Source organism: Streptomyces sp. SYSU D01066-1 (assembly GCF_054956795.1).
On the sequence record NZ_JBUDHV010000004.1, the window covers coordinates 1 to 56,733 of the forward strand.

47 protein-coding genes and 1 rRNA gene (1 of these 48 only partly in view) are annotated in these 56,733 nt (G+C 72.7%); 20 read left to right on the plus strand and 28 right to left on the minus strand.

Annotated elements, in window-relative coordinates; all coding sequences use genetic code 11:
* Positions 1-71: ribosomal RNA gene (locus ACY1JF_RS05435) — 16S ribosomal RNA — on the minus strand; the annotation flags it as partial.
* Between the two features lie 551 nt (positions 72-622).
* Positions 623-1,630 carry a stage II sporulation protein M gene (locus ACY1JF_RS05440; protein ID WP_462703819.1) on the minus strand — a complete coding sequence of 336 codons (1,008 nt, stop codon included), beginning with the start codon at positions 1,628-1,630 and terminating at the stop codon, positions 623-625.
* Positions 1,631-1,756: 126 nt separating this feature from the next.
* Here ACY1JF_RS05440 and ACY1JF_RS05445 point away from each other — a divergent pair, with 126 nt between their 5' ends.
* Entirely contained in the window at positions 1,757-2,746 is a 990-nt protein-coding gene (locus ACY1JF_RS05445) for an RDD family protein (protein ID WP_462703820.1), read from the plus strand.
* 63 nt (positions 2,747-2,809) lie between these two features.
* Here ACY1JF_RS05445 and ACY1JF_RS05450 read toward each other — a convergent pair whose 3' ends face one another.
* The 6 genes from ACY1JF_RS05450 to ACY1JF_RS05475 form a co-directional block, all read right to left on the minus strand.
* Positions 2,810-3,424 carry a hypothetical protein gene (locus ACY1JF_RS05450; protein ID WP_462703821.1) on the minus strand — a complete coding sequence of 205 codons (615 nt, stop codon included), beginning with the start codon at positions 3,422-3,424 and terminating at the stop codon, positions 2,810-2,812.
* A gap of 161 nt (positions 3,425-3,585) precedes the next feature.
* Entirely contained in the window at positions 3,586-5,043 is a 1,458-nt protein-coding gene (gene ahcY, locus ACY1JF_RS05455; protein ID WP_462703822.1) for an adenosylhomocysteinase, read from the minus strand.
* A gap of 303 nt (positions 5,044-5,346) precedes the next feature.
* Positions 5,347-6,327, minus strand: coding sequence for a cation diffusion facilitator family transporter (locus ACY1JF_RS05460; RefSeq protein WP_462703823.1), 981 nt, complete (start codon positions 6,325-6,327; stop codon positions 5,347-5,349).
* A 160-nt stretch (positions 6,328-6,487) separates the two neighbouring features.
* Positions 6,488-7,639 carry a mannose-6-phosphate isomerase, class I gene (gene manA / locus ACY1JF_RS05465; protein WP_462703824.1) on the minus strand — a complete coding sequence of 384 codons (1,152 nt, stop codon included), beginning with the start codon at positions 7,637-7,639 and terminating at the stop codon, positions 6,488-6,490.
* An 80-nt stretch (positions 7,640-7,719) separates the two neighbouring features.
* Entirely contained in the window at positions 7,720-8,847 is a 1,128-nt protein-coding gene (locus tag ACY1JF_RS05470) for an SIS domain-containing protein (protein ID WP_462703825.1), read from the minus strand.
* An 80-nt stretch (positions 8,848-8,927) separates the two neighbouring features.
* Positions 8,928-9,101, minus strand: coding sequence for a Trm112 family protein (locus tag ACY1JF_RS05475; RefSeq protein WP_462703826.1), 174 nt, complete (start codon positions 9,099-9,101; stop codon positions 8,928-8,930).
* Positions 9,102-9,513: 412 nt separating this feature from the next.
* On the opposite strand from ACY1JF_RS05475, the gene ACY1JF_RS05480 reads away from it, so the two are divergent.
* A complete protein-coding gene (locus ACY1JF_RS05480; protein WP_462703827.1) occupies positions 9,514-10,299 on the plus strand; it encodes an HAD-IIB family hydrolase in 786 nt (261 codons plus the stop codon).
* A gap of 235 nt (positions 10,300-10,534) precedes the next feature.
* On the opposite strand, the gene ACY1JF_RS05485 is transcribed toward ACY1JF_RS05480, so the two are convergent.
* On the minus strand, positions 10,535-12,151 hold the full coding sequence (locus ACY1JF_RS05485) for an L-lactate permease (protein WP_462703828.1): 1,617 nt from the start codon (positions 12,149-12,151) through the stop codon (positions 10,535-10,537).
* 125 nt (positions 12,152-12,276) lie between these two features.
* On the minus strand, positions 12,277-12,696 hold the full coding sequence (locus ACY1JF_RS05490; RefSeq protein WP_462703829.1) for a DUF3499 domain-containing protein: 420 nt from the start codon (positions 12,694-12,696) through the stop codon (positions 12,277-12,279).
* 293 nt (positions 12,697-12,989) lie between these two features.
* Here ACY1JF_RS05490 and ACY1JF_RS05495 point away from each other — a divergent pair, with 293 nt between their 5' ends.
* Entirely contained in the window at positions 12,990-13,439 is a 450-nt protein-coding gene (locus tag ACY1JF_RS05495) for a metallopeptidase family protein (protein ID WP_462704050.1), read from the plus strand.
* A 16-nt stretch (positions 13,440-13,455) separates the two neighbouring features.
* Here ACY1JF_RS05495 and ACY1JF_RS05500 read toward each other — a convergent pair whose 3' ends face one another.
* The 3 genes from ACY1JF_RS05500 to ACY1JF_RS05510 all read right to left on the minus strand — a co-directional run bounded on the left by ACY1JF_RS05500 (position 13,456) and on the right by ACY1JF_RS05510 (position 19,139).
* Positions 13,456-14,925 (minus strand): DUF5719 family protein, encoded by a 1,470-nt coding sequence (locus tag ACY1JF_RS05500; RefSeq protein WP_462703830.1) that lies wholly within the window; start codon positions 14,923-14,925, stop codon positions 13,456-13,458.
* On the minus strand, positions 14,922-18,683 hold the full coding sequence (locus ACY1JF_RS05505) for a glycosyltransferase family 2 protein (RefSeq protein ID WP_462703831.1): 3,762 nt from the start codon (positions 18,681-18,683) through the stop codon (positions 14,922-14,924). Before ACY1JF_RS05505 ends, ACY1JF_RS05500 begins: the two co-directional genes overlap by 4 nt.
* Positions 18,684-18,875: 192 nt before the next feature.
* Complete coding sequence (locus ACY1JF_RS05510) at positions 18,876-19,139, minus strand: WhiB family transcriptional regulator (RefSeq protein WP_003975777.1); 264 nt, start codon at positions 19,137-19,139, stop codon at positions 18,876-18,878.
* A 661-nt stretch (positions 19,140-19,800) separates the two neighbouring features.
* On the opposite strand from ACY1JF_RS05510, the gene ACY1JF_RS05515 reads away from it, so the two are divergent.
* From ACY1JF_RS05515 to ACY1JF_RS05530, 4 genes are read left to right on the plus strand one after another with little or no spacing between them, the layout of a single operon-like run.
* Complete coding sequence (locus ACY1JF_RS05515) at positions 19,801-20,301, plus strand: cysteine dioxygenase (RefSeq protein WP_462703832.1); 501 nt, start codon at positions 19,801-19,803, stop codon at positions 20,299-20,301.
* 33 nt (positions 20,302-20,334) lie between these two features.
* Positions 20,335-21,294: a 2-phospho-L-lactate transferase gene (gene cofD, locus ACY1JF_RS05520; RefSeq protein WP_462703833.1), complete on the plus strand. Its 960-nt coding sequence runs from the start codon at positions 20,335-20,337 to the stop codon at positions 21,292-21,294.
* Positions 21,291-22,595 carry a coenzyme F420-0:L-glutamate ligase gene (locus ACY1JF_RS05525; protein ID WP_462703834.1) on the plus strand — a complete coding sequence of 435 codons (1,305 nt, stop codon included), beginning with the start codon at positions 21,291-21,293 and terminating at the stop codon, positions 22,593-22,595. Before cofD ends, ACY1JF_RS05525 begins: the two co-directional genes overlap by 4 nt.
* Positions 22,596-22,650: 55 nt before the next feature.
* Positions 22,651-23,655 carry a DNA-3-methyladenine glycosylase family protein gene (locus ACY1JF_RS05530; RefSeq protein ID WP_462703835.1) on the plus strand — a complete coding sequence of 335 codons (1,005 nt, stop codon included), beginning with the start codon at positions 22,651-22,653 and terminating at the stop codon, positions 23,653-23,655.
* A 409-nt stretch (positions 23,656-24,064) separates the two neighbouring features.
* Here ACY1JF_RS05530 and manB read toward each other — a convergent pair whose 3' ends face one another.
* Together manB and ACY1JF_RS05540 are read right to left on the minus strand one after the other, a co-directional pair.
* The gene (gene manB, locus ACY1JF_RS05535; protein ID WP_462703836.1) at positions 24,065-25,147 is read right to left on the minus strand and encodes a mannose-1-phosphate guanylyltransferase; all 1,083 of its coding nucleotides are present in this window, start codon (positions 25,145-25,147) and stop codon (positions 24,065-24,067) included.
* 90 nt (positions 25,148-25,237) lie between these two features.
* On the minus strand, positions 25,238-26,566 hold the full coding sequence (locus ACY1JF_RS05540; protein ID WP_462703837.1) for a peptidoglycan recognition protein family protein: 1,329 nt from the start codon (positions 26,564-26,566) through the stop codon (positions 25,238-25,240).
* A gap of 137 nt (positions 26,567-26,703) precedes the next feature.
* Here ACY1JF_RS05540 and ACY1JF_RS05545 point away from each other — a divergent pair, with 137 nt between their 5' ends.
* The 5 genes from ACY1JF_RS05545 (at position 26,704) to ACY1JF_RS05565 (ending at position 34,641) form a co-directional block, all read left to right on the plus strand.
* Positions 26,704-27,465: a TIGR03089 family protein gene (locus ACY1JF_RS05545; protein WP_462703838.1), complete on the plus strand. Its 762-nt coding sequence runs from the start codon at positions 26,704-26,706 to the stop codon at positions 27,463-27,465.
* A gap of 205 nt (positions 27,466-27,670) precedes the next feature.
* Positions 27,671-28,927, plus strand: coding sequence for an LCP family protein (locus ACY1JF_RS05550; protein WP_462703839.1), 1,257 nt, complete (start codon positions 27,671-27,673; stop codon positions 28,925-28,927).
* A gap of 240 nt (positions 28,928-29,167) precedes the next feature.
* Positions 29,168-30,925, plus strand: a complete 1,758-nt coding sequence (locus ACY1JF_RS05555) for an LCP family protein (protein WP_462703840.1) — start codon at positions 29,168-29,170, stop codon at positions 30,923-30,925.
* A gap of 334 nt (positions 30,926-31,259) precedes the next feature.
* A complete protein-coding gene (locus ACY1JF_RS05560; RefSeq protein ID WP_462703841.1) occupies positions 31,260-33,002 on the plus strand; it encodes an LCP family glycopolymer transferase in 1,743 nt (580 codons plus the stop codon).
* Positions 33,003-33,036: 34 nt separating this feature from the next.
* Positions 33,037-34,641, plus strand: a complete 1,605-nt coding sequence (locus ACY1JF_RS05565; RefSeq protein ID WP_462703842.1) for an LCP family protein — start codon at positions 33,037-33,039, stop codon at positions 34,639-34,641.
* Between the two features lie 201 nt (positions 34,642-34,842).
* Here the strand turns inward: ACY1JF_RS05565 and ACY1JF_RS05570 are convergent, their stop codons facing one another.
* On the minus strand, positions 34,843-35,895 hold the full coding sequence (locus ACY1JF_RS05570) for a glycosyltransferase family 2 protein (protein ID WP_462703843.1): 1,053 nt from the start codon (positions 35,893-35,895) through the stop codon (positions 34,843-34,845).
* Between the two features lie 151 nt (positions 35,896-36,046).
* Between ACY1JF_RS05570 and ACY1JF_RS05575 the strand changes: the two genes are divergently transcribed.
* A complete protein-coding gene (locus ACY1JF_RS05575; RefSeq protein WP_462703844.1) occupies positions 36,047-37,534 on the plus strand; it encodes an LCP family protein in 1,488 nt (495 codons plus the stop codon).
* A 43-nt stretch (positions 37,535-37,577) separates the two neighbouring features.
* Here ACY1JF_RS05575 and ACY1JF_RS05580 read toward each other — a convergent pair whose 3' ends face one another.
* Positions 37,578-38,852 (minus strand): LCP family protein, encoded by a 1,275-nt coding sequence (locus ACY1JF_RS05580; RefSeq protein WP_462703845.1) that lies wholly within the window; start codon positions 38,850-38,852, stop codon positions 37,578-37,580.
* Positions 38,853-38,971: 119 nt separating this feature from the next.
* Here ACY1JF_RS05580 and ACY1JF_RS05585 point away from each other — a divergent pair, with 119 nt between their 5' ends.
* Positions 38,972-39,538, plus strand: coding sequence for an acyl-CoA thioesterase (locus ACY1JF_RS05585; RefSeq protein WP_462703846.1), 567 nt, complete (start codon positions 38,972-38,974; stop codon positions 39,536-39,538).
* Between the two features lie 251 nt (positions 39,539-39,789).
* On the opposite strand, the gene ACY1JF_RS05590 is transcribed toward ACY1JF_RS05585, so the two are convergent.
* On the minus strand, positions 39,790-40,947 hold the full coding sequence (locus ACY1JF_RS05590) for an acyl-CoA dehydrogenase (RefSeq protein ID WP_462703847.1): 1,158 nt from the start codon (positions 40,945-40,947) through the stop codon (positions 39,790-39,792).
* Between the two features lie 188 nt (positions 40,948-41,135).
* On the opposite strand from ACY1JF_RS05590, the gene ACY1JF_RS05595 reads away from it, so the two are divergent.
* Positions 41,136-42,479: a UDP-glucose dehydrogenase family protein gene (locus ACY1JF_RS05595; protein WP_462703848.1), complete on the plus strand. Its 1,344-nt coding sequence runs from the start codon at positions 41,136-41,138 to the stop codon at positions 42,477-42,479.
* Positions 42,480-42,596: 117 nt separating this feature from the next.
* Here the strand turns inward: ACY1JF_RS05595 and ACY1JF_RS05600 are convergent, their stop codons facing one another.
* On the minus strand, positions 42,597-43,103 hold the full coding sequence (locus tag ACY1JF_RS05600) for a CGNR zinc finger domain-containing protein (protein ID WP_462703849.1): 507 nt from the start codon (positions 43,101-43,103) through the stop codon (positions 42,597-42,599).
* Positions 43,104-43,196: 93 nt separating this feature from the next.
* Between ACY1JF_RS05600 and ACY1JF_RS05605 the strand changes: the two genes are divergently transcribed.
* Together ACY1JF_RS05605 and ACY1JF_RS05610 are read left to right on the plus strand one after the other, a co-directional pair.
* Positions 43,197-43,556, plus strand: a complete 360-nt coding sequence (locus ACY1JF_RS05605; RefSeq protein WP_462703850.1) for a VOC family protein — start codon at positions 43,197-43,199, stop codon at positions 43,554-43,556.
* A 16-nt stretch (positions 43,557-43,572) separates the two neighbouring features.
* The gene (locus ACY1JF_RS05610; RefSeq protein WP_462703851.1) at positions 43,573-43,965 is read left to right on the plus strand and encodes a VOC family protein; all 393 of its coding nucleotides are present in this window, start codon (positions 43,573-43,575) and stop codon (positions 43,963-43,965) included.
* A gap of 46 nt (positions 43,966-44,011) precedes the next feature.
* Here the strand turns inward: ACY1JF_RS05610 and ACY1JF_RS05615 are convergent, their stop codons facing one another.
* The 4 genes from ACY1JF_RS05615 to ACY1JF_RS05630 form a co-directional block, all read right to left on the minus strand.
* A complete protein-coding gene (locus ACY1JF_RS05615) occupies positions 44,012-45,142 on the minus strand; it encodes a dipeptidase (RefSeq protein WP_462703852.1) in 1,131 nt (376 codons plus the stop codon).
* A 131-nt stretch (positions 45,143-45,273) separates the two neighbouring features.
* Entirely contained in the window at positions 45,274-46,452 is a 1,179-nt protein-coding gene (locus tag ACY1JF_RS05620; RefSeq protein ID WP_462703853.1) for a dipeptidase, read from the minus strand.
* 6 nt (positions 46,453-46,458) lie between these two features.
* Entirely contained in the window at positions 46,459-46,992 is a 534-nt protein-coding gene (gene purE, locus ACY1JF_RS05625) for a 5-(carboxyamino)imidazole ribonucleotide mutase (protein ID WP_462703854.1), read from the minus strand.
* Positions 46,989-48,131, minus strand: coding sequence for a 5-(carboxyamino)imidazole ribonucleotide synthase (locus ACY1JF_RS05630; RefSeq protein ID WP_462703855.1), 1,143 nt, complete (start codon positions 48,129-48,131; stop codon positions 46,989-46,991). Before ACY1JF_RS05630 ends, purE begins: the two co-directional genes overlap by 4 nt.
* A gap of 166 nt (positions 48,132-48,297) precedes the next feature.
* Between ACY1JF_RS05630 and ACY1JF_RS05635 the strand changes: the two genes are divergently transcribed.
* Entirely contained in the window at positions 48,298-48,846 is a 549-nt protein-coding gene (locus ACY1JF_RS05635) for a GtrA family protein (protein WP_462703856.1), read from the plus strand.
* 250 nt (positions 48,847-49,096) lie between these two features.
* On the opposite strand, the gene ACY1JF_RS05640 is transcribed toward ACY1JF_RS05635, so the two are convergent.
* Both ACY1JF_RS05640 and ACY1JF_RS05645 read right to left on the minus strand, forming a co-directional pair.
* Positions 49,097-50,371: an ATP-binding protein gene (locus ACY1JF_RS05640; RefSeq protein ID WP_462703857.1), complete on the minus strand. Its 1,275-nt coding sequence runs from the start codon at positions 50,369-50,371 to the stop codon at positions 49,097-49,099.
* 39 nt (positions 50,372-50,410) lie between these two features.
* The gene (locus ACY1JF_RS05645; protein ID WP_462703858.1) at positions 50,411-51,088 is read right to left on the minus strand and encodes a response regulator transcription factor; all 678 of its coding nucleotides are present in this window, start codon (positions 51,086-51,088) and stop codon (positions 50,411-50,413) included.
* 526 nt (positions 51,089-51,614) lie between these two features.
* On the opposite strand from ACY1JF_RS05645, the gene ACY1JF_RS05650 reads away from it, so the two are divergent.
* The gene (locus tag ACY1JF_RS05650; RefSeq protein WP_462703859.1) at positions 51,615-53,111 is read left to right on the plus strand and encodes an oligopeptide:H+ symporter; all 1,497 of its coding nucleotides are present in this window, start codon (positions 51,615-51,617) and stop codon (positions 53,109-53,111) included.
* Between the two features lie 114 nt (positions 53,112-53,225).
* Here ACY1JF_RS05650 and ACY1JF_RS05655 read toward each other — a convergent pair whose 3' ends face one another.
* Positions 53,226-53,780 carry an ATP-binding protein gene (locus ACY1JF_RS05655; protein WP_462703860.1) on the minus strand — a complete coding sequence of 185 codons (555 nt, stop codon included), beginning with the start codon at positions 53,778-53,780 and terminating at the stop codon, positions 53,226-53,228.
* Positions 53,781-53,975: 195 nt separating this feature from the next.
* Positions 53,976-54,353, minus strand: a complete 378-nt coding sequence (locus tag ACY1JF_RS05660; protein WP_403536915.1) for an STAS domain-containing protein — start codon at positions 54,351-54,353, stop codon at positions 53,976-53,978.
* Between the two features lie 252 nt (positions 54,354-54,605).
* Between ACY1JF_RS05660 and ACY1JF_RS05665 the strand changes: the two genes are divergently transcribed.
* Positions 54,606-55,520, plus strand: a complete 915-nt coding sequence (locus ACY1JF_RS05665) for an RNA polymerase sigma factor SigF (protein ID WP_462703861.1) — start codon at positions 54,606-54,608, stop codon at positions 55,518-55,520.
* 167 nt (positions 55,521-55,687) lie between these two features.
* Here the strand turns inward: ACY1JF_RS05665 and hutI are convergent, their stop codons facing one another.
* Positions 55,688-56,733 carry the 3' portion of an imidazolonepropionase gene (gene hutI, locus ACY1JF_RS05670; RefSeq protein ID WP_462703862.1) on the minus strand. It continues 178 nt past the right edge of the window, so the window shows 1,046 of its 1,224 coding nt (coding positions 179-1,224); its start codon lies beyond the right edge, outside the window; it ends in the stop codon at positions 55,688-55,690.

Below are 56,733 nucleotides of genomic sequence, written 5' to 3' on the forward strand. Positions count from 1 at the left end.
CATCGTTCGACTTGCATGTGTTAAGCACGCCGCCAGCGTTCGTCCTGAGCCAGGATCAAACTCTCCGTGAATGCTTCAACAGCTCACGGGAGCGGAACCGCCGGAGGAATGATCCGACGGTCCACAGCGTCCTCGCTGTATTTTCTTCAAAGGAACCTCGACCGTCACGAACGTGACGGACGGGGTATCAACATATCTGGCGTTGACTTTTGGCACGCTGTTGAGTTCTCAAGGAACGGACGCTTCCTTCGTACTCACCCGAGAGACTCTCTCAGGCTTTCCTCCGGGCGCTTCCCTTCGGTCTTGCGTCTCCGACTCTATCAGATCCTTTTCCGATCCGATTTCCTCGGTGCTTTCCAGGTTCCCGCTTCCGCGTTTCCCTTTCCGGCGGTTCCGACTTTATCAGAAGTTCTCGGCCGGTTTGGCCGGCGCTCTGTTTCCGATTCATCGGGAGTGGCTTCTTCGACTCTCACAGGAATCGAGAAGCTGATAGACACTCACCGTCGCCTCGGGGCAGGGCCTCCTGCAGGCAACTGTTTGAATCTACCTCCCCGCTCCTGCCGTGTCAACAGCTCTTGCGGGGCGAAGAGGAGACTAGCAGCTCACCAGGTGCACGTGCACATCAGGCGGCCGTCGGCACGGTGGCGCTGCGCTCGGCGGCATCGATGTCACCGGTCGCTCCGGCGCGAGCGGCTCGGCCCCCGAGGACGTAGACGTAGGCGAGGAAGGCCAGTTCTGCCAGGACTCCGATGGTCAGGCGGGCCCAGGTGGGCAGGCCGGACGGGGTGACGAAGCCTTCGATGGCTCCGGAGACGAACAGGACCAGGGCCAGGCCGATCGCCATGCCGATGGCCGCGCGGCCCTCTTCGGCGAGGGCGGTGCGGCGAGTGCGCGGACCGGGGTCGATGAGGGTCCAGCCCAGGCGCAGACCGGTGCCCGCGGCGACGAAGACGGCGGTCAGTTCGAGCAGACCGTGCGGGAGGACGAGACCGAGGAAGGTGTCGAGGCGGCCGGCCGAGGACATCAGGCCGAAGCCGACACCGAGGTTGAGCATGTTCTGGAAGAGGATCCAGATGACCGGGAGGCCCAGGAAGACGCCCAGGATCAGGCAGAGGGCCGCGGCCCAGGCGTTGTTCGTCCAGACCTGGGCGGCGAAGGAGGTCGCCGGGTGGGTGGAGTAGTACGCCTCGTACTGGCCGCCCGGGCGGGTGAGCTCGCGCAGTTCGCTCGGGGCCGCGATGGTGGCCTGGACCTCGGGATGCGTGCCGATCCACCAGCCCAGGAGGGCTGCCACGGCGCTGGAGAGGAGAGCGGTGGGGACCCACCAGTGACGTGCCGTGTAGACGGCGGCCGGGAAACCGTGGGTGAGGAAGCGCGTGACGTCGCGCCAGGACGCGCGTCGGGTGCCCGTCACGGTGGCACGCGCGCGTGCCACGAGTTGGCTGAGCCGGCCGGTCAGCTGGGGGTCCGGGGCGCTGGACTGGATCAGTGAGAGGTGGGTGGCCGTGCGCTGGTAGAGGGTGACGAGTTCGTCGGTCTCCGCGCCGGTGAGGCGGCGCCGGCGCTTGAGCAGGGCGTCGAGCCGGTCCCACTCCGCTCGGTGGGCGGAGACGAAGACGTCGAGGTCCATCGGTGTGCCTGCTCCTCGGCTCTCGTCGGGGCTCGTCGCGGATCAGCTTGTCGTACTGCGGTGCGATGCGTGCCCAGCTTGGCAGACTGGCGGTGTCGGGGGCAGGTCAGGGGAAGGGCGGCAGGCGTGAGTGAGCTGGTGACCGGCGAGGCGGTGGCGTTGGAACTGCGCCCCGCGAAACTGCCCAGCAGGGCGTTGGCGGTGCTGCTCGACCTGGCGGCGGCCGTGGCCGTCTACGTGGCGGTGACGGTCGGGCTGGTCGCTGCCACCGCGTCCCTGGACGAGGCGGCGCAGACGGCGCTGTCGATCGCGGCTTTCGTCCTGTTGCTGGTGGGTGCGCCCGTGGCGGTCGAGACGCTCAGCCATGGGCGGTCGCTGGGCAAGATGGCGTGCGGGCTGCGGGTGGTGCGGGACGACGGCGGGCCGATCCGGTTCCGGCACGCGCTGGTACGCGGTCTCATCGGCGTGGTCGAGATTCTGATGACCTTCGGGGTCGCGGCCTGTGTCGCCTCGCTGGTGTCGGCGCGGGGGCGGCGGATCGGGGATGTGTTCGCGGGCACGCTGGTCGTGCGGGAGCGGGTGCCGGTCGCGCCCGGGGGTTTCGTGCCGCCGCCTCCGCCCTGGCTGGCGGGGCGCTTCTCCGGGCTGGACCTGTCGGCCGTGCCGGACCATCTGTGGCTGGCCGTCCGGCAGTACCTGACGCGGATGCACCAGCTGGATCCGCGGGTGGGGCAGGACATGGCGGGACGGCTTGCCGGTGATCTCGCGGCCCGTACCGGGGTGCCCGTGCCGCAGGACGTGCCGGCGGCCGCCTATCTGGCGGCTGTGGTGCGGGAGCGGCAGGACCGGGAGGCGCGGCGGGCCTTCGGGAGCGGTGCGGCAGGCGTCCCGGGCCCTGGCGGGCAGGCTCGGCCGTCCGCGACGGGCGCCGGTGCGGCGGCCGGGGCCGCCGGTGGGTACGGGCCGTCCGCGACCCGGCCTTCGGCGCCGCCGCACGGGACCGCGGAGCCGTACGGCCGGCCTGCGGAGCCTTCGGGTACCGGGCAGCGTCCGGTGGCGTCGGAGGGGGTGCCGGCGGAGGAGCGTCCGCGCACCGGTTTCGTGCCGCCCTCGTAGGGAGGCGGGCAGCGGCAGTGGGTGTGCCGCCGCCGTGGGGCGGGGCCGGTCGGCGGTGGCCTCTCAGGGGAAGACGGACGGCGGTGACTCGAGGTCCTCGAGTTCGATGCCGGGGGCGGCCAGGACGACGTCGCCGGTGAGGTGCACGATGTGCTGTTCGCCCGTGTCCAAGGCCGTGACCTGGTATTCCTCCACGGTGAGGGGGCCACTGTCAGTGGCGTGTGCTTCTCTTCTCAGCAAGGCCCAGGACTGGTCCACGGTGCGGGGGGCGAGGACCGGTTCCGTGAGGGCCACCAGGCGTACGCGGGTCGCTGACGGGGAGGGGGTGAGGCGCAGGAGACGGGCCGTGGCGACGAGGAAGGCCGGGGAGGTGCCGGTGAAGGCGTGGGCGCGCGCGTTGCCTTCGGTGGCATGGGTCCCGGTGGCGTCGGAGCGGACCCAGGTGACGCCGTCGAGGGCGGCGCCGCGGACCTGCCAGTCGGCGGCGTGGAGTTCGAGGCGGATGGGGCGGCCCAGTCCGTCGAGGGTGAGGTCGACGGAGCCGCTGTGGTCCCCGGTGGGCGTGACCGACTGGGAGACGTAGCGCCAGCCGGAAGGGCCGGGGGCGCACTGGAAGTGTTCTTCCGCGAGGGGGGTGTGATCGTGCGGATCGTGGAGCGAATAACGGCCGCGGGGCATGGGGGTCCTGGATCGTGACGGGCTGGGCCGGCGCTGCCGGTCCGCCGACGGGGCAGGCCCCCGGCACGGGGGTGCGGGGGCCTGCCCCGGAGGAACTGCCGCGGTGAGCGTGTCCGTGCACGGACACGCTCACGCACGCTCGTGCCGAGCGGGAGGGCGGCTCAGTAGCGGTAGTGGTCCGGCTTGAACGGGCCCTCGACCTTCACGCCGATGTACTCGGCCTGCTCCGGTCGGAGCGTGGTCAGCTTGACGCCGAGGGCGTCGAGGTGGAGCCGGGCGACCTTCTCGTCGAGGTGCTTGGGCAGCACGTACACACCGGTCGGGTACTCGTCCGGCTTGGTGAACAGCTCGATCTGGGCCAGCGTCTGGTCCGCGAACGAGTTGGACATCACGAACGACGGGTGGCCGGTGGCGTTGCCCAGGTTCAGCAGGCGGCCCTCGGAGAGCACGATGATGACCTTGCCGTCGGGGAAGGTCCAGGTGTGGACCTGGGGCTTGACCTCGTCCTTGACGATGCCCGGGATCTTCGCGAGACCGGCCATGTCGATCTCGTTGTCGAAGTGGCCGATGTTGCCGACGATGGCCTGGTGCTTCATCTTGGCCATGTCCGAGGCCATGATGATGTCCTTGTTGCCGGTCGTGGTGATGAAGATGTCGGCCTTGTCGATCACCTCGTCCAGCGTGGTGACCTGGTAGCCGTCCATCGCCGCCTGGAGGGCGCAGATCGGGTCGATCTCGGTGACGATGACGCGGGCGCCCTGGCCGCGCAGCGACTCCGCACAGCCCTTGCCCACGTCGCCGTAGCCGCAGACGACCGCGGTCTTGCCGCCGATGAGGACGTCGGTGGCGCGGTTGATGCCGTCGATCAGGGAGTGACGGCAGCCGTACTTGTTGTCGAACTTCGACTTGGTGACCGCGTCGTTGACGTTGATCGCCGGGAACAGGAGGGTGCCGTCGCGCTGCATCTCGTACAGCCGGTGCACGCCGGTCGTGGTCTCCTCGGTGACGCCGCGGATCTCGGAGGCCAGCTGGGTCCACTTCTGCGAGCCGTCGGTGATGGTGCGGTTGAGGAGTTCGAGGATGACGCGGTGCTCGTCGGACTCGGCGGTGTCGGGCGAGGGGACCTTTCCGTCCTTCTCGTACTCGACGCCCTTGTGGACGAGGAGGGTGGCGTCGCCGCCGTCGTCCAGGATCATGTTCGGGCCGCCGGTGGGGCTGTCCGGCCAGGTCAGCGCCTGCTCCGTGCACCACCAGTACTCCTGGAGGGTCTCGCCCTTCCAGGCGAAGACCGGGACGCCCTGGGGGTTGTCCGGGGTGCCGTTCGGGCCGACGGCGACGGCGGCGGCGGCGTGGTCCTGGGTGGAGAAGATGTTGCAGGAGGCCCAGCGGACCCGGGCGCCGAGGGCGACCAGGGTCTCGATGAGGACGGCGGTCTGCACGGTCATGTGCAGGGAGCCGGTGACGCGGGCGCCGGCGAGGGGCTGAGCCTCGGCGTACTCCTTGCGGATGGCCATGAGGCCGGGCATCTCGTGCTCGGCGAGGGTGATCTCCTTGCGGCCGAAGGCGGCCAGGGAGAGGTCGGCGACCTTGAAGTCCTGCCGGTTGTCGACAGTCGTCATGACGAGCTGCTCCTCGGGATCGGGGCGAGGTGGTTACGGCTGATCTGCGCGGCGGCGGACACAGGGGTGCCCTGGGGAGGGCACAGTCATGCCCGCGTGCGCGCAGCGCAGTCCGTCGGAGGCCCTCTCTCCCTCGGCCGGCCCGGGTCCGGGCCGCCCGACCGCCATCAGCAGCGACGTCTGGCTCCGTCCCAAGCTACACCGGTGGCCCCCGCCGTCCCCAGTCCGCCTGCGCACGCATCCGGCCGATCACGCGAAGCGGCCCGCCGGGGTGCCGGCGGGCCGCGGGGAGGTGCGGGCGGGTCAGTGGCCGGTGGGTGAGGTGGCCGGGCCGCCGGGGGTGGCTTCGCGGTCGGCGCCCTTGGCCGCTTCGGCCTCGCTGTAGATGTCCGGCTCCAGGTAGATCACGCGGGCGATCGGGACGGCCTCCCGGATGCGGGCCTCGGCGGAGTCGATGGCGGAGGCGATCTCGGTGGCCGTGCCGTCGTGGCGGACGGCGATCTTGGCGGCGACGAGGAGTTCCTCGGGGCCGAGGTGGAGGGTGCGCATGTGGATGATGCCGGTGACGGTGTCGCCGGCGACGATCGCGGCCTCGATCTTCTCGACCGCCTCGGTGCCGGCGGACTCGCCGAGCAGCAGGGACTTGGTCTCGGCGGCCAGGACGAGCGCGATCAGGATGAGCAGGACGCCGATGCACAGGGTGCCGATGCCGTCCCAGACGCCGTTGCCGGTGAGCAGGGCGAGGCCGACGCCGCCGAGGGCGAGGACGAGGCCGACGAGCGCGCCGAAGTCCTCCAGGAGGACGACTGGCAGCTCGGGCGCCTTGGCACGGCGGATGAACTCGGTCCAGGACTGCTTGCCGCGCAGGGTGTTGGACTCCTTGATGGCCGTCCGGAAGGAGATGCCCTCGGCGATGATCGCGAAGACCAGGACGCCCACCGGCCAGTACCAGTGCTCCAGCTCGTGCGGGTGCTTGATCTTCTCGTAGCCCTCGTAGAGGGCGAACATGCCGCCGACCGAGAACAGCACGATGGAGACGAGGAAGGCGTAGATGTAGCGTTCGCGGCCGTAGCCGAAGGGGTGCTGCGGGGTGGCCGCGCGCTGGGCGCGCTTGCCGCCGAGCAGGAGCAGCGCCTGGTTGCCGGAGTCCGCGAGCGAGTGCACCGACTCGGCGAGCATCGACGACGAGCCGCTGAAGAGGAACGCCACGAATTTCGATGCCGCGATGGCCAGATTGGCGCCCAGCGCCGCCACGATCGCCTTGGTCCCGCCTGACGCGCTCATGTGTCGCGTTGTCCCTTCGCCTTCGTCTGCCCGCGCGTGCCCTCTGCCCGCGCGTGCCGCCCGGGGCTCGGCCGGTGCCCGGCTTTGCCCGTCCTTTGCGGTGGGCCATTGTTGCAGCCCGGCCGGGCGGCGGTGCGCCGACCGGGCTGCCGTGTCCGCGTCACACCCGGACGGTGGCCCGGAAGACCGTCCCGGTACCCGACACTTCGGCTTTCTCACCCGCCGGGACGAAGACGGACGCGCCGGGGGTCAGTTCGTGGTCGCCCGCGCGTACGGTGCCCGCCGTGCACAGGAGGATCTGGGGGGCGGGGCGGGTCAGGTCGTGGGCGTGGGCGCCCTCGGCGAGGACGTGGCGGGAGAGGCGGAACTCGTCGATGGGCGTGTCGTAGGCCTCTTCGCCGTCGGGGGACGCCTCGGGGCGCAGGACGCCGGGGTCGGCGGGCTGGAAGCGGACGACGCGCAGGAGTTCGGGGACGTCGACGTGCTTGGGGGTCAGGCCGCAGCGCAGGACGTTGTCGGAGTTGGCCATGATCTCGACGCCGAGGCCGTTCAGGTAGGCGTGCGGGACGCCGGCGCCGAGGTAGAGGGCCTCGCCGGGCTGGAGGCGGACGTGGTTGAGGAGCAGGGCGGCGAGGACGCCGGGGTCGCCCGGGTAGTGGTGGGCGATGCCGGCGTAAGGAGCGTACGCGCCGCCGAGGCGGGCGCAGGCGGCGGCGGTCTCGGTGACCGTGCGGGCCGTTTCGGCGGGGTCGGCCGTGAGGACGGCGGTGAGGACCTCGCGCAGGGCGGCGTCCTCGGGGTGGGCGCGCAGCAGGTCGGCGTACGGCTTGAGGGAGGGCACGCCGAGGCCGTCGAGGAGGGCGGCGGCCTCCTCGGGGGCGCGGAAGCCGCACAGGCCGTCGAACTCGGTGAGGGCGCAGATCAGTTCGGGCTTGTGGTTGGCGTCCTTGTAGTTGCGGTGGGGGGCGTCGAGGGGGATGCCGCGGCGCTCCTCGTCCTGGTAGCCGTGGCGGGCCTGGTCGAGGTCGGGGTGGACCTGGAGGGAGAGCGGGGCGCCGGCGGCGAGGATCTTGAGGAGGAAGGGCAGCCGGGGGCCGAACCGGGCGACGGAGGCGGGGCCCAGTTCGCGCTCGGGGGCTGCCGCGATGACCTCGTCGAGGGTGCCGCGGCCGGTGCGGGAGGGGGCGCCCGGGTGGGCGCCCATCCACATCTCGGCCTGGGGCTCGCCGGTCGGCTCGGTGCCGAGCAGGGCGGGGATCGCGGTGGTGGAGCCCCAGGCGTAGGGGCGGACGGTGTTGTCGAGGCGGTCCATGGCGTTACGTGGGCTCTCTCTGCCGGCTTCTTGCTCCAACGGGTCCGCGCGGTGCTCCGGCGGACGGTTCGCCTACGAGATCAGGCGCCGGAAGCGAGCGCCAGGTAAACGGCGGCGAAATCCGTGATGGCGATCAGTTCGGCGAGGGTCTCCAGTTCGCCGCCGGCCTCAGGTTCCAGTTCGCTGATCGGCGTGTCGTGGCCGAGGGCCAGGTCGCGGGCGGCGGGGGCGGCGGTGAGGCCGCCGAGGGGGCGGTCGCGCAGCAGGACGACGCGGGCGTGCAGGGCGGACGGCTCCTCCACGCGGTCGCGGAAGAAGTCGTCGGGGTCGGCGCCCGCGGCGAGCGGCCCGGCCAGCAGGACGCTGTGGGCGGCGAGGGCCTCGGGGAGTTCGGCCACGACGGCCGGGGTGCCGGAGAGTTCGGCGAGCGCGGCGGCGAAACGGCGGCCGGCGGGGCCGGCGGAGGTGCCCTCGGTCCATACGACGGGGAGGGCGTCGGCCAGTTCGGCCGCGAGGGTCTTGGCCGGGTTGCCGTACGTCGCGATGGCGGGTCCGCAGCGTTCGGCGACCTGGTCGAGGCGGTCGGCGACCTTCTCCAGGGCGTCGGGCGGGGCGGTGAGCAGGCCGATGCGGTCCAGGAGGGCGAGGAGGGGGGTGAGCAGGGCCCACAGGACGCCGGGGGCGGAACCGGCGAGGGGTTCCTCGTGGTCGTAGGGGGCCGTGGCCATCGGGAGGAACATGCCGTGGGAACCGGCGACCGTCTCGCTGAGCGGGGAGCCGGACGGGGCCACGGCGACGACCGTGCAGCCGCGCCGGTAGGCGGCTTCGGCCAGCAGGGACAGGCCGGGTTCGGTGCCGTCGGGGGTGGCGATGAGCAGCAGGTCCACGGAGCCGGCCCAGCCGGGCAGGTCCCAGCGCAGGGCGCCCGCGGCGGGGGCCACGCCGCTGGGGGCGAGGCGGGTGACGGGGCTGCCGGGGCCGGCGAGCGTGCCGAGGAGGTCGGCGGCGTGGGTGGCGGCGGCACCGGGGCCCGCGATGAGGACGGCACGGGGGCGGCCGTCGGGCTTGAGGTCGCCGACGCCGGTCTCGGCGGCCAGCCGGGCGGCGGTGCGGACGCGGGCGCCGGCTTCGGCGGCGCCGCGGAGCAGGCCCCGGCGGTCGGCGGCGGTGAGGCCTTCGGGGTTGTCGAGCAGCGTTTCGTCGAGCATGGCGGGCGGTCTCCGATCGCCGGGGCGTCAGGTGCGGGCCCGTGCCGGGCGGGGCGGGGCCCGTGCCGGGCGGGGCGCGGTTACTCGGCGGGGCGGCGGGCCTCGTCGACGAGGAGGACGGGGATGCCGTCGCGCACCGGGTAGGCCAGGCCGCAGTCCTGGCCGGTGCAGATCAGTTCCGCGTCCTGTTCCTTGAGGGGGGCGTGGCAGGCCGGGCAGGCGAGGATCTCCAGGAGGCCGGCTTCTAGCGGCATGGGGGTTCCCTTCGGGGCGGAGGGGTCTGTGCGGATGTGCTGGTCAGGGTACCGTCCGGCACGGCGGTACGGCGGCCGAGCGGGTCAGGCCGTGACCGGTGTGAACGGCCGGTGTGAACGGTCGGTGGGACCGGCCGGTGGGACCGGCCGACGGCGCCGGGCCCGCACGGCGCGGCAGCGGTTCCCGCGGAGTCCGGCGCGGGCCGGTCCCGACGCGTCGTCCCGTGGCCGGGGGCCCGCTGCCCCGATGCGCCTCGGCATCGCCTGCATACTGCTGGAAGCTTGCTGTCGGCCGCTGCCCTCGTGACGCCAGGGGCCGTGTTCCCCTGGGCCTTCCCCCGACTTGGCCTTCCCCGACCAGCAGGCCCGCCGAGACAGCAGAACGAGACACAGGAAAGAGAAGGCAGCAGCCGTGGAGAACAAAGCCGAGAAGCTCGCTCGTGTCGTGGCATTCGACTTGGACGACACGCTCACCGTTTCCAAGTCGCGGATCGACGCAGAGATGGCGGGTCTTCTGGCGCGATTGCTGGAGAAGACCGAGGTGTGCATCATCTCCGGGGGACGCTTCGAGCAGTTCGAAGCCCAGGTCCTGCGTCACCTCCGGATCACCGCTTCCGCACGCGAGCGTCTCCACCTCATGCCCACGTGCGGCACCCGTTACTACCGGTGGGACGGGGTGGAATGGCGGCAGGTGTATTCCGAGGACTTCACCCCGCAGGAGAAGCTCCGGGTCATCGAGGCGCTGACGCGGAGCGCCAAGGAGCTCGGACTGTGGGAGTCGAAGACGTGGGGGGACATCATCGAGGACCGCGGAAGCCAGATCACCTTCTCCGCTCTGGGCCAGTCCGCCCCCGTGGAGGAGAAGTACGCCTGGGACCCCGACGGCTCCAAGAAGACGCTCCTGCGTGACCACGTCGCCCGGCGACTCACGGATCTGGAGGTGCGGTCCGGGGGCTCGACCTCCGTCGACGTGACCCGGCTCGGCATCGACAAGGCGTACGGCATGAGGAAGCTCATGGAACATCTGCGTCTCGTCGAGAACGACATCCTGTTCATCGGGGATCGTCTCGAAGAGGGGGGCAATGACTATCCGGTCAAGGCCATGGGGATCGCCTGCGTGGAGGTGGACCGCTGGGAAGACACCGCTGACTACGTGTCGCGGCTCCTCGCCTCCGACGCCATACGCGAGGCTGGCTGACCCGTACCCGCTCATCGGCGCCGCGGGCTGACGAGCAGGTCAGCGCCGGACGGCTCCCTCAGGGGGCGCCGGCCGCGGCCGGGTCGGCGTAGAGGGAGGGGTTCTCGCAGTCCCGGATGACGGAGGCGGGCCAGTTCTCGTCGTAAGCGGCGCAAGAAGAGATCCGGTCGAACGCCACCGTCTTTTCCGTGCCGACGGTGATCAGAACAGCGCTGCGTGCGAGATCAGCGATGGTTCACGGCAGCATCCACCCCAGCACCGGTGCGGACTGGCCGACCACGATCAGGCACATCACCAGCAGCAGGCCGAGGCTCCAGGGCAGCACCTTGCGCAGCAGGTCGCCCTCGCGGCCGGCCAGGCCGACCGCGGCGCAGGCGATGGTGAGGTTCTGCGGGGAGACCATCTTGCCGAGGACGCCGCCGGAGCTGTTGGCGGCGGCGAGCAGTTCCGGTGACAGGCCCGACTCCCGCGCGGCGGTGACCTGGAGGGCGCCGAAGAGGGCGTTGGCGGAGGTGTCGGAGCCGGAGACGGCGACGCCGAACCAGCCCAGGACCGGGGAGAGGAAGGCGAGTCCGGCACCGGCCGCCGCGACGAAGTGGCCGATGGTGGCGGCCTGTCCGGAGAGGTTCATGACGTAGGCGAGGGCCAGCACGGAGGTCACGGTGAGGACGGCGAAGCGCAGTTCGTGGACGGTGGCGAGCCACTCCTTGACCGCCACGCGCGCGTGCACGCCGATGACGAACGCCGTGGCCACTCCCGCGAACAGCACCAGCGTGCCGCCGGTGGAGACGACCGGCCAGGTGAAGACGTTGCCGCCGACCCGCTCCCCGTCCGGCCCGGCGACGTCCAGGAAGGGCCAGTCGTAGGTCCGGGTGGCCCCGGCCAGCCGGTCCTTGACCGCCGGGATCTGCGCGACCGAGAAGACGACGACGATCAGCGCGTAGGGGGCGTAGGCGCGGACGACCTCCCGCGCGGGGTCCTGTTCGTCGAGTTCCTCGCTGCGTACGCCGGTCAGGACCGAGGTCCGTACGGGTTCGGCGGCGGGCCGCCGCGCCCGCGGCACGGCGACCAGGGCGCCCGCCCCGGCGAGGGCGGCGCCGATGTCGGCGAGCTGGGCGGAGACGTAGTTGGAGGCGGCGAACTGGGCGACGGCGAAGGCGGTCCCGCAGACCAGCGCGGGCACCCAGGTCTCGCGCAGGCCGCGCCGGCCATCCACCAGGAAGACGAGCACCAGGGGGACGAGAAGGGCCAGCAGCGGGGTCTGGCGGCCCACCACGGAGGCGACGTCGTCCAGCGGCAGCCCGGTCACCTGGGCGAGGGTGACCACCGGGGTGCCCATCGCCCCGAAGGCGACCGGCGCGGTGTTGGCGACCAGTGACACCACCGCCGCGCGGACGGGGTCGAACCCGAGCGCCACGAGCATGACCGAGCAGATGGCGACCGGCGCCCCGAACCCGGCGAGCGCCTCCAGGAGGGCGCCGAAGCAGAAGGCGACGACGAGCGCCTGGACGCGCGGGTCGTCGGAGAGGCGGCCGAAGGAGCGCCGGAGGATGTCGAAGTGCCGGGTGCGGACGGTCATGCGGTACACCCACAGGGCGTTGACCACGATCCACAGGATGGGGAAGAGGCCGAAGACGGCGCCCTGGACGCCGCTGGAGAGGGTCTGCCCGAGCGGCATGCCGTAGGCGAGCCGGGCGACCAGGACGGCCGCCAGGAGGCCCGTCAGCCCCGCCAGGTGGGCCTTCAGCCGCACGCCGCCGAGCAGGACGAGGACGAGGACCAGGGGTGCCGCCGCGACCAGGGCGGACAGGCCGAGCGAGCCGGCGACGGGGTCGAGTTCCTGGACGTACACGGGCGCCTCCCCGGTTCCGCCGCGCGAGAGGTGCTTCTCGCCGCTGAACCACTGAGACGGAATGGTCGTGTCCGCGACAAGGCCGCGTCAATGACCGTGCGGCGACGAGTCCGGAGCCGGGCGGCTCAGTTGTCCGGTGACCGCAGGACCCTCAGGTGCCCGCGCCGGGCGACCTCCATCGGGTCGGCCGACCGCGCCCCGCCGGCCCCCGCGGCCCGCTCCTGGGGCCGGGCCGCCTCGCGCACCGCGTTCGCCAGCGCCTCCAGGTCGTCGCCGCTGGGGCGGGCCGGGGCGGAGCCGTCGAGGAGCCGGACGACCTCCCAGCCGCGCGGGGCGGTGAGGCGCTCGGAGTGCTCGGCGCACAGGTCGTAGCAGTGCGGTTCGGCGTAGGTGGCGAGCGGGCCGAGGACGGCGGTCGAGTCGGCGTAGACGTACGTCAGCGTCGCTACGGCGGGACGGCCGCAAGCGGTGCGCGAACAGCGACGTACAGGGCTCACGATGTTGGACGGTACCGCACTCTTGAGCGGGCCGCGACGACTCCCCACCGGGTCACTCCACCGTGTCGCGCTGTGAGACACGCCACACACCCGTCCGGGCTCACTTCGCTGACCTGCGCGGACACCGCGCGCCGCGATGCCGGGCGGGCCGGAAACAGGCCATGATCCCACACAAACCACACCAATCGCCCCGCTCTCCCGGCCCCCGGGCGATACCGGAGAGATACGGAATCGAGCCCCGACCTTGGCTTGAACCGTCGCCTCCCGACGTGCCGCCGGCGGTCCCGTGTCCGGTGTGGAGCCCGCCGTCCGGGTCCCGCGAGGACTACGCTTCCCCAGTGATGGACAACCCCGTGACGCCCCGCGACGCCGCCCTGGGCCCCCGCCGCCGTGACCGCCACGGCCGGGGCATGCGCGGCCCGATCGCGCCCCCGCAGGTACCGCTCGCCGCGAGCCGCGGTGACGTGTTCAGGGATCTGGTGGAGGACTCCGTCGAACGGCTGGAACGGCGGTGGCCGCAACTCGCCGACATCGACTTCCTCGTCCTGGAGGTCCCGCGGCCGGACCAGAGCGGTGAGGCGTGGAGCGACGAGGCCGTGCCGCTGGGCGGCACGGTGCCCGCGCGGGACGGCCGGCGGGCGCGGGTGGTGGTGTACCGGCGGCCGGTCGAGATCCGTGCCAAGGGACGGGACGAGCGGGCCATGCTGGTGCACGAGGTCGTGGTCGAGCAGGTCGCCGACCTGCTGGGGCTGACGCCGGAGACGGTCGACCCGCGCTACGGCGAGGACTGACCGGCCCCGGCCGCCGTCACTCCTGGAGGACCGACAGGTCCTCCTCCGCCTCCGGCACCGACACCGTCCCCCGGTCGTCCGGGAGGGTCTGTGTGGTGAAGGCCGAGACGCCGCCCTCCGTCGCCGTCAGTGTGCGGGCCGCGTACACCGGGCCGCCCGACACCGGCTCGACCGTCAGGGCGTACGTGCCCTTCAGGCCCTCGGGGACCGGGATCTCGACGTCCTGGGTCGTGCCGCCCTCGATGGTGTACGTCTTCGTCGCCCGGGTGCCGCCCTCGCTGCCCGCCGACGCCATGACCTTGATCTTCGCGGCGCTCTTGGGGGCCGTGACGGAGAGCGTCGTGCCCTTGGCGCGGTTGTCCACCGCGGTCGCGCGCGTCCCGACCGGGCTCGTGGCGGGGATGAAGGCGGTCTCCTGGCCGGAGTTCTCGCCCCGCACCACGCGAACCGCCGCGACGACGGGCACCGACCGGCCGGTGGGGGTCAGCACCAGCGAACCGGCCTCGCCCCGGGTCACGTCCGCGAGGTCGACGGCGGTCGTCACGCCCGCCTTCACCCGTACCGTCTCGAATCCGGCGGGGGTGATCAGCCCCGTCGGGGAGGCGAGCTCGACCTGGAGGTCGGCGTCGGTGTCCCCGGGCGTGAACACCACCAGCCGTACGTCCTCGGCGTCCTGGGGGATGCCCGGCAGGACCAGGCTGCCCGCCGGGTCGGTGGAGGCGGCGAGCCAGTCGCCGCCCAGCTTGTCGTGCAGGGCCTGCACGGCGGCGCCGACCCGGCCGCTGCGGACGCCGACGTGCACGGTGAGGTCGGACTCCGCCTCCTCGCTGAGCGTGGACAGCAGGACCGACTCCGTGGCGTGCGGCTTGACGGTGATGCCCTCGCCCGCCGTCGACTCCACGGCGCCGTCCTCGCCGTACAGCTCGATGTCGACCACGGCGGCCGAGTCGTCGGGGTTGGTCAGCTGCACGTAGTCGGTGCGGCCGGGGTCCGTGCTGGCGCCGGGGAACCAGAACTCCGTGTCCGCCTGGGCGCAGGTGAGGCCGAGGAGTCCGCGTCCGGTGCCGGCGGCGACCTCCGTGGTCTGCTGCACGGTCCAGCCCGGCGCGAACTCGCCCTCCGCCGTGCCGATCAGGGCGGGCGCGTCACCGCCGGAGACGTCGGTGGTGGCCGGCGTGCCGGGCTCCTTCGGCTTCAGTACGGCCTCGGCGTCCTGTTCGCCGGCCTGCGCCCCGGCCGCCGTCAGCAGCGCCTCGCCGTCGCCCTCGGCGCCCTCGGTGACGGGTGTGAAGGACGTGTACGTCGTCTCGGCGAGGTCGGAGGTGCTGGGTGCCGGGCAGGTCAGGGCGGTGCGCTCGACGGGCAGCAGGGCGGCCGACCCCACCGGGCCGGCGCCGGTGGCCCCCGGGGTGGAGACCACCGCGAACCCGGTGACGGCGGCGAGCGCGGCCGTACCGGCGATGAGGGACAGGGTGGTGCGCTTCACTGCTGACTCCCGTCGGGACGCTCACTGCCCGTGCCGTGCGGATGCGGGGGCCGCGCCGGGTCGTACGGCGCCTCGTGGCCCCCCTGGCCCTGGCCGTAGGCCTGGCCGTAGGTCTGGTCGAAGTCCTGCCCGTGGTCCCGCCCGTACTCCTGGCCGGGTCCCTGGCCGCCGTACCCCTGGTCGTAGCTCTCCGCACCGCCCTGGCCGCCGTAGGCGTACGGGTCGTACTGGCCGCCCTGGTACTGCTCCTGCGGGTACGGCGCCTCCTGGTACGCGTCCGCCGAGTGGGTCCGCGGCACCTGCTCGTAGGCGTCGGCGGCGTCGGCCGCGTACTGCTCCGCGTACTGCTCATGGTGCTGCGGAGCGCCGTAGGCGTCGTACGTGCCGCCGCCCGCGTCCGCCTGCCAGTCGTCGTAGGACTGCTGCCGGGGAACGGCCGCCGGGGTCTCCTCGGCCCCGGGAACCGGCTGTTCCTCCTCCGCCTCCGCCTCCGCCTGCGCCCGCAGGCGGCGGGCCCGGCGGCCCTCGCCGGTGACGGCCTCCGCCGGGACGGCCGGCTCGTCGGGCAGGTCGTCGTCGACGTCGCGGCGCCGCCCGGGCAGGGCGAGGACGACGAGGACGACGGCGAGCAGGCCCTGGGCCCACAGCCAGGCGGTGCGGGTGAGCGGCTCGTCGTAGGTGACGTCCAGCTCGCCGCCGGCCGCGGGGAGTTCGAAACCCTGGGCCCAGCCGTCGACCGTGGTGCGGGTCAGCGGCTCGCCGTCCAGGGTGGCGCTCCAGCCGGTGTCGGCGGTGTCGGCGAGGCGCAGGACGCGGCCTTCGGCGCCGGACTCGATCGTGGTGTGGATCTCGACCGGTCCGGCGGCGACCGGCTCGGGCGTCTTGGACCCGGTGACGACGGTGGCCCGCGCGACCTCCTGGTCGACCCGCCACAGGCCGCTGCCGTCCTGCTGGCTGAGCCGGCTCAGGCCGGGGGTGGTGTCCAGGACGCGGGTGACCTCCCGGGGCGCTCCCTTGCGCACGAGGACGTAGCGCACGGCGTAGCCGCCGAGCTGGTCGGCCTGGTCGGCGCCGGACCCGGCGACGAGGTTGGCGACGACCTTGCCGAGGCCGCTGTCCGAGCCGGCGGCGGCCAGTTCGGCGTCGCCGAGGCGGGCGCCGGAGCCGCGCACCAGGGTGTAGCGCACGTGGGCGGTGGAGTCGCTGTCGAGGACGAGGGTGCGGGCCTGGTCGCGGCCGCCGCTCTCCTCGGCGACGAACGCGGGCACCTGTACCGGGTCGCGCCGCTCCAGCGGGCCGTCGGCGCCGCCGATCACCCAGGTCGCGGCGGTGATCAGCGGTCCGACGGCCGAGGCCAGGGCGATCAGCACGGCGACCGGCTGGCGCCAGCCGAAGCTCTGCTCGGCGACCCGCGCGCGTGCCCCGTCCGCGCCGAGGGCGGCGGCGGACAGCAGGGCGATGCCGTAGACGAGGGTGGCCGGGCCGGCCCAGGCGGAGCCGTTGGACAGGACGGCGAGGACGAGGCCGGTCAGGGCGGCCGACCAGGCCGTCCGGATGCCCAGCTGCCGCTCGGAGCGCAGCAGGGCGGCCAGCGCGGCCAGCACGATGCCCAGCAGCAGCACTCCGCCGGCCGTGCCGGGGCCGCCGGGGCTCGCGCCGAGCAGGTCGAGCGCGGAGGCGGCCGAGGAGCCGTACTCCAGGCCGGCCTCCTGGAAGAACCCGAACGGGAGCAGCGACAGCGACCAGGGGGCGAGCAGCAGCAGCGGCGTGCCGAGCTGGGCGAGGAGACGCGGGCCGTAGGCGGTGATCTCGCCGCGGCGCAGGGCCAGCACCCCGAGGCCGAGGACCAGCGCCGCCGGCCACACCACCGGGGTGAAGGCGGTGGTGACGGTCAGCAGCAGGGCGTAGGCCCAGGTGGCCCGCCAGCTGCCGCGTCCGCCGCCGGGGCGGGTCAGGCCGGCCGCCGCGACGCCCGCGCGGGCGATCAGCGGCAGCAGCACGGCGAGGACGGCGGTGCCGATCCGGCCGCCGGCCAGGGCGCCGGTGGCGGCGGGCAGGAAGGCGTAGACCACGGCCGCCCAGGCGCGCAGCAGCCGGGAGGTGACCAGCGGGCGGGAGGCGAAGTACGCGGTGAGGCCGGCCAGCGGGACCGAGCAGACCAGCAGGAGGGTGACGGCGAGCCCGGTGGAGCCCAGCAGCACGGAGGCGAGCAGGGCGACGATCGCCAGGTAGGGCGGTGCGGAGGCGGTGCCGCCCGCGCCGACCGCGTGCCAGGAGTCGGTGTAGCGCGACCAGAGTTCGCCGGCGCCGTCCGGTGCGGGCAGCAGCGCGCCGCCGGCCAGCGCGCCACTGCCCAGCAGGGCGCGGCAGGCGGCCAGCGAGATCAGCAGCAGTACCAGGAAGAGCACCGGGCCGGGCTTGCGGGCGATGCGCTTGAGGCGGGCGAACTGCTCGATCTCCAGGAAGTCGGCGTCGTCGCCGCCGGGTCCGGACTCGACGGCGCCGCCGTGCCGCCCGGCGCCCGAGGTCACCTCGGCGTCGGAGCGGTCGGTGAAGCTGGCCGCGGCCTGTTCGACGGTGGCCCGGACGGTGGCGCCGGGCGGCGGGAACAGGGCGCGCAGTTCGTCCTTGTCGATCCGCGGGCGGCCTCTGACGCGCCGTCCGGCGAGGATGCGCTCGGGGCGCAGCACCACGCTCAGCAGGCCGCTGACCTCGTCGAGGGCCTGTCCGGGCACCTTGCCGACGAGGTAGGCGAGGGTGCGCAGCAGCGTGCCGAGGACGATGCGGAACAGCGTCCAGGGCAGGGCGGCGGTGCGGGTGTTGACGAGCAGGGTGTGGACGGCGCCGGCCTTGTCGACCTTGTGCGGGGAGGCGGTGGCGCGTCCCGCGCAGTCGACGGCGCGGCGCTCGCGGGAGGCCGCCTCGGCGTGCCGTACGACCGCGTCGGGTGCGACCAGGACGCGGTGTCCGGCGGCGTGGGCGCGCCAGCACAGGTCGACGTCGTCGCGCATCAGGGGCAGCCGCCGGTCGAAGCCGCCGAGCGCCTCGAAGACGTCGCGGCGCACCAGCATGCCCGCGGTGGACACCGACAGCACGCCGCGGACGTGGTCGTGCTGTCCCTGGTCCTGCTCGCGCCGGTCCAGACCGGTCCAGCGGCGGCCGGAGTTGGCGATGGAGACGCCGACCTCCAGCAGCTGCCGCCGGTCGTACCAGCCGCGGAGTTTGGGGCCGACGACGGCGACGTCCTCGCGGCCGAGTCCGTACTCGTTGTCCACGACGCGCAGCAGCTGGGCGAGGGCGTCGGGTTCGGGGGCGCAGTCGTCGTGCAGCAGCCACAGCCAGTGCACGGGCTCCCCGTGGGGGAGGTCCGGCAGGTCGTAGGCGTCGTCGCGCCAGGTGCGCGTGACGGGGTCCCAGCCGCTGGGCCGCTTCAGGTACGGCAGGTCGTCCGGGGTGAGGACGGGCGCGGTGCGGGCGGCCTCCTCGACGGCCTGGCCGAAGCCGGTGCGCCGGGCGAGGTGCAGGACCCGGTCGTCGCCGAGCGCCTCGGCGACCAGCTCGGCGGAGGCGTCCGCGCTTCCGGTGTCGGCGGCGACGGCGTACTGGACGGGCCGTTCCTGGCCGAGCAGGCCGGACAGCGCGTCGGGCAGCCAGCGGGCGCCGTCGTGGGAGACGAGGACCGCGGTCACCACATGACGCGGGAACTCAGGTGAGGCAGCGGTGTCGTGATCTGCTGCCGTGTGGCTGTGCACGGACATCGAGGTACGGGCCCCGGTTCGGTGGACTGCGGTGGACGCCGGCGCCCGGTGGGAGGGCGAGGCGTCTCGGACGAGCGCCCACACTATCGGCTGGCCATGAGGACGGCCCGCCGCCTGTGGACAACCCACCCGCGACGGGCCGTTCGTACCGTAAGTCCCCGAGCGCGCCCTGCCCCGCGGGGACCGGCGCGGTCAGACCGCCGCCTTCTTCAGCCGGCGGCGCTCCCGCTCGGACAGACCGCCCCAGATGCCGAACCGCTCGTCGTTCGCCAGGGCGTACTCGAGGCACTCGGAGCGCACCTCGCAGGCGAGGCAGACCTTCTTGGCCTCCCGGGTGGAGCCGCCCTTCTCGGGGAAGAAGGACTCGGGGTCGGTCTGGGCGCACAGCGCGCGCTCCTGCCAGCCGAGTTCCTCGTCCGCGTCGTCGACCAGCAGTTGCTGCACCAGCTCGGTCATGTGCGCCCCTCGTCTGTCTTCGCGTCCCCGTGATGTGGCCGTTACCGATTCCGGCCGAACGACACGAGTGAAATTACAAGTGTGCTGCTCCGGGCGAGTCAAGCCGAGATCTGCTATTGGGCCCCTTATTCACTCTGCGGAACCAAGGCCGAGCGGAAAGTGTTCAAATCGGCATAAAGCTCCGCACACCGACAGGGACCGCGAGGTCGCCACCCCGGCCACAGGGGAGGACGCCCCGCCGTTCGATCTCGTTCCTGCGCACCCACCGAAGCGGCCTTGATCACATTCGGATCACGGGACGGCAACGGGGGTTGTGCGCCCGGCTTGTGCGCCATGTGTCCCGGAAGTCGGACGAGCAAACCTGTCATCTTTCAGGTGAACCGGATGAGGTGAACCATGTCCCACATTTCGGGCGGCGAGTTGACAGTGCAGGTGTGAGCCGCTGTCCTTGTGGGCATGCTCGCGAATTCGGCACTCACCTCGACCCGCCCCGCCGGGTCCCACGGTGCTGCCCGCGCTCGCTGTAGCTGTCGCTGTTCCGGCTGTTGAGCCACGCCCGCTCCGGCCGCCTTCCGGGTCCACTCGACCCGCCCGTCTCCTCCCGCCCCACCAGGGCGCCTCCGTCCTCCCCGCACTCTTCCGCCGAGGAACCACCCCACCCATGAACAGCGACAGCGACCTGCAGATCGCCGGCGACATCCTCGAAGTACCGCACCTCCTGCAGCCACCGCGCGAGCACCCGGCCACGGTGGCCGAGTTCGCCGGCCTGGCCCGCTCCATCGCCGCGGACCGCGCCCAGTGGGAGCACCTCGTCCGCTACGACGCCCTCTCCCGCTGGTACCACCGGCTGCGCACCGGCCCCGGCTACGAGGTGTGGCTGCTGTCCTGGGTGCCCGGCCAGGGCAGCGGACGGCACGACCACGGCCCGTCCTGCGGGGTGCTGACCGTCCTGGACGGCACGCTCACCGAGCACAGCCGGCGCGGCACGCGCGCGTTGCGGCCGGGTGGGCAGCGGGTGTTCGCGCCGGGCTACGTGCACGAGGTGGTCAACGAGTCCCTGGAGCCGGCGGTCAGCCTGCACGTCTACCACCCGGGCCTGACCGACATGACCGTGTACTCGGCGTACTCGGCGCGCTGCACCCCCGCCCCGGCGACCGCCTGACGCACTGTCGTACCCGCCTGCGAGACTGGGCGCATGCGCATTGTGGTTCTGGCAGGCGGCATCGGCGGTGCCCGGTTCCTGCGCGGCCTGAAGCGGGCCGCGCAGGACGCGGAGATCACGGTCATCGGCAACACCGGCGACGACATCCACCTCTTCGGGCTGAAGGTCTGCCCGGACCTCGACACGGTGATGTACACGCTCGGCGGCGGCATCAACGAGGAGCAGGGCTGGGGACGGGCCGACGAGACCTTCCACCTCAAGGAGGAGCTGGCGGCGTACGGCGTCGGGCCCGAGTGGTTCGGCCTGGGCGACCGCGACTTCGCCACGCACATCGTGCGGACCCAGATGATCACCGCGGGTTATCCGCTCAGCGCGGTGACCGAGGCGCTCTGCGACCGCTGGCAGCCCGGCGTGCGCCTCCTGCCGATGACCGACGACCGGGTGGAGACGCACGTCGCCGTGGAGGTCGACGGCGAGCGCAGGGCGATCCACTTCCAGGAGTACTGGGTGCGGCTGCGCGCCTCGGTCCCGGCGGAGGCGGTCGTCCCGGTCGGCGCGGAACAGGCCAAGCCCGCCCCCGGTGTGCTCGAAGCGATCGCCGACGCCGACCTGATCCTCTTCCCGCCCTCCAACCCGGTCGTCTCCATCGGCACGATCCTCGCCGTGCCCGGCATCCGGGAGGCGATCGCCGAGGCGGGCGTGCCGGTGGTCGGCCTCTCCCCCATCGTCGGCGACGCGCCGGTGCGCGGCATGGCCGACAAGGTCCTCGCCGCGGTCGGCGTGGAGTCCACCGCCGCCGCGGTCGCCGAGCACTACGGCTCGGGCCTGCTCGACGGCTGGCTGGTCGACACCGTCGACGCCGGCGCGGTCACCCGTGTGGAGGCGGCCGGCATCCTCTGCAGGGCCGTTCCGCTGATGATGACCGGCCTCGACGCCACCGCGCGGATGGCGCGGGAGGCGCTGGCGCTGGCCGAGGAGGTGCGGGCGGCTTGAGCGGGGGGAGCGGCTACCGGGTCTGGGCCGTGCCCGGACTGCCGGAGGTGCGGCCCGGCGACGACCTGGCGAAGCTGATCGCCGCGGCCGAGCCGGGCCTGGCCGACGGGGACGTGCTCCTGGTCACCTCCAAGATCGTCTCCAAGGCCGAGGGCCGGGTGCTGAAGGCCGCCGACCGGGAGGCGGCCATCGACGCGGAGACGGTGCGGGTGGTCGCCCGGCGCGGCGCGCTGCGCATCGTCGAGAACCGCCAGGGCCTGGTCATGGCCGCGGCGGGCGTCGACGCCTCCAACACCCCGGCCGGCACCGTCCTCCTGCTCCCCGAGGACCCGGACGCCTCCGCCCGCGCCCTCCGCGACGGGCTGCGCGAGGCCCTCGGCGTGCGGGTCGGCGTGGTCGTCACCGACACCTTCGGCCGTCCCTGGCGCTCCGGGCTCACCGACCTGGCGATCGGCGCGGCCGGCGTCCGCGTCCTCGACGACCTGCGCGGCGGCACCGACACCCACGGCAACGCGCTCGGCGCCACCGTCGTCGCCACCGCCGACGAGCTGGCCGCCGCGGGCGACCTCGTCAAGGGCAAGGCCGCCGGACTGCCGGTCGCCGTGGTCCGCGGCCTGCCGCACACCCTGACCGAGGACGACGGCGAGGGCGCCCGCGCCCTGGTCCGCGGCGCCCGCGACGACATGTTCCGCCTGGGCACCTCCGAAGCCGTACGGCAGGCGGTCACCCAGCGGCGTACCGTACGGACGTTCACGGACGAGCCCGTCGACCCCGGCGCGGTCCGCCGCGCGGTGGCCGCGGCGGTCACGGCTCCGGCCCCGCACCACACCACGCCCTGGCGCTTCGTCCTCCTGGAGTCGGCGGAGTCCCGCACCCGCCTGCTGGACGCCATGCGGGACGCCTGGATCGCGGACCTCCGCCGCGACGGCAGGTCGCAGGAGTCCATCGCCAGGCGGGTCCGCCGCGGTGACGTCCTGCGCGACGCCCCCTGCCTCGTCGTCCCCTGCCTGGTCATGGACGGCTCGCACACGTACGGGGACGCGCGGCGGGACGGGGCGGAGCGGGAGATGTTCGTGGTCGCGGCCGGGGCCGGGGTGCAGAACTTCCTGATCGCGCTGGCCGGGGAGCGGCTCGGCTCGGCGTGGGTGTCCTCGACGATGTTCTGCCGCGAGGTCGTACGGGAGGTCCTGGACCTGCCGGCCGGCTGGGACCCGATGGGGGCCGTCGCGGTGGGCCACCCGGCGCGGGAGCCCCGCCCGCGGCCGGAGCGGGCGCCCGGGGACTTCATCGAGGTCCGCTGACCGGAGCGCCTACCCTCGTAGGGACCCCTCCCCGCCATCCCCAGGGACACCATCCGTGGCCGGACGCTTCGCTCCCCGCCCCGCGCGTACGCCGGCGTACGGCGGGCAGGGCGCCGTGCCCGGCGGGAGCGTGCCGGGGCCGGCTCCGGTGCCGGGGAAGGTCCGCGTCTGGGTGCCCGACGGGCCGCTCGACCTCGGCCTGGTCCTCGGCCCGCTGCGGCGCGGCCCCGGGGACCCGACCTTCCGGGCGACGCCGGACGGCGCGGTCTGGCGGTCCGGCCGGACGCCGGCCGGGCCCGGGACGCTGCGGGTCGCCGCGCGCGGCGGTGCGGTACGGGGCGAGGCGTGGGGGCCGGGCGCGGAGTGGCTGCTGGACCGGCTGCCGGGGTTGCTGGGGGCCGACGACGACCCGTCCGCGTTCGTGCCCAGGCACCGGTTGCTGGCGGTGACGCGGCACCGGCGGCCGGGACTGCGGCTGGGGCGGACCGGGCTGGTGCTGGAGTCGCTGATCCCGTCGGTGCTGGAGCAGAAGGTGACGGCGGCGGAGGCGTACCGGGCGTGGCGGCTGCTGGTACGGGCGTTCGGCGAGCCGGCGCCGGGGCCGGTGCCCGCCGGCCTGTACGTGATGCCGGCGCCGCGGACGTGGGCGCTGATCCCGTCCTGGGAGTGGCACAGGGCCGGGGTCGACGACAAGCGGGCGTCCACGGTCCTGCGGGCCGTGCGGGTCGCCGCGCGGCTGGAGGAGGCGGCCGGGATGGAACCGGCGGCGGCGCGGGCGCGGCTGGAGGCCGTACCGGGGGTGGGGCCGTGGACCTCGGCGGAGGTCGTGCAGCGCAGTCACGGGGCGCCGGACGCGGTGACGGTCGGGGACCTGCATCTGCCGGGGATCGTGGGGTTCGCGCTGGCCGGGGACCGGGACGCGGACGACGAGGAGATGCTGCGGCTGCTGGAGCCCTATGCCGGGCAGCGGCACCGGGCGGCGCGGTTGATCCTGTTGAGCGGTCGGGTGCCGGAGCGGCGGGGGCCGCGGGCGGCTCCGCGGGGGTTCGAGCGGTTCTGACCGGTGCCGTACGGCGTGTGAACGGTGCTGATGTGATGCCCGGCGTCGTGGTCGGCGTGGGTGGGTGGCGCGACCCGGCGCTGACCGGTTGCCGCCGCGCCCGCCCGTGCCGCCCCAGGCGGTACGACTGCCCGTGGTCACGCGGCCTGTGCCGCCCGCGCGAGTGAGCGGATCCCCCGATGCCGCGCCGGCGGCATGGGGACGTGCCCGCACCCGCGTACGGCGGCAAGGGGCCGGGGTGGGGGGTGTCCGCCCGCGGCGGTCGGCGCGTCGACCCGCTCCACCCCCGCGGCAGACCGATTCCGCGCCGTTCCGAGGACGGACACCCCCGCCCCGGCCCCGACCCCGAAGCACGCCCTGGGCGCTACGCGCACCCCCACCGCACCCGCACAGGCGCCGCGGGCACCCCCTACTGATCGGACGAGAACCGCACCGCCCCCGCCGGGATCCGCGCGTCGCACCACACCCGGACGCCCTCCCTCAGCTCGTTGTCCGCGCCGATCACCGCACCGTCCCCGATCACCGTCCCGGTGACCACCGACCGTCTCCCGACCCGGGCCCCGTTGCCGATGAGCGAGTCCGTGACGACCGCGCCCGGCTCGATCACCGCGCCCGGCAGGATCGTGCTGCCGAATATCCGCGTCCCCTCCGCGACGAACGCCCCCTCGCCCACCACCGTCCCGCCCGACAGCTTGGCGTCCGGCGCCACCCTCGCCGTCGGCAGGACGAGCCGGTCGCCGCAGCGGCCCGGCACGGCCGGGGACGGGGCGCGGCCCAGGACCAGGTCGGCCGACCCCCGTACGAACGCGGCCGGGGTGCCGAGGTCCAGCCAGTACGTGGAGTCGACCATCCCCTGCAGGTGCGCCCCCGTCGCCAGCAGTTCCGGGAACGTCTCGCGCTCCACCGACACCGGCCGCCCCGCCGGGATCGTGTCGATGACCGACCGGCGGAAGACGTACGCCCCCGCGTTGATCTGGTCGGTGACGATCTCCTCCGGCGTCTGCGGCTTCTCCAGGAAGGCCAGGACGCGGCCCGCGCCGTCCGTCGGGACGAGTCCGTAGGCCCGCGGGTCCGTCACCCTCGTCAGGTGCAGGGAGACGTCCGCGCCCGTCGCCTCGTGGGTGTCCACCAGCGCCCTGATGTCCAGCCCCGTCAGGATGTCGCCGTTGAAGACCAGCACCGGCTCGTCGGGCCCCGACCGCAGCCGCGAGGCCACGTTGCGGATCGCCCCGCCGGTGCCGAGCGGCTCCTTCTCCGTCACGTACTCGATGTGCAGCCCCAGCGACGAGCCGTCCCCGAAGTACGGCTCGAACACCTCCGCCAGATAGCTCGTCGCGAGCACGATGTGCTCGACCCCCGCCGCCTTCGCCCGCGCCAACTGGTGCGTGAGGAACGGCACCCCCGCTGCCCTGACCATCGGCTTCGGCGTGTGCACCGTGAGCGGGCGCAGCCGTGTGCCCTTGCCGCCGACCAGGAGGATCGCTTCTGTCACCTGTCGTCTCTGCTTCCTGCCGGGACCGGCCGAACTTCCTTTCGGCCGGCCAGTGTATGCAGACCGGTGGATCCGTCCTTGCCCCGCCGCTCAACGGCCCTGGTACTTGGCCGCGGCCGAGCGGGCCGTGCCGAGTTCCTTGTACAGCTGCGCACCCGGACAGCTCGTGTTGAAGCCGTCGCGGTGCCCGGAGATCACACTGAGTCGTACGTTCTCGCCTTTTCGGTAGAGATTGCCACCACCGGACTTCAGGTATGTCTTGCCGAGGGGATTCATGCCGTACAGGCCGAGCTTCCACGCGCTCAGCCGGGCCACCGCCCGGACCGCCGCCGCGGTGGGCTTCTTCGTGCTGTACGTGCCGAGTACGGCGACCCCCATGCTGTCGGAGTTGAAGCCGAGGGTGTGCGCGCCGAGGACCGGCTTGGCCGCGCCGCCCGCCCGGCCCTCGTAGATCTTCCCGCACTTGTCGATGAGGAAGTTGTAGCCGATGTCCCGCCAGCCCATGCTCTTGACGTGGTAGCGGTAGATACCGCGGATGACCGACGGGGCCTGCGCGCAGGTGTAGTTGTTGCCGGTGGCCGAGTGGTGCACGAAGGCCGCCTTGACCTTCTTCGTGTACTTGAAGCCCTTCTCCCGCAGTCCCTCGTCCGCGCCCCACCCGCGCCGCGTCACGATCCCGGGGCGGGGGCCGACGTAGGGCTTGCCCTTGGCGGGCGCGGCGGCCTGGTCGGCGGCGAGCGGGCTGTACCCCGACGCGTCCTCCTCTTCCCCGCCAGGGTCGACGAGTTCCAGGCGCAGCCCCCGCGGAAGCGCGAACTCCCAGCCGTCGTCCGCCCGCACGCGCAGCTCCACCCCGTCCGAGTCCCCCACCCACAGGGGCTCGGTGGCGCCCCGCACCCGGCCCGAGGTGCGCTCGGGGGTGTCCGGGTCGGCACCGTGGTCGGCGTTGTGGGCGGCCAGGTCCTGCCAGCCCGACCAGGTGCCGGTGGCGGTGTCACGGACCCGCACCCGGACACTGCCGTGCAGTTCGCGGCCGGGGTCGTCCCAGACGACTCCGACCAGCGAGAAGGGCCGTACGGTACGGGGGGTTACGCCCTGTTCGGCGGGATCGGCGGGGTCCGTGGGGTCCGCCGGATCCGTGGGATCCCCAGGATCCGTGGGATCCCCAGGATCCCCGGGATCCGTGGGATCGGCAGGATCCGTGGGATCGGCGGAACGGTCCCGGGCCAGGGTTCCGAGCGGCAGCGACTGCGTGCTGCCGGACACGGACGCCTCGGCGCGCACCGTCCGCGCGGCGGCCGAGGCGGATCCGGGGGCGGGGGCGGGGGCGGACGTGCCCGCCGCGGCGGGCGGGACGAGGGGCAGGGCGAGGGCCGCCGCGCAGGTGACACCGATCGAGGAAGCGAGGAATCCATGCATGCCCCTGATCCTGAACACGGCCGTACAAACCTGTCCATTCGGAACTTCTCGGAACTCGTCCGCCTCCAGGGCACGTTCGCCCGAACCGGTGGCCGCGCGATATGTCCCCCGCCGCTGTCCCGCGTACGCTTGCGCGAGTGAACGCGACCGACCGCACCCCCGCCGACCTGCTGAGTTCCGCGCTCGCCGCGGACCCGGGACGCCCCCTGGTGACCTTCTACGACGACGCCACGGGCGAACGCGTCGAACTGTCCGTGGCCACCTTCGCCAATTGGGTGGCCAAGACCGCCAACCTGCTCCAGGACGAACTGTCGGCGGAGCCCGGCGACCGGGTCGCGCTGCTGCTGCCCGCGCACTGGCAGACGGCCGTGTGGCTGCTGGCGTGCGCGTCGGTCGGCGTGGTCGCCGACATGGCCGGCGACCCGGCCGCGGCGGACCTCGTCGTCAGCGGTCCTGACGCCGAGGCACTGGCGGCGGCGCGCGCGTGCCGGGGGGCGCGGATCGCGCTCGCCCTGCGGCCGCTGGGCGGACGGTTCCCCGAGCCGCCGCAGGGCTTCGCCGACTACGCGGTGGAGGTGCCGGGGCAGGGCGACCGGTTCGTGCCGTACGCGCCGGTGGACCCCGAGGCGCCCGCGCTGATCGTGGCGGGGCGGGAGTTCAGCGGGGCCGAGGTGGTGGAGCGGGCCCGCGCGGAGGCGACGGGACTGGGGCTGACGGGGCCGGGGGCACGCCTGCTGTCCGGGCTGCCGTACGACACCTGGGAGGGGCTGAACGCCGGGCTGTACGGGCCGCTCGCCACGGGCGGCTCCGTGGTGCTGTGCCGCAACCTGGACCGGCTGGCCGCCGACGCCCTGGACCAGCGCATCGAGAGCGAGCGGGTCACGGCCACGGCCCGCTGAGCCGGCCGGGCCCCCGCCACCGGCCCGCCACCGCCCCACCGCCGTCCCCCACTGCCCCGCCACCGTCCCTCCCCGCCCCCCGTTCGGCGCATCCCCACCTCCCTCCCGTCCCGTGTCCGGGCCATGGTCGTAGGAGCAGGAGGCGCGCGGGCCCGCAGACCCGCAAGCCCGCCAGACGCGCGTACGGCAGGAGGGGTGGCCAGAGGTGACCGGCACCGCAAGGGGCCCCGGGGGCCGCGCCCCCGGGCCGGGGACGTCCGCGACCGGGGGCGGGCCGCGGCGGCGCCGTCGGCGGCGGTGGCTGAGGTGGTCGGGGCTGGCCGCGGCCGTCGTCCTGACCGGCGCCGCGGGCACCGGCTGGACGCTCTACACCAGGCTGGACGGCAACATCACGCCCGACGAGGCCGCCGCCGCCGAACTGGCCCGGTACGAGAAGGAGCGCCCCGCCTCGCTGGTGCGCGGGGCGCGGAACATCCTGCTGATCGGCTCGGACTCCCGGGCGGGCGAGGACAACTCCCGCTACGGGCGGGATTCCGGCACCGAGCGGTCGGACACCGTGGTGCTGCTGCACCTGTCGGCGGACCGGCGCAGCGCCACCGGCGTCTCCCTGCCGCGCGACCTGATGGTGCGGGTGCCCGGCTGCCGCCGCCCGGACGGGTCCCGGTCCGCGCCGGCCTTCGCGCAGTTCAACCACGCCTACGAGGTGGGAGGTTCGGCCTGCTCGATCCGGACGGTGGAGAAGCTGACGCGCATCCGGATCGACCACCACGTGGTCGTCGACTTCCACGGTTTCAAGGAGATGGTCGACGCCGTCGACGGCGTCGAGATGTGCCTGCCCGAGCCGGTCTCCGACAAGGCGGCCGGGCTGCGGCTGCCCGCGGGCCGGGTGACGCTGGACGGGGAGCAGGCGCTCGGTTACGTCCGCGCCCGCAAGTCGCTCGGCGACGGCAGCGACACCGGCCGGATGGAACGGCAGCAGCGTTTCCTCGGGGCACTGGTCGACAAGGTGCGGAGCAATCGGATTCTGCTGAATCCGGTGAAGCTGTATCCCGTGCTGGACGCGGCCACGTCCGCGCTGACGACCGACCCCGGCCTGGCGAGTCCGCGCGGGCTGTACGAACTCGCGCGCGGGCTGCGCGACATCCCCGCGAAACGGGTGCGATTCCTCACCGTGCCACGGGAGTCGTGGCCGCCGGACCCCGACCGCGACCGGCTCGTGCAGCCCGCGGCGCGGGAACTCTTCACCCGGCTGCGGACGGACGAGCCGGTCACGGTCACCGCGGCGGCCGAGGGCCGCCGGGGCGGCCGGCCCGGTTCCGGCGGCCTGGATTCCAGCGGCCACAGGGCGTACGGGCACGGCGCCGGACCGTCCGCCGGAAAGCGGCCCCAAGAGCCCCCGGACGGCGTTTCGCCCACGCCGGCGTTCCCGGGGAACACGGCCGCCGAGGACTCCTGCGGGTAAAGCGGGCTCCAAGGATGCGCACAGTGTTGGGCACCGGTTCGCGAGAATGTGCGGATTGCCAGTTATAAACGTGGTGGAATACGTCACCAGCGTCGCCGTACCCCGAACGGGGCGGTTAGTGTGAGCGATCCGGTGTGCCCTACCGCGAGTTCGTTCTCGGTCGGGCCCTGAACGACCGAGAGACCCGAGCGCCTGGAGGGGAAAGGCGCCACGTGGCCCCGACGGAGGATTCGGACAACCGTGGACTCGCAAGGCCGTGGGCGGGCGGACGACATCGATCCCGCAGACCAGTGGGTACTGAACCCGCGCACTGGCGAATACGAACTGCGACTGGCCCCTTCCGCACCGCAGCCGTCGGTGCCGGGCCCCCGCAGATCCGCCCGGCGGGGAACCGCCGCCGACGGCGCGGGCGCGGACGGGACCGGCGTGGCGGACGCCCCGCGCGGGAACCGGGCCGCACCGGCCCCGCCCCGGGACATCCCGCCCCAGCGGCGGCGGCGCGGCGCCCCCGAGGAGCCGCCGCCCGGCCGGCGCGGACGCCGCCCGGAGAAGAAGGGCAAGGGCCGCAGGGTCCTGCTGTGGACCGGCGGCACGATGGCTTTCGTGATCCTCGGCACCGCCTCGGCCGGGTACCTCTACCTGGAGCACCTCAACGGCAACATCAAGGCCGTCTCCGACGACGGCGCGAGCACCGGTGGCTTCCAGAAGGACAAGGCGATCAACATCCTGCTGATCGGCACCGACAAGCGCACCGGCGAGGGCAACGAGAGCTACGGCGACTCGGGCAGCGTCGGCCACGCCGACACCACGATCCTGCTGCACGTCGCCAAGGACCGCTCCAACGCCACCGCGCTGAGCATCCCCCGCGACCTGATCGTCGACGTCCCCGACTGCCCGACCGAGCAGGAGGACGGCACGACCAAGGTCATCCCCGGCACCACCGACGTCCGCTTCAACACCAGCCTGGGCCAGGACGGCCGTACGCCCAGCTGCACCGTGCGCACGGTGACCGAGCTGACCGGGGTGCAGCCCGACAACTTCATGGTCGCCGACTTCAACGCGGTCAAGACGCTGACCACCGCGGTCGGCGGGGTCGAGGTGTGCTTGAACAAGGACATCGACGACCCCGACTCGCACCTGAAGCTGTCGGCCGGCACCCACACCATCCAGGGCGAGCAGGCCCTCGCCTTCGTGCGCACCCGGCACTCGGTCGGCTTCGGTGGTGACCTGAGCCGGATCGCGATCCAGCAGCAGTTCCTCAGCGCGCTGATGCGCAAGCTGAAGTCCAACGACACCCTCACCAGCCCCTCGAAGATGCTGAAGCTGGCCGAGGCGGGCACCGAGGCGCTCACCGTCGACTCCCAGCTCGACAGCATCAGCAAGCTGAAGGACCTCGGTCTGGAGCTGGGCAAGCTCAACATCAAGAACCTGACGTTCACCACGGTGCCGGTCGTCGACAACCCGGCGGAGACGGTCAAGACGACGGTCGTACTGAAGGAGTCGACGGCCGCCGAGGTCTTCCAGATGATCCAGAACGACGTCTCGTTCACGGAGGTCAAGCAGCAGAAGAAGGAGGAGGCCGCCGCCGTCGCCGCCCGCCTCAAGGGCACCAAGGCGGACGCCTCCGAGGTCCGCGTCCGCGTCCTCAACGGCGGCGCCCCGAGCGGCAGCGCCCAGGAGGAGCTGACCTGGCTGCAGACCGAGGCCGGCGTCACCAAGTCCGAGAACGGCGGCAACGCCGAGAAGGAGCTCAGCAAGACCCAGCTGGAGTACGACCCCGACCAGGCCGACCAGGCCCGCCGCCTCGCCGACCTCCTCGGCCTGTCCGGCTCGGCCATGAAGCCCGGCGAGTCCGTCACCAACGCCCAGGGCCTGCCCACCATGACCCTGACCCTCGGCAAGGACTTCAAGGGCGCCGGGGTCAAGCTCAACGCCTCGTCGAACACGTCGGTGGACGTCGACAAGTCCACGGCCGACGAGGTGAAGTGCGCCGAGTGAACCCGGCGGCCACGTCTCACGTCTGACAGGGCGGCTCCGGCGTACAACCCATCGGGGCCGCCGTTCGTCCACCTCATGGTGGACATCTCACACGGGCGGAGACCGGAATGTCGCTGAGCGGTGCGCACGCGCGGGGAGGGTGTCCCTGAACCACCTGGATGCCGAGAGACACCCGTAGTCGTTCGACGCCGGACGAGGCGGATAATGTGAGCATTCACAGCGCTCACTGTGCCCACTGCCGTGAGGCCCGCCCGGCGTCGCGCGCTTGCTGATTCTGACCGCGCACCTTCCGGGCAAGGTGCCGCGTGGCTCCCGACGGAGGATTCGGACAACCGTGGACGCGCAAGGCCGTGGGCGAGCGGACGACGTGGACCCCGCAGACCAGTGGGTACGCAACCCGCAGACCGGCGAATACGAACTGCGGCTGCCGCAGTCCGCACCGCAGCAGCCGAAGCCGTCCTGGCCCCGGCAGCAGAACCCCCGCACCCCCGCGCCCCCGGGCGTGCCCTCCGGTGTGCCCGGCCCCCGGACCGCTCCCGGCCCCGGCCGGGACGTCCCGCCCCAGCGAGGACGGGGTACCGGCCCCGAGGAGACGCCGCCCGGCCGGCGCGGACGCCGCCCGGAGAAGAAGAAGGGCAAGGCCGGCAAGGTCCTGCTGTGGACCGGGGGCACGATGGCCTTCGTGATCCTCGCGGCCGGCACCGGCGGCTACTTCTACTTGCGGCACCTCGAGGGAAACGTCTCCACGACGGACGTCGGCGACGCGGGCGCGAGCAGCTTCCGCAAGAACGAGGCGTTCAACATCCTCATCATCGGCACCGACAAGCGCACCGGCGAGGGCAACGAGGGCTACGGCGACGCCGGCAGCGTCGGGCACGCCGACACCAACATCCTGCTGCACGTCGCCAAGGACCGCTCCAACGCCACCGCGCTGAGCATCCCCCGCGACCTGATCGTCGACATCCCGGACTGTCCGACCACGCTGGAGGACGGCACCGAGAAGGTCATCCCCGGCACCACCAACCAGCGCTTCAACAACAGCCTGGGGCAGGACGGCCGCGACCCGGGCTGCACGATGCGGACCGTCGAGGCGGTGACCGGCATCAAGCCCGACCATTTCATGATGGCGGACTTCAACGCGGTCAAGACGCTGACCACCGCGGTCGACGGCGTGGAGGTGTGCGTGAGCCACGCCGTCGACGACAAGGAGTCCAAGCTCAAGCTGAAGGCCGGCAAGTCCAAGGTCGAGGGCGAGCAGGCCCTTGCCTTCGTCCGCACCCGGCACGCCTTCGGCAACCAGGGCGATCTGGACCGGATCGGGGTACAGCAGCAGTTCCTCGGCTCGCTGATGCGCAAGATGTCCTCCGGTGACACCCTCACCAGCCCCACGAAGCTGCTGAAGCTGGCCGAGGCCGCGACCGAGGCGCTCACCGTCGACAGCGCCATCGGCAACGTCGGCACGCTCAAGGACATCGCCCTGGAGCTGAAGAAGGTGCCGACGAAGAACATCTCGTTCACGACGGTGCCGGTCGACGACAACCCCGCGGAGACCGTCAAGGCCACGGTGGTGATACGGCAGTCGGAGGCCCCCCAGCTCTTCGACCTGATCAAGAACGACGTCTCCCTCACCGAGGTCGAGCAGCAGGAGAAGGAGGAGAAGGCCGCCGTCGCCGCCCGCCTCAAGGGCACCAAGGCGGACGCCTCCGAGGTCCGCGTCCGCGTCCTCAACGGCGGCGCCCCGGACGGCAGCGCCCAGTACGAACTCGACTGGCTCCAGGGCACGGCCGGCGTCACCAAGTCCGAGAACGGCGGCAACGCGGAGCAGGAGCTCGGCAAGACCCAGCTGGAGTACGACCCCGACCAGGCCGACCAGGCCCGCCGCCTCGCCGACCTCCTCGGCCTGTCCGGCTCGGCCATGAAGCCCGGCGAGTCCGTCACCAACGCCCAGGGCCTGCCGACGATGACGTTGACCCTGGGCAAGGACTTCAAGGGCGCCGGCGTGAAGCTCAACGCCTCGTCCGCTTCGACGCAGGTGAAGAACAAAACCACGGCCGACCAGGTGACGTGCGCCAGTTGAGCGCGGTCGGGGCGGACCGGGCGGCGGCGCTGCGGTGCCGCAGCCCGCGGGCGGGGAGGGACACGCAGTGAAGACGGACAACGGCGCACCCGTCACCGGCGCACCCGGTGACACCGGCGACGGGGAGGACAGCGTGCCCCGCCCGCGCCGCCGCCGCAGGCGCGCGCTCCGCTGGACCGCGGTCGCCCTCGCCGTGGTGATATGCGGGACGGCCGGCGCCGGATACCTCTACTACCGCCATCTCAACGGCAACATCAAGAAGGACGAGCTGAACCTCGGCGACAGCAAGGTCGCCGAGCCGACGCCGAACGCCGCCGGGCAGACCCCGCTGAACATCCTGGTCATCGGCTCCGACGCGCGGGACACCGAGGAGAACCAGAAACTCGGCGGCGCCAGGGAGACGTTCGGCTCGACGCCGCTCGCGGACGTCCAGATGCTGGTGCACCTCTCCGCCGACCGCAGCAACATGTCGGTGGTCAGCATGCCCCGCGACACCCTGGTGCGGATCCCCAAGTGCACCGACCCCGACGACGGGACCGTCTACCCGGCGAGCGACGGCCGGACGATGACCAACCAGAGCCTCGGCCACGGCGGCCCCGGATGCACGGTCGCCACCTGGCAGGAGCTCACCGGCATCCACATCGACCACTTCGTCATGGTCGACTTCGCCGGCGTGGTGTCGATGGCGGACGCCATCGGCGGCGTACCGGTGTGCGTGGACGCCAACATCCACTCCCGGGACAGCGAGGGCCACGGCTCCGGTCTGAAGCTGGAGAAGGGCACCCACTCCATCAAGGGCGAACAGGCCCTGCAGTGGCTGCGCACCCGGTACGGCTTCGAGGACGGCAGCGACCTGGCCCGCGCCAAGGCGCAGCACATGTACATGAACTCGATGGTCCGCGTACTGCGTGAGAACGCCACCCTGAGCAGCCCGGGCAAGCTGCGCAGGCTGGCCGAGGAGGCCACCTCGGCACTCACCGTCGACTCGGGCCTGGACACCGTCAAGAAGCTCTACGACCTCAGCAACGAGCTGCGCAAGGTCGAACCGGAGCGGATCACCATGACGACGATGCCCAACCGGTACGTGGGCTCACGCGTCGAGCCCACCGAGGACGCCGAGCAGCTCTTCCGGCTGGTGCGGGAGGACATCGCGCTGGACGGCAAGGACGCGAAGGAGAAGACGGAGGAAACGGCGGCGGCCCAGGCACCGGACGACCCGGCCGCCGCCGACGGCGAGATCGCCGTACAGGTGCGCAACGGCACCGCCACCGGGACCCGGGGCGCGGTCGGCGGGCGGGCGAGCGCGGTGGCCGACTCGCTGGTGGCGGACGGCTTCGACAAGGCGGTCGCCGACCAGGGCGCGTACACCGGTGAGGAGACCACGGTCGTCCGGTACCCGAGCGCCGACCTGGAGGGCGACGCCCTGCGGGTCGCCGAGTCGCTCGGCATACCGTCCAGTTCGGTGAAGAAGTCGTCCTCCGTCACCGGCGTGACGCTCGTCGTCGGCGCCGACTGGCGGGACGACGGGGACTACGAGGCGCCGAAGGAGGACAACACCACACCGGAGTCGGCCGAGGCCCTCAACGGCGCCGACGAGTCGGCCTGCATGCACGTGAACCCGGCGTTCACCTGGTCCTGACCCAGGGGGGCCTGACGGGCATCCGTGGCGGAAGGAGCGGCGTCCGGCGCGTGCTCCGGACCCCGCTGGGAAAGCGCGGCGCGTGGGCGTGCCCCCGAGTACGCCCAGTACGCGGGGACACGCCCGGCACGGCGAGAGAGGACGCGCCTGACGCCGCAGGGCCGCCCTGCGGGCGACGACGGGAGATCGAAGACAGCTTTTCTAGCGGGCGCCGGCGGTGTCCGCGCCGGCGCCCGGCAGCACCGGCGCCCGCCGCGCGGCGATCACCTTGCGGGCCAGCGACTTCGGGCTGGTCAAAAAGCCCCAGCCCCAGGACATGTGCATGGTCGCCAGGGCCACCGGGATCTGGAGGCGGGCCTTGAGCGGCAGCCCCCTGCCGGCCGGCAGCGACCCGGCGACGATCGCCGCCAGGTAGCCGCCGGGGACCACGAAGCCCCACGGGGTGAGCACCGCGCCCACCACGATCCCGGCGGCTATCGCGCACACCGCGGCCGGCGGGGCGAGGTAGCGCAGGTTGATGGAGCCGGAGTGGTAGCGGGCGACGACGTGCCGCCAGCGGCCGTAGTCCTTGTACTGCTTGGCCAGCGCCTTCACGCTCGGCCGGGGCCGGTAGGAGACCTTCAGCTCGGGCGAGAACCAGATCAGGCCGCCGGCCTCGCGGATGCGGAAGTTCAGCTCCCAGTCCTGGGCGCGGATGAACTCCTCGTTGTAGCCGCCCTGCCGCTCCAGCGCCTCGCGGCGGAAGACGCCGAGGTAGACGGTCTCGGCCGGGGCCGCCTCGCCACCGGTGTGGAAGGCCGCGTTGCCGACGCCGATCCTCGAGGTCATGGCGGCGGCGACGGCGTGCTCCCAGTCGTTCTCGCCCTCGGCGTGCATGATGCCGCCGACGTTCTGCGCGCCGGTCTCCTCCAGGAGCCGTACCGCCGTGGCGATGTAGCCCGGCGACAGCATGCCGTGGCCGTCGACGCGGACCACGACCGGGTGCCGGGACGCCTTGATCGCGGCGTTCAGCGCGGCGGGCGTGCGGCCGGTCGGGTTCGGGACCACACGGACGCGGGGGTCCTCCCGGACGAGTTCTGCGGCGATCTCCTCCGTACGGTCCGCGGACGGACCGACGGCGATCACGACCTCCATCTCGCCGGGGTACTCCTGGGCGAGGATGGCCTGGACGGCGCCGCGCAGATGACGTTCCTCGTTGAGGACGGGCATGATCACGGAAACGGCGGGGGGCCGCACGTCGGACTTGGCGTTCATCGGGGCTCACGTTACCGCGAACGGGGGACACGGGTGCGCGCCGCGGGGCCCGCTGCCCCGGTCCGCAGATCGTATGGGCCTACGGTGCTCAGGATCCCACGTCCGGCACACCGTCCCGGCACACAGGGCCTGTCCTCGCGGAGGTGTTCCCTTGTCCACGCCGCCCCGCTCCCCCGCCCCCCGGGTCCCGGCCGCGCCCCCGGAGCGGCCGGCGGCGCGCACCGTCCGGCGCGCGCCCGTACGGCGCAGGAGGCCGCGCTGGGCCGTACGGATGTCGACCGCGCTGTCGATGGTGGTGCTCGCCTCGGCCGGGATCGGGCACGCGGTGCTGACCGGGCTGGAGTCCGACATCGGCCGGGTGGACGCCTTCAAGGACATGAAGAACCGCCCGCGGGCCGGCCACGGCACGAACGTCCTGCTGGTGGGCACCGACGGCCGGGACCGGATCTCCGAACAGGAGCGGCGCCGGTTCCGGCTGGGCGGCGAGCCCTGCCACTGCACCGACACGATCATGATCGTGCACATCTCGGCGGACCGGAAGCGGGCGAGCGTGGTCAGCCTGCCGCGCGACTCCTACGCCCGAATCCCGCCGCACACCGACCACACCACCGGTAAGCGGCACGCGGGGCACCCGCTCAAGCTGAACGCGGCGTACGCCGAGGGCGGCCCGCGCCTGACCGTGCGCACGGTGGAGTCGATGACCCGGGTGAAGATCGACCACTACCTGGAGGTCGACTTCACCAGCTTCATGAAGACGGTCGACGTGCTCGGCGGCGTACGGATCTGCACCGCGCGGCCGCTCAAGGACAGCCACACCGGCCTGGACCTGCCGGCCGGCACCCACACCCTGAAGGGCGGACAGGCCCTCCAGTACGTCCGCTCCCGCCACCTGGACGGGGCGTCCGACCTGAGCCGGATGCGGCGCCAGCAGCGTTTCATGGCGGCCACCATCGACCGGGCGACCTCCTCCGGCATCCTGCTGAACCCGATGAGGTTGCGGGACGTGACCCGGGCGGTACTGGGCTCGGTCCGCGCCGACAACGGCTTCGGCGCCGCCGAACTGCTGGCCCTGGGCCGTGCGATGCGGAACTTCTCGCCGTCCTCGTCCGAGTTCACGACCGTGCCCGTCGAGGAGACCGAGTACGCCGTGAAGGGCGTCGGCTCGACCGTGAAGTGGGACGACGCCGCGGCCGGCCGGCTGTTCGCGGCGCTGCGCGAGGACCGTCCGCTGGCCGTGCCCGAGCGCGCGCCCCGCTCCCCGGTGCCCCGGGTGCCGGTCGACCCCGGGCGGATCCGGGTGCAGGTCGCCAACGGCACCCGCACGGCCGGGCTCGGCAGGCGCGTCGACCGGGCGCTGGCGGACGCCGGTTTCCGCACCACGGGCGTTCCGGTCAACGCGCCGGGGCCCGCCGTGCGGCGGACCGTGGTCGTCTACGACCCGCGCTGGGACGACTCGGCGAAGTCGCTGGCCGCGGCGCTGCCCGGGGCCGAACTGCGGGCGGTGGGGGGCCAGGGCGCCACGCTGAGGGTGATCGCGGGCGCCGACTTCGAGAAGGTCCACGAGGTGCGGCCGGCGAAGCCGGCGCGGGACACGGGCGCGGTGGTCCGCGGCGACGAGGTGGTGTGCGGCGGTTCCTGAGACGAGCGGCCGGCCGGGGGCGCCCGGCCGGCCGCGGCCGGTCTCAGTCGGCGGAGACGGTGACCTTCTCGTCGTTCTTCAGCTCTTCGACCAGCGTCTTGACCTTGGCGGTGTCCCACTGGAGGTTGCCGTTCGAGGCGTTCCCCGCGATCGGCATGTTCATGGAGGTGCCGTCGCCGCCGCTGACGCCCTTCATCGCCCAGAACATGCCCGCCAGGTCGAACAGGCCCATGTCCTTGTCGACGACGAGGGAGTCCAGGCCCGCGCCCATGGTCGGGTAGAGCTTGAACGGGTTGAGCACGGTGGACGGGGTGGCCACCTGGTCGGCCAGGGCCGACAGGAACTTCTGCTGGTTCTTGGTGCGGTCCAGGTCGGAGCCGGCCAGCGCGTACCGGGTGCGGACGAAGGCGAGGGCCTCCTCGCCGTTCAGGGTCTGCTCGCCCTTCTTGAAGTCGGCGCCGGACTTGGTGTCCTTGATGTCCTGCGGGATGTCGATGGTGACGCCGCCGACCGCGTCCACGATGTTGGCGAAACCGCCGAAGCCGATCTCGACGTAGTGGTCGATGCGCAGTCCGGTGTTGTACTCGACGGTGCGCACCAGCAGCTCGGGGCCGTCCTCGGCGTACGCGGCGTTCAGCTTCACGTGCCGGCCGGTGCCCTGGTAGGTCTTGCCCGACTCGGAGCCCTTGAAGGTGGGGATCTCGACGTCCGAGTCACGGGGCAGCGACACCAGCGTGGAGCCGTTGTCGCCGGTGTGCAGGATCATCATCGAGTCCGTGCGCTTGCCCTCGGCGGAACCGGTGTGCAGTTCCTTCTTCTCCTCGTCGGACATGCCCTCGCGGCTGTCGGAGCCGACGATCAGGTAGTTGGTGCCCTCGCCGGCGTCCGGACGGTCGATGACCTTGGACAGGTCGACCTCGCGGTTGAGCTTGGAGTCGGCCCAGAAGTAGGTGCCGACGCAGGTGACGACCAGCACGGTCGCCACCGTGACCGCGGTCCACTTGATCCGGCGGCGCCAGTCCGGCGCGGGGTGTCCCGGGCCGCCGGGGCCGGTCGGGCCGTGGCCGCCGGGCGTGCCGTAGACCTGGCCGGTGTTGTACCCGCTGTCGTATCCGCCGGGTCCGCCGCCGCCGTCGACGTACGTCGGCTGCTGCGGCACCCCCGCGCCGTACGGCGGCGCCGTACGGCCCGGGCCGGGCGGCGACTGGCCGCGCCGGACCTGCCGCATCACGCGGGCGCTCTCGGGCTGCGCGCTCGCGCTGCCGCGTCCGTACCGGCCGCCGTTGTCGCCGGGCCTTCCCTCGGGCCAATCGCTCATGCGGACCAGTGTGCAGGTCCCGGCCGTGTCCCATACAAGGGTCGTCGGAAAATCAGGGCAGCGCTGTTGCCAAGCTGACACAAATTACGCCCATGTCGCCCCGGCATAAGCTGGAGGTCATGACAGACCAGGCACCCCAGGCCTCGGCCGAGCGGCCGGCGACGCCGGAGATCCCGGGCAAGCCGACCTCGGCCTCCCGCACCACCCTGAGCCACATCATGACCCACAACGACACCAACCTGCTGGGCACGGTGCACGGCGGCGTGATCATGAAGCTGGTGGACGACGCGGCGGGCGCCGTCGCCGGCCGCCACTCGGGCGGCCCCGCCGTCACCGCCTCCATGGACGAGATGGTCTTCCTCGAACCGGTCCGCGTCGGTGACCTCGTCCATGTGAAGGCACAGGTCAACTGGACCGGCCGGACGTCGATGGAGATCGGGGTGCGGGTCCTGGCGGAGCGCTGGAACGAGTCCGCCCCGCCCACCCAGGTCGGTTCCGCCTATCTCGTCTTCACCGCGGTGGACCCGGACGGCAGGCCGCGCGCGGTGCCTCCGGTGATCCCGGAGACCGAGCGCGACAAGCGGCGCCACCAGGAGGCCCGGATACGCCGCGCCCACCGCCTGGCCCGCCGCCGCGCGATCATGGAACTGCGGGAGCGGAGGGCGGCGGAGGGGTTCGCGGACTGACTCGCCGCCGCGGGGTGCCCGCCGGGCGTCACTGGGGTCTGTCGTTCGGATCAGGACGCGGGACATCGGCGGGACTCGTCCATGCCGGTGAGCGGGGCCTGGTGCGTGCGGCTGCGAGGCGGAGGAGGGAGTCGACGCGGTGGGGGTCCCCCCGCGCGAGCGCGGTCGAGCGGGGGGAGTCGGCGACCGACGACAACGCCGCAGATGCGCGTGCCAGGCCCCGCGTCCGCGGCGTGATCCGAACGACAGACCTAGGGGAGGTTCCTGGCCATGACGATCCGCTGGACCTGATTCGTGCCTTCGTAAATCTGTGTGATCTTGGCGTCGCGCATCATGCGCTCCACCGGGTAGTCGCGGGTGTAGCCGTAGCCGCCCAGCAGCTGCACCGCGTCCGTGGTGACCTCCATCGCCACGTCCGAGGCGAAGCACTTGGCCGCCGCGCCCTGGAAGGTGAGGTCGGCGTCGCCGCGCTCGGACTTGGCCGCCGCGGCGTAGGTGAGCTGGCGGGCGGCCTCGATCTTCATCGCCATGTCGGCGAGCATGAACTGGATGCCCTGGAAGTCGGCGACCGGCTTGCCGAACTGCTTGCGTTCCCGGACATAGCCCTTGGCGTAGTCCAGGGCGCCCTGGGCGATGCCGAGGGCCTGGGCGGCGATGGTGATGCGGGTGTGGTCCAGGGTCCTCATCGCCGTGGCGAAGCCGGTGCCCTCCTCGCCGATCATGCGGTCGGCGGGGATGCGGACGTTGTCCAGGTAGACCTCGCGGGTGGGCGAGCCCTTGATGCCGAGCTTCTTCTCCGGGGCGCCGAAGGAGACGCCTTCGTCCGACTTCTCCACGACGAAGGCCGAGATGCCCTTGGACCGCTTGGCCGGGTCGGTGACCGCCATGACCGTGTAGTACTCGGACTCGCCGGCGTTGGTGATCCAGCGCTTCACGCCGTTGAGGACGTAGGAGTCCCCGTCGCGGACCGCCTTCGTCCTCATGCCGGCCGCGTCCGAGCCCGCGTCCGGCTCGGAGAGGCAGTACGAGAACATCGCGTCGCCCTTGGCGAGCGGGGTCAGGTACTTCTTCTTCAGCTCCTCCGAGCCGGAGAGGATCACCGGGAGGGAGCCGAGCTTGTTCACCGCGGGGATGAGGGACGAGCTCGCGCAGACGCGGGCCACCTCCTCGATGACGATCACCGTGGCGAGGGCGTCGGCGCCCGCGCCGCCGTAGGACTCGGGGACGTGCACCGCGTGCAGGTCGTTCGCGGTCAGGGCGGCCAGCGCCTCGCGCGGGAAGCGGGCCTCCTCGTCCACCGCGGCGGCGTGCGGCGCGATCTTCGCCTCGGCCAGCGCGCGGACGGCGTCGCGGAGCATGTCGTGCTCCTCGGACGGGCGGTACAGGTTGAAGTCAGCCGATCCGGCCAAGGTCTCTCACGCTCCAGGACGAAGTGATGACGGCGCTAACTACTGTTAAGTAACCCAGATTTTAGGACCGCGTCGGCGGCCGTGGGTAGGTGAGTTCGACGACAGCCGCAGGCTGCCCGTCCGAGGTGCGGGACATGCCCCCGGTTATGCTCGCTCCCGCACGCCCGCCGTACACCTCTGGAGCACCCATGGCCCTCAAGATCACCGTGATCGGCACCGGCTATCTCGGCGCGACCCACGCGGCGGCCATGGCCGAGCTGGGCTTCGAGGTGCTCGGTCTGGACGTGGTGCCGGAGAAGATCGAGACGCTGCGGCGCGGCGAGGTCCCGATGTACGAGCCGGGCCTCGAGGAGCTGCTGCGCAAGCACGTCGCCGGGATCGAGGGGGCCACCGGGCGGCTGCGCTTCACCACCGACTTCGAGGAGGTCGCGGCCTTCGGCGACGTGCACTTCCTGTGCGTGAACACCCCGCAGAAGCACGGCGAGTACGCCTGCGACATGAGCTACGTCGAGTCGGCGCTGGCCTCGCTCGCCCCGCACCTGCGCGGCTCCGCGCTGGTCGTCGGCAAGTCGACGGTGCCGGTCGGGTCGGCCGACCGGCTGGCCGCCTACCTCGTCGAGCACGCGCCGGCGGGCGGCGACGCCGAGCTGGCCTGGAACCCGGAGTTCCTGCGCGAGGGCTTCGCCGTCCAGGACACCCTGCACCCGGACCGGATCGTGGTCGGCGTGCGCAGCGAGCGGGCGGAGAAGCTGCTGCGGGAGGTGTACGCGACGCCGGTGGCCGAGGGCTCGCCCTTCGTCGTCACCGACTTCCCGACCGCCGAGCTGGTGAAGACCTCCGCCAACTCCTTCCTGGCCACCAAGATCTCGTTCATCAACGCGATGGCCGAGGTGTGCGAGGCGGCCGACGGGGACGTGGCCAAGCTGGCCGAGGCGATCGGGTACGACGACCGGATCGGGAAGAAGTTCCTGCGGGCCGGGATCGGGTTCGGCGGCGGCTGTTTGCCCAAGGACATCCGGGCGTTCATGGCCCGCGCCGGTGAGCTGGGCGCCGACCAGGCGCTGACCTTCCTGCGCGAGATCGACTCCATCAACATGCGCCAGCGCGGCCGGATGGTGGAGCTGACCCGTCAGGCGCTGGGCGGCGGCCCGTTCCTCGGCAAGCGGGTCGCGGTCCTCGGCGCCACCTTCAAGCCCGACTCCGACGACGTACGGGACTCCCCCGCGCTCAACGTCGCCGGGCAGATCCACCTCCAGGGCGGCCAGGTCACGGTGTACGACCCCAAGGGCATGGCCAACGCCCGGCGGCTGTTCCCGACCCTCGGGTACGCCGAGTCCGCGACGGAGGCGGTGCGCGGCGCCGACGTGGTCCTGCACCTGACGGAGTGGCGGGAGTTCCGGGAGCTGGACGCGGAGGCGCTGGGCGAGGTGACGGGCGCCCGGGTGATCCTGGACGGGCGCAACGCCCTGGACCCGGAGGTCTGGCGGCGAGCCGGGTGGACGTACCGGGCGATGGGCCGGCCGACGGCGTAGGCGCGGTCGCGCGGCGGTCGCACCGCGATCGTGCGGCGCGACGGTCGCGAGACAGTCACACGGCGATCGCTCGGCAGGCGCGACCCGCGCGCCCCTCCGCGTCACTTCCCCACCCGCTCACGCGCCCTTCGCGCGGTACCTCCGCATCTTCGCGCGCGCACCGCACACCCGCATCGAGCACCAGCGTCCGCGTCCGGCGGGGCTGCGGTCGTAGTACGCCCGGAGACAGTCGGTGGCCTCGCACGCCTTCAGCCGCGTCCAGGTCCCCGCGATCAGCGCCTCCGCGACGGCGGCGGCGATCCGGGCGGTCAGGGACCCCGGCCGGGCCGGGGCGAGGCCGGCGGAGCCGTCGGCGGCGTCGACCGTCACCAGCAGGGGGCCCTCGGCCAGCAGCTCGCCCAGCGGCGTCACCGTGCGGTGCGGCGGCTGGCCGGCGTGGGCGAGCAGCGTCACGCGCAGCGACTCGCGCAGTTCCACGGCCGTCGGCGCCTCGTCCTCCGTGAGGCCGAACCGCGCCCGGCCCTCCGGTGTGCCGAGCGAGTCGGCGCCCGTCGTGAGGTCGAGCGTGTTCACCAGGGACTCCACCAGCGCCAGACTCCCCGGCGCGGGGGATCTGTCAGTCATGCTCGCGACGTTACTGCTTAATCGGGTGCATCCGGTAACCGTCGCCGCTTACTCTGCTTCAGTCGGCAACCCCGCAGCTTCGAGGAGGAAGTCATGGCTGTCGCCGAACTGGGCGTCGTCGTCCTGGACTGTCCCGATCCCCGCGCCCTGGCGGGTTTCTACGCCGAGGTGCTCGGCGGAACCGTGGAGGACCAGGGCGAGTGGATCGACCTGAAGCTGCCCGGCGGGCAGACGCTGGCCTTCCAGGCCGCTCCCGGGTTCGTACCGCCGCGCTGGCCCTCGCCCGACCACTCGCAGCAGTTCCACCTGGACCTGGACGTACCCGACCTCGACGCGGCCGAGCGGGCCGTGCTGACGCTGGGCGCGAAGCCGCTGGACGCGGAGGACCGCACCCGCAGCTTCCGGGTTTACGCGGACCCGGCCGGGCACCCGTTCTGCCTCTGCGCCCGTTGACCAGGAGGTCGCCCGTATGGCACCCGTGGCACGTATCCGTTCCGTCGTCCTCGACTGTCCCGACCCCCGTGCGCTGGCCCGCTTCTACGCCCAGGTCGCGGGCGGTACGCCCGAGGAGGACAGCCCCGACTGGGTGGTGCTCCCGGTACCGGGCGGCCCCCGCCTCTCCTTCCAGCGGGTGCCGGACCTGACCCCGCCCCAGTGGCCGCGCGCCGACCGCGACGCCCAGCAGTTCCACCTGGACTTCGACGGCGGGTCGACGTGGGAGGAGATCGACGCCGCGCAGGAGAAGGTGCTGGCGCTGGGGGCCCGGGTGCTCGACGCGGAGGACCGGGAGAAGAAGGACTTCGTGGTGTACGCCGACCCGGCGGGGCACCCCTTCTGCCTGTGCCGCATCGAGCACCCGTAGACCGGCCGCCGCAGGCCGGCCGCCGTGGGCCGTCAGCCGTGGGCCGTCAGCCGTCCAGGTCGGTGATCGTCGCCGTGGACGGCTGGCGGCGCACCTGGAACGCCCGCGCGCCGAACGCCGCGTCGCGCAGCACCCGCTGGACGTTGCCCCAGGCCAGCAGCGCCACGTCGGCCTCGTCCCAGCCGCGCCGCAGCAGCTCGGCGACGATCCGGGGGTAGCAGGAGGGGTCGCCCAGCTCCTGCGGATGGGCGGTGCCGGTGTCGTACGTACCGGACAGGCCGACGCCCCGCGGGCCGGCGAGGTCACGGACGTGGTCGAGGTGGTCGGCGACGTCGCGGACGGTCGGACCGGTCTGCTCGGCGGTCAGCGGCACCATGCACAGGCCCCCGGCCGCGCCCAGCTCGGCCAGCAGGTCGTCGGGGAGGTTGGCGGGGTGCGGGCGCAGGGCGCGGGCGGCGGACCGGGTGCACAGCGCGGGCACCTTGGAGACGGCGAAGATGCGGCGGACCGTCGGCGCGGAGGCCCCGGAGAGGTCGATGATCATCCCGAGCCGGTTCATCTCGCGCACGACCTCCTCGCCGAACCGGGTCAGTCCGGCCTCGCTCGCCCAGCTGACCCCGGCCAGCGTGAGCACGCGCAGGCCGAGCAGGTGCAGCGAACGCAGGATGCCGAGGGAGTCGCCGACGGCGGCGGCACCGGCGGGCCCGGGCAGCACGGCGACCCGGCCGCAGTTGCGGGCGTCGATGGCCTCCCCCGCGTCGTACGCCAGGCGCAGCCCCTCGGGGTGGTTCCGGACGACCGTCTTGACCAGGTCCAGCTGGTCCAGCGTGGCGCCGACGGCCCGGTCGCCGGCGAGGGCCTCGGGCAGGTGCAGGGACGCGAACAGCGCGCCGACGCGCCCCTCGCGCAGCCGGGGCACGTCGGTGTCGACGGCGGTCTCGCCGAGCTCCAGGTCGTACCAGGGCAGGTGCCTGAGCGCCCAGGGCAGTCCGCTGTACCCGTCGGCGACGGGGTGCGCGGCGAGCACGGCGCGCGCCCGCTCCAGCGGCGCGGCGTCCGGGTCCGGGGCGGGCGGGCAGGGCTCCGGTGCGCGGACGCGGGCGGGAAAGGGCGCGGGCAGGTCGTCCAGCTCGCCGGCCTCGGTGCTCGGGTGCAGGTCGTCCTGGAGGTCTGCCATGGCGGGCTCCGTACGGTCGTCGTGCGATACCGACACCGTCGCACGGAGCGTGACGGGCTTCCTGGTGGGTGGGCCGTCAGGGGGTACACCGGCCGGTGCGCCCCCGGCGCGGCCGTCGCGTGCGGCCGGGCTCAGCCGTCGAGCGCGTCCAGTGTGGCGTTCGACGGTCCCCGGGTGGCCTTGAGGGAACGGGCCACGTCCTCCGCGTCACCCAGCACCCGTACCGCGTTCTTCCAGGTCAGCTTGGTCAGGTCGGCCTTGGACCAGCCGCGCTCCAGCAGCTCGGCGATCAGGCGGGGGTAGCCGGAGACGTCGTCGAGGCCGGCCGGGGTGAACGGCGTGCCGTCGTAGTCGCCGCCGATGCCGAGGTGGTCGACGCCGGCGACCTCGCGCATGTGGTCGAGGTGGTCGGCGACCGTGGCGACGGTGGCGACCGGACGCGGCCGGCTCTCCTCGAAGGCGCGGTGGACCTTCATCGCCTCCGGACCGGTGTCCAGGTGGTGGAAGCCGTGCGCGCGCAGGTGCTCGTCGGCCTCGGCCGTCCAGTCCACGGCCGCCTGGAGCACGAACTTCGGCACGAACGTCACCATCGCCACACCGCCGTTGGCGGGGAGGCGTTCCAGGACGTCGTCGGGGATGTTGCGGGGGTGGTCGCAGACGGCCCGCGCGGAGGAGTGGGAGAAGATGACGGGCGCCGTGGAGGTGTCCAGCGCGTCCCGCATGGTCGTCGCGGCCACGTGCGAGAGGTCGACCAGCATGCCCTCGCGGTTCATCTCGCGCACGACCTCGCGGCCGAAGGCCGACAGCCCGCCGACGCGCGGCTCGTCGGTCGCGGAGTCCGCCCACGCCACGTTGTCGTTGTGGGTGAGGGTCAGGTAGCGCACGCCGAGCGCGTACAGGCCGCGCAGCGCGGCGAGGGAGTTGTCGATCGAGTGCCCGCCCTCCGCGCCCATCAGCGACGCGATCCGGCCCTCGGCCCGCGCGGCCTCCATGTCGGCGGCGGTCAGCGCGGCCCGCATCTGACCGGGGTGGCGGTCGATGAGCCGCCGTACGCAGTCGATCTGCTCCAGCGTCGCGGTGAGCGCGCCGGGCAGGTCGGAGCGGACGTACACCGACCAGTACTGCGCGCCGACCCCGCCGGCCCGCAGCCGGGCCAGGTCGGTGTGCAGGTGGGCGGACTGGTCGGTGGCGATGTCACGGGCGTCGAGGTCGTAGCGGACCTGTTCGCGCAGCGCCCAGGGCAGGTCGTTGTGACCGTCGACGACGGGGAACTCGCGCAGCAGTTCGCGTGCCTCGTGCAGTGGGGTCATGGGCGGTTACTTCCCGAAACCGAAGGAGGCCGACCCCCCGGCCTTGGCGCGCAGCCGCTTGCCCTTCTCGGTGGCCTGGTCGTTCAGCTCCTGCTGGAACCCGCGCATCCGGTCCAGCAGCTCCTCGTCGTGCGCGGCGAGGACGCGGGCGGCCAGCAGTCCGGCGTTGCGGGCACCGCCGACGGAGACCGTGGCGACGGGCACGCCGGCGGGCATCTGCACGATCGACAGCAGCGAGTCCATGCCGTCGAGGTACTTCAGCGGGACGGGGACGCCGATGACCGGCAGCGGGGTGACCGAGGCCAGCATGCCGGGCAGGTGGGCGGCGCCGCCGGCCCCGGCGATGATCACCTTCAGTCCGCGTCCGGCCGCCTCCTCGCCGTACGCGATCATCTCGCGGGGCATGCGGTGCGCGGAGACGACGTCGACCTCGTAGGCGATCTCGAACTCGTCGAGCGCCTTGGCGGCGGCCTCCATGACGGGCCAGTCGGAGTCCGACCCCATGACGACGCCTACGACGGGACGGGCGGCGGGGCTCATTCGGTGATCGTGCCTCTCAGGTAACCGGCGGCGTGCCGGGCGCGCTCCAGGACGTCGTCCAGGTCGTCGCCGTAGGTGTTGACGTGCCCCACCTTGCGGCCGGGCTTCACGTCCTTGCCGTACATGTGGATCTTCAGCTGGGGGTCGCGGGCCATGCAGTGCAGGTACGCGGAGTACATGTCCGGGTAGTCGCCGCCGAGGACGTTGACCATGACCGTCCAGGGCGCGCGCGGGCGCGGGTCGCCGAGGGGGAGGTCGAGGACGGCGCGGACGTGGTTGGCGAACTGGCTGGTGATCGCGCCGTCCATGGACCAGTGGCCGGAGTTGTGCGGGCGCATCGCCAGTTCGTTGACGAGGACGCGGCCGTCGCGGGTCTGGAACAGCTCGACGGCGAGGTGGCCGACGACGCCGAGTTCCTTGGCGATCGACAGCGCCATCTCCTCCGCCTTGAGCGCCAGGTCCTCGTCGAGGCCGGGGGCGGGGGCGATGACGGTGTCGCAGACGCCGTTCACCTGCCGCGACTCGACGACCGGGTAGGCGACGGCCTGGCCGTGCGGGGACCGTACGACGCTCGCGGCCAGCTCGCGGACGAAGTCGACCTTCTCCTCGGCGAGGACGGGCACGCCCGCCCGGAACGGCTCGGCGGCCTCCGCCTCGGAGTCCACGACCCACACGCCCTTGCCGTCGTACCCGCCGCGCACCGTCTTGAGGACGACCGGAAAACCTCCCCCGCCCTCGGCGGCGAACGCGGCCACGTCGGCCGGGTCGCTCACGATCCGGTGCCGCGGGCACGGCACGCCGATCGCCGTGAGCTTCGCCCGCATCACGCCCTTGTCCTGGGCGTGCACCAGCGCGTCCGGGCCGGGACGCACGGCGATGCCGTCCGCCTCCAGGGCCCGGAGGTGCTCGGTGGGCACGTGCTCGTGATCGAAGGTGATCACGTCACAGCCGCGCGCGAACTCACGGAGCGTGTCCAGGTCGCGATAGTCGCCGACGACGACATCGTTCACCACCTGGGCCGCGGAGTCCTGGGGAGTGTCACTGAGGAGCTTGAACCTGATGCCCAACGGGATGCCCGCTTCGTGCGTCATACGCGCGAGCTGGCCCCCGCCGACCATGCCGACTACCGGGAACGTCACCCCCCTAGCGTATCGGCAGCCCGGAGGGAGGACGCTTCCCGGCCGTTCCGCCGGGCCAGAGCCGTCCTGCCAGGCTCTTCCCCGGTCGTCCACAGGAAATCAGCATGGCCGGGTGGTTAGCATGGCCGGGTCGACGCCAACCGACCGAGCGGGGGCCTGCACGACCATGGGACATGGTTCCTCGGCGCACACCGCGCCCCCGGCCGCCCGCGGCGCGCTGCGGCGGCGGCTCGAAGGCGTCCTGCGGGAGGTGCTGAAGTTCGGCGCGGTCGGCGGCGCGGGGGTCCTGGTCAACCTGCTCGTCTTCAACCTGGTGCGGCACACGACCGGCCTCCAGGTGGTCCGGGCCAGCATCGTGGCGACCGTCGTCTCCATCGTCTTCAACTACGTGGGCTTCCGCTACTTCACCTACCGGGACCGTGACAAGAGCGGCCGGACCAAGGAGATGTCCCTCTTCCTGCTGTTCAGCGCGATCGGCCTGGTGATCGAGAACGGCGTGCTCTACACGGCGACGTACGGCTTCGGCTGGGACGGCCCGTTGCAGAGCAACGTCTTCAAGTTCGTCGGCATCGGTGTGGCGACGCTGTTCCGCTTCTGGTCCTACCGGTCCTGGGTCTTCCGCGCCCTGCCCGCCCGGGGCGCCGTCGCCCGCGCGGAATCGTTCCTGGAGCACGAGAACCCGACCACGGTGCCCGCTCCGGGCCGCTCCCGCTGAGACCTGCTCCGGCTCCGGTCCCGGCTCCGGGCCGCCCCCGCTGGGACCGACTCCGGGCCCGGCTCAGGCTCCGGCTCCGGGCCGTTCCCGCTGGGACCGACTTCGGCTCCGGCTCCCGGCCGCTCCCGCTGGGACCGGCCACCGTCCGCGGGACCGCACGGCACGGCCACCGTCCGCAGGACCGTACGACCGCCGCTCATGGGAGACGTACGGGGCCGGCCCCGCTGCTCACGGGACGCACGGCCGCCGCTCACCGCACCGTACGGTGCGTCTCCGCCGCGTCCGTCTTCGGCGGCTGGGTGCGGGACAGGAACAGCCCGAAGACCGGCGGCTTGGACTGGAGCAGTTCCAGGCGCCCGCCGTCCGCCTCCGCCAGGTCGCGGGCGACGGCCAGCCCGATGCCCGTGGAGTTCCGTCCGCTGATGGCGCGCTCGAAGATCCGCGCGCCCAGGTCGGCGGGGACGCCCGGCCCCTCGTCGGTGACCTCCACCACGGCCTGGTTGCCGGTGACGCGGGTGCGCAGCGCGACCGTGCCACCGCCGTGCATCAGCGAGTTCTCGATCAGCGCGGCCAGCACCTGGGCGACCGCGCCCGGCGTGCCCACCGCCGTCAGGTGCCGCTTGCCGGAGGAGACGATGGCCCGGCCCGCGCTGCGGTAGGCGGGGCGCCACTCGGCGATCTGCTGCTGGATGACGTCGTCCAGCTCGAAGGTGACGGCGGAGCCGCTGCGCGGGTCGCGGGAGTTGGTCAGCAGCCGCTCGACCACGTCGGTGAGCCGCTCGACCTGGGCCAGCGCGATGGTCGCCTCCTCCTTCACCGTCTCCGGTTCGTCGGTGAGGGTGATCTCCTCCAGGCGCATCGACAGCGCGGTCAACGGCGTACGCAGCTGGTGGGAGGCGTCGGCGGCCAGCCGGCGCTCGGCGGTGAGCATCCGGGCGATGCGCTCGGCGGAGGAGTCCAGGACGTCGGCGACCCGGTCCAGCTCGGGCACGCCGTACCGCTTGTGGCGGGGGCGCGGGTCGCCGGAGCCGAGGCGTTCGGCGGTCTCGGCGAGGTCGGTGAGCGGGGAGGCGAGGCGGTTGGCCTGGCGGACCGCGAGCAGGACGGCGGCGATCACCGCGAGCAGCGCCACCAGCCCGATGATCAGCAGGGTGCGGCCGACCTCGCGGGTCACCGAGGAGCGCGGCTCCTGGACCACGACCGTCTCGCCCTCCTCGCCGGTGGCCTCGCCCCGGATGACCTCGCCGGCCGGTTCGCCGCCGATCTCGATGAGCGGCTCGCCGGGAACGCGGATCACGGCGTACCGGTCACCCTCGACCTGGCCGCGCAGGACCTCGGCGTCGACGCTGCCGGTGCCCAGCAGCCGGCTGTCCACGATGCTGGCCAGCCGGGCCGCCTCCAGGTCCACCCGCTCCTGGGCCGCGCTGCTGATCGTCTGCGTCTCGACGATGACCAGGGAGACGCCGAAGACGGCGATCACGACGAGCACCACGGAGAGCGTGGACTGGATCAGTCGGCGGCGCATGTCCTCTTATCCATGACCCGGGTACGAGGGGAGGAGGTCTCAGTTCTTCTCGAAGCGGAAGCCCACGCCCCGCACCGTGGCGATGTAGCGGGGGTTGGCCGCGTCGTCGCCCAGCTTCTTGCGGAGCCAGGAGATGTGCATGTCGAGGGTCTTGGTCGACGACCACCAGGTGGTGTCCCAGACCTCGCGCATCAGCTGGTCGCGGGTGACGACCCGGCCGGCGTCGCGCACCAGCACCCGCAGCAGGTCGAACTCCTTCGCGGTGAGCTGCAGCTCCTCGTCGCCCATCCAGGCGCGGTGCGACTCGACGTCGATGCGCACGCCGTGCGTGGCGGGCGGCTGCTGGGGCTCGGCGGCGCCGCGGCGCAGCAGGGCCCGGACCCGGGCGAGCAGTTCGGCGAGGCGGAAGGGCTTGGTGACGTAGTCGTCGGCGCCCGCGTCCAGACCGACGACGGTGTCCACCTCGTCGGCGCGCGCGGTCAGGATGAGGATCGGCACCGAGTGGCCCTCGGAGCGCAGCCGGCGGGCGACCTCCAGGCCGTCCATGCCGGGCAGGCCCAGATCCAGCACGACCAGGTCCACACCGCCCTGCATCCCGGCGTCGAGCGCCGTGGGTCCGTCCTCACGCACCTCGACCTCGTACCCTTCCCGGCGCAGTGCGCGGGCCAGCGGCTCCGAGATGGACGCGTCGTCCTCGGCGAGCAGTACACGGGTCATGACCCGATGGTAGTCCGCCCGGAGCAACGCCCGAGGTGAGATCGGGTGCGCGGCACCACGCGGACGAGACACCTCCGGACATGCCGGACACGTGCCCGGGCCGGCGCGACGGGAGGCGATCTCCCCGAAGACGTCGGAATATAGTATTCCGGTTCCATCACTCCCTGTGACAAGCGTCTCAAGTCCTTCCATACCGGGCGGTACCTTGCCTTATGGTGGACAAACGCCTGTAGCACCACGGGGACCTTCGGCGGCTCCGGCTCTCCCGGGCTCTTGACGCCGAAGGTCTTCTTCGTGTGTGCGGGCCGGTCGTCCGCCGGCCTCGAAAGGAATGACCCGTGGCCGGGCCTCCCCGCGCAGAGCCGCGCGCCGAGGCGTGGATCCCGGTGGTCACCGTCCGCCGCCCCGTGATCCGGGGCGGACTCCCCGTGGGCGTGGGGTGGGCGGGCGGACCGCCGGTGCCGGCCCGCCCCCCACCGGGCGCGCATCGCCTCCGTGAGCCCGTCCCGACCAGCAAGGATCGACCATGGCGTCAAGCCTGACGAAGGACTCGGTCACCCCGGGCACCCCCGGATCCGAGAAGTCCTTCTTCGGCCACCCCCGGGGTCTGGCCACCCTCTTCATGACCGAGATGTGGGAGCGTTTCTCCTACTACGGCATGCGGGCTCTGCTCCCGCTGTACCTCGTGGCCCCGGGCGGCCTGGGCATGAACGCCGGCACCGCCACCGCGATCTACTCGGTGTACCTCTCGCTGGTGTACCTGCTCACGATGCCGGGCGGCTGGTTCGGCGACCGCGTGTGGGGTCCGCGCAAGACCGTCGCCGTCGCCGGCGGCGTCATCATGCTCGGCCACCTCACCCTGGCGCTGCCCTCCTCCGGCACCTTCTTCGCCGGTCTCGGCCTGGTCGCGATCGGCTCGGGTCTGCTGAAGGCCAACATCTCCACGATGGTCGGCCACCTCTACCAGGGCCCCGACGATCCGCGCCGGGACGGTGGCTTCACCGTCTTCTACATGGGCATCAACCTCGGCGCCTTCGTCGCGCCGCTGGTCATCGGCACCATCGGTGAGAACGTCAACTGGCACCTGGGCTTCGCGCTGGCCGCGGTGGGCATGGCGATCGGTGTCGCCCAGTTCCTGATCGGCAGCCGCCACCTCGACGCGCACTCCAGCGTCGTCCCCAAGCCGCTGTCGGCCGCCGAGAAGACCTCGACGCTGCGCAAGTCCGCGTTCTGGGCCGTCGTCGCGGCCGTCTTCTACGCGATCGTCGGCTTCTCCGGCCACTACACGCTGAACTGGATCCTGGTCCCGCTGACCCTGCTCGGCGTGATCATCCCGATCATGGTGCTGGCCCGCATCAAGCGCGACAAGGAGCTGGACCGCGCCGAGCAGTCGAAGATGTCCGCGTACATCTGGTTCTTCGTCGCCGCGGCCGTCTTCTGGATGATCTACGACCAGGGCGGCTCGACCCTGTCGATCTTCGCCGAGTCCTCCGCCGAGAACAGCGTCCTGGGCTGGTCCTTCCCGGTCTCCTGGTACCAGTCGGTCAACCCGGTCATCATCATGGCGCTGGCCCCGGTCTTCGCGGCGCTGTGGCTGGCGCTGGCCCGGCGCGGCAAGGAGCCGAGCACGGTCGTCAAGTTCTCGTACGGCCTGGTGCTGATCGGCGCGTCCTTCTTCCTCTTCCTCGCCCCGCTGGCGATCGCGGACGGCGGGCACAAGGCCGCCGCGCTGTGGCTGGTGGCGATCTACTTCGTCCAGACCTGCGGTGAGCTGCTGCTCTCCCCGGTCGGCCTGTCGGTGACGACGAAGATGGCGCCGGTGAAGTACGCCTCGCAGATGATGGGCGTCTGGTTCCTGGCGGTCACCGCCGGTGACGCGACCACGGGTCTGCTCTCCATCGCCGGCGTGGACCTGAACAGGACGGGCATCGTCGCCGCGGAGGCCACCCTCGCCGTGGTCGCCGGCGTGGCGGTGTGGATGTACCGCAAGCGCGTCAGGACGCTGATGGGCGACGTCCACTGAGACCCGCCGGTCCGGCTTCCACCGGAGGGTCACCGTGTCCTGGGGGGCGCGGTGGCCCTTCGGGCTTCGCGGGGGCGACCCCGCCGGGGCTTTCCGGGGGGCCTCCGCGTCCGTCTACGCCGGTGCCGCCAGCTCCGCCCACACGGTCTTGCCGGCGACGCCCGGGGACCGTACGACCCCCCAGTCGAGACAGAGCCGCTGCACGATGAACATGCCGTGGCCGCCGGGGCGCCCGGCGCGGTGCGGTGTGCGGGGCGCCGGCTGGCCCGTGCCCCGGTCGGAGACCTCCAGCCGGATCACCTTGCGGTCGCGGCTGATCGACAGCTCGTCCGGGCCCTCGGCGTGCAGACAGGCGTTGGTGACCAGTTCGGAGACGACCAGCAGGACGTCCTCGGCGGCGGCCCGCTGGTCGGCCGAGTCGGCCGGCAGCCAGCCCCACGCGTACAGTGCCTGGCGGGTGAAGTCGCGGGCCAGCGGTACGACACCGCTCGTGCCGTCGAAACTCAGCCTGCGGGACTGGACACCGGTGGCGGCGGCCGTCGGCGCGCCCACGTGCCCTTCGGACACCCCGGTCACGGGCATACCCCCCTCAGGCGCCCCGGAGGCGCCGGAAGCGCCGCTGGGCTCCGGACCGCGGTCGCCCGGCGAGTAGGGCCGGGTGGTGCTCATCAGCGCTTCACCTCACCGATTCACCAATTCATGATTCGAGGTCGTACACAGTCGGTCGGGCGGCCGACCCGTTCAGGATGTCTCCTGCCCGACCGGACCGGCGGAACACCCCTGTATCGGGCAGGAAACACAGGACGGGGCGGAACCACCGGCCACAGGGGACGCGCGGGACCCGCCGGGTCCGCGGGCGGCGGGTCAGCCGCTCTCGTCCGCCAGGGCCGTCTCAAGGGTGTCATGGACGGTGAAGACGGCGTCCGCACCGGTGATCTCGAAGACCCTCGCCACCACGGGCCGCATGCCGACCAGATGTACTCCACCCCCCGCGGCCTCCGCCTTCAGCCGCGCGCCGAGCAGGACGTTGAGTCCCGTGGAGTCGCAGAACTCCAGGCGCGAGCAGTCGACGACAAGCCTGCTGAAACCCTTGTCCAGGCAGTCGTCCAGTGGCTCGCGCAACAGATCGGCGGTGTGATGGTCCAACTCACCCGCCGGGGTCACGACGGCACTGGGGCCTTCCTGCCGCACCTCCACCAGAAGCCGGCCAGACTGTGCGCTGCCGACCGTCCCGCGGTCCATGCCGTCTCTCTCTCCCGACGTCGAGGCTGCTTACTGACGCCCTCGAACACTACGCCTTCCGCACGCCCTTCAACACCCGAACATCCGCACACAAACGGACATATAAGAACAAAAAGCACTTGCGGCGGGCTCGGTACAGCCGGTAGGGCTAGTAAGAACACGCAACCGACACGGCCGGCTTTGGAGGCGCCGCACACCGCAGTGCACGTATTCGGCTTCGGCAGCCGCATGCCGAGAACGATGGAGGACATCATGTCACCCCGGCTCGACGGATCGCGTACCCGGACAGCGACGTCGGCACTCCCTCCGGAACATCTGGATCCCATCGACCGCTTCGAGCGGGCCGTCGAGCACGGCGGCGCCCTCGCCGGGCTTCCGGACATCCCCGCGTACGACGAGGTCGCCCCGGCGGACGCCCGGGCCCTGTCCAAGGACCTCTTCGAGCGCCTGGAGACGCTGGAGGAGGGCACGCACGAGCACGCGTACGTACGCAACACGCTCGTCGAGCTCAACCTCGCGCTGGTCAAGTTCGCCGCCTCCCGCTTCCGCTCGCGCAGCGAGCCGATGGAGGACATCGTCCAGGTCGGCACGATCGGCCTGATCAAGGCGATCGACCGCTTCGAACTGTCGCGGGGCGTGGAGTTCCCCACGTTCGCCATGCCGACCATCATCGGCGAGATCAAGCGGTTCTTCCGCGACACCTCCTGGTCCGTGCGCGTCCCGCGCCGCCTGCAGGAACTGCGTCTGGACCTGGCCAAGGCCGGTGACGAACTGGCCCAGCGGCTCGACCGCGCGCCGACGGTGGCGGAGTTGGCCGAACGCCTCGGCATCACCAACGACGAGGTCGTCGAGGGCATGGCCGCGTCGAACGCGTACACCGCCGCCTCGCTGGACGCCCAGCCGGAGGAGGACGACGCCGAGGGCGCGCTCGCCGACCGGATCGGTTACGAGGACCACGGCCTCGAAGGCATCGAGTACGTCGAGTCGTTGAAGCCCATGATCGCCGAACTGCCGCCGCGCGACCGGAAGATCCTCTCCCTGCGCTTCGTCGCGGGCATGACCCAGTCGGAGATCGGCGAGGAACTGGGCATCTCCCAGATGCACGTCTCCCGTCTGCTCTCCCGGACGCTGGTGAGACTGCGCAAGGGGCTGACGGTCGAGGAGTGACCCCGGCCGTGGCCGGGGTCGGGGTGACGGCCGTGCCGTCGCGAGGGGGGTGGTCCACGCGGACCGCCCCTTCGGGCTGTCGTCCAACCCTTCGCGCCGTCGTCCAGCTCCTTCGTGCTGTCGTCCAGCCCCTCGCGCCGCCGTCGCACGGCGCGCACGCCCCGCCGTCACACGACGCGCACGCCTCGCCGCCACACCCCCGCGACCAGCGGTACGCCGGGCCGGTACGCCAGGTGGACGTGGCTCGGGGCGTCCAGCAGGACCAGGTCGGCGTACGCCCCCGGTGCGAGGCGCCCGACGTCGTCCCGGCGCAGGGCCGCCGCGCCGCCCGCCGTGGCCGACCACACCGCCTCGTCCGGGGTCATCCCCATGTCCCGTACGGCGAGGGCGACGCAGAACGGCACGGAGGACGTGAAGGACGAGCCGGGGTTGCAGTCCGTGGAGAGGGCGACCGTGACGCCGGCGTCGAGCAGCCGCCGGGCGTCGGGCCAGGCGGCGCGGGTGGAGAACTCGGCGCCGGGCAGCAGCGTGGCGACCGTCCGGCTGTGCGCGAGGGCGTCCACGTCGGCGTCGGTGAGGTGGGTGCAGTGGTCGGCGCTGGCGGCGTCGAGTTCGACGGCGAGCCGCACGCCGGGGCCGTGGGAGAGCTGGTTGGCGTGGACGCGGGGGTGCAGGCCCTTGGCCTTGCCCGCGGTGAGGACCGCGCGGGCCTGGTCCCCGTCGAAGGCGCCCCGCTCGCAGAAGACGTCGATCCAACGGGCGTACGGGGCGCAGGCGTCCAGCATCTCGCCGGTGACGAGGTCGACGTAGGCGGCGGGGTCGTCGGCGAGTTCGGGGGCGACGATGTGGGCGCCGAGGAAGGTGACCTCGTCGGTGTGGCGGGCGGCGACGCGCAGGGCGCGGGACTCGTCGGCGGTGGTCAGGCCGTACCCGGACTTGGTCTCCAGGGTCGTGGTGCCCTGGCGCAGGGCCTCGGCGAGGTAACGGGTGAGGCCGGCTTCCAGTTCCGCGTCGGTCGCGGCACGGGTGGCGGCGACCGTGGTGCGGATGCCGCCCGCTCGGTAGGGGCGGCCGGACATGCGGGCGTTGAACTCCTCGGTGCGGTCGCCCGCGAAGAGCAGGTGGGAGTGGGAGTCCACGAAGCCCGGCAGGACGGTCCGGCCACCGGCGTCGACCCGGTTGTCAGTGGCGGGTGCTTTCCTGGATTCACCGG

Excerpts from the sequence above, each read along its gene's own strand:
- ACY1JF_RS05620 (WP_462703853.1), bottom strand. The coding sequence starts at position 46,452 with ATGACCCCACTGCACGAGGCACGCGAACTGCTGCGCGAGTTCCCCGTC.
- ACY1JF_RS05585 (WP_462703846.1), top strand. The coding sequence starts at position 38,972 with ATGACAGACCAGGCACCCCAGGCCTCGGCCGAGCGGCCGGCGACGCCG.
- ACY1JF_RS05610 (WP_462703851.1), top strand. The coding sequence starts at position 43,573 with ATGGCACCCGTGGCACGTATCCGTTCCGTCGTCCTCGACTGTCCCGAC.
- ACY1JF_RS05635 (WP_462703856.1), top strand. The coding sequence starts at position 48,298 with ATGGGACATGGTTCCTCGGCGCACACCGCGCCCCCGGCCGCCCGCGGC.
- ACY1JF_RS05605 (WP_462703850.1), top strand. The coding sequence starts at position 43,197 with ATGGCTGTCGCCGAACTGGGCGTCGTCGTCCTGGACTGTCCCGATCCC.
- ahcY (WP_462703822.1), bottom strand. The coding sequence starts at position 5,043 with ATGACGACTGTCGACAACCGGCAGGACTTCAAGGTCGCCGACCTCTCC.
- ACY1JF_RS05600 (WP_462703849.1), bottom strand. The coding sequence starts at position 43,103 with ATGACTGACAGATCCCCCGCGCCGGGGAGTCTGGCGCTGGTGGAGTCC.
- ACY1JF_RS05440 (WP_462703819.1), bottom strand. The coding sequence starts at position 1,630 with ATGGACCTCGACGTCTTCGTCTCCGCCCACCGAGCGGAGTGGGACCGG.
- ACY1JF_RS05495 (WP_462704050.1), top strand. The coding sequence starts at position 12,990 with ATGGACAACCCCGTGACGCCCCGCGACGCCGCCCTGGGCCCCCGCCGC.
- ACY1JF_RS05540 (WP_462703837.1), bottom strand. The coding sequence starts at position 26,566 with ATGCATGGATTCCTCGCTTCCTCGATCGGTGTCACCTGCGCGGCGGCC.
- purE (WP_462703854.1), bottom strand. The coding sequence starts at position 46,992 with ATGAGCCCCGCCGCCCGTCCCGTCGTAGGCGTCGTCATGGGGTCGGAC.
- ACY1JF_RS05460 (WP_462703823.1), bottom strand. The coding sequence starts at position 6,327 with ATGAGCGCGTCAGGCGGGACCAAGGCGATCGTGGCGGCGCTGGGCGCC.
- ACY1JF_RS05515 (WP_462703832.1), top strand. The coding sequence starts at position 19,801 with ATGAACAGCGACAGCGACCTGCAGATCGCCGGCGACATCCTCGAAGTA.
- ACY1JF_RS05650 (WP_462703859.1), top strand. The coding sequence starts at position 51,615 with ATGGCGTCAAGCCTGACGAAGGACTCGGTCACCCCGGGCACCCCCGGA.
- ACY1JF_RS05470 (WP_462703825.1), bottom strand. The coding sequence starts at position 8,847 with ATGCTCGACGAAACGCTGCTCGACAACCCCGAAGGCCTCACCGCCGCC.
- ACY1JF_RS05595 (WP_462703848.1), top strand. The coding sequence starts at position 41,136 with ATGGCCCTCAAGATCACCGTGATCGGCACCGGCTATCTCGGCGCGACC.
- ACY1JF_RS05660 (WP_403536915.1), bottom strand. The coding sequence starts at position 54,353 with ATGGACCGCGGGACGGTCGGCAGCGCACAGTCTGGCCGGCTTCTGGTG.
- ACY1JF_RS05450 (WP_462703821.1), bottom strand. The coding sequence starts at position 3,424 with ATGCCCCGCGGCCGTTATTCGCTCCACGATCCGCACGATCACACCCCC.
- ACY1JF_RS05615 (WP_462703852.1), bottom strand. The coding sequence starts at position 45,142 with ATGGCAGACCTCCAGGACGACCTGCACCCGAGCACCGAGGCCGGCGAG.
- manA (WP_462703824.1), bottom strand. The coding sequence starts at position 7,639 with ATGGACCGCCTCGACAACACCGTCCGCCCCTACGCCTGGGGCTCCACC.
- ACY1JF_RS05505 (WP_462703831.1), bottom strand. The coding sequence starts at position 18,683 with ATGTCCGTGCACAGCCACACGGCAGCAGATCACGACACCGCTGCCTCA.
- ACY1JF_RS05665 (WP_462703861.1), top strand. The coding sequence starts at position 54,606 with ATGTCACCCCGGCTCGACGGATCGCGTACCCGGACAGCGACGTCGGCA.
- ACY1JF_RS05570 (WP_462703843.1), bottom strand. The coding sequence starts at position 35,895 with ATGAACGCCAAGTCCGACGTGCGGCCCCCCGCCGTTTCCGTGATCATG.
- ACY1JF_RS05645 (WP_462703858.1), bottom strand. The coding sequence starts at position 51,088 with ATGACCCGTGTACTGCTCGCCGAGGACGACGCGTCCATCTCGGAGCCG.
- cofD (WP_462703833.1), top strand. The coding sequence starts at position 20,335 with ATGCGCATTGTGGTTCTGGCAGGCGGCATCGGCGGTGCCCGGTTCCTG.
- ACY1JF_RS05655 (WP_462703860.1), bottom strand. The coding sequence starts at position 53,780 with ATGAGCACCACCCGGCCCTACTCGCCGGGCGACCGCGGTCCGGAGCCC.
- ACY1JF_RS05475 (WP_462703826.1), bottom strand. The coding sequence starts at position 9,101 with ATGCCGCTAGAAGCCGGCCTCCTGGAGATCCTCGCCTGCCCGGCCTGC.
- ACY1JF_RS05580 (WP_462703845.1), bottom strand. The coding sequence starts at position 38,852 with ATGAGCGATTGGCCCGAGGGAAGGCCCGGCGACAACGGCGGCCGGTAC.
- ACY1JF_RS05640 (WP_462703857.1), bottom strand. The coding sequence starts at position 50,371 with ATGCGCCGCCGACTGATCCAGTCCACGCTCTCCGTGGTGCTCGTCGTG.
- ACY1JF_RS05510 (WP_003975777.1), bottom strand. The coding sequence starts at position 19,139 with ATGACCGAGCTGGTGCAGCAACTGCTGGTCGACGACGCGGACGAGGAA.